This window comes from Veillonella sp. CHU732 (assembly GCF_003992085.1).
In the GTDB taxonomy this organism is placed as follows: domain Bacteria; phylum Bacillota; class Negativicutes; order Veillonellales; family Veillonellaceae; genus F0422.
In genome coordinates this window covers 1-41926 of the sequence record NZ_RQVC01000016.1, presented here as the reverse complement: position 1 = coordinate 41926, position 41926 = coordinate 1, and the positions used below count along the sequence as shown (strand labels likewise).

37 protein-coding genes and 1 pseudogene are annotated in these 41926 nt (G+C 39.8%); 2 read left to right on the top strand and 36 right to left on the bottom strand.

What is annotated here, in order from left to right:
* The 13 genes and pseudogenes from EO121_RS07445 to EO121_RS07380 all read right to left on the bottom strand — a co-directional run.
* Positions 1-713: pseudogene (locus tag EO121_RS07445) on the bottom strand (hypothetical protein); the annotation flags it as partial.
* Positions 714-1003: 290 nt separating this feature from the next.
* Positions 1004-2395 carry a 23S rRNA (uracil(1939)-C(5))-methyltransferase RlmD gene (rlmD, locus tag EO121_RS07435; RefSeq protein ID WP_127167149.1) on the bottom strand — a complete coding sequence of 464 codons (1392 nt, stop codon included), beginning with the start codon at positions 2393-2395 and terminating at the stop codon, positions 1004-1006.
* Between the two features lie 378 nt (positions 2396-2773).
* Entirely contained in the window at positions 2774-3433 is a 660-nt protein-coding gene (locus EO121_RS07430; protein ID WP_127167147.1) for a TerC family protein, read from the bottom strand.
* A gap of 203 nt (positions 3434-3636) precedes the next feature.
* On the bottom strand, positions 3637-4461 hold the full coding sequence (locus EO121_RS07425) for a peptidoglycan-binding protein (RefSeq protein ID WP_240629409.1): 825 nt from the start codon (positions 4459-4461) through the stop codon (positions 3637-3639).
* A 324-nt stretch (positions 4462-4785) separates the two neighbouring features.
* Positions 4786-5841, bottom strand: coding sequence for an ABC transporter substrate-binding protein (locus EO121_RS07420; RefSeq protein WP_127167145.1), 1056 nt, complete (start codon positions 5839-5841; stop codon positions 4786-4788).
* A 61-nt stretch (positions 5842-5902) separates the two neighbouring features.
* Positions 5903-6958 (bottom strand): ABC transporter substrate-binding protein, encoded by a 1056-nt coding sequence (locus tag EO121_RS07415; RefSeq protein WP_127167143.1) that lies wholly within the window; start codon positions 6956-6958, stop codon positions 5903-5905.
* On the bottom strand, positions 6955-7761 hold the full coding sequence (locus EO121_RS07410) for an ABC transporter ATP-binding protein (RefSeq protein WP_127167141.1): 807 nt from the start codon (positions 7759-7761) through the stop codon (positions 6955-6957). Before EO121_RS07410 ends, EO121_RS07415 begins: the two co-directional genes overlap by 4 nt.
* The gene (locus tag EO121_RS07405; protein ID WP_127167139.1) at positions 7761-8765 is read right to left on the bottom strand and encodes an iron ABC transporter permease; all 1005 of its coding nucleotides are present in this window, start codon (positions 8763-8765) and stop codon (positions 7761-7763) included. The genes EO121_RS07410 and EO121_RS07405 overlap by 1 nt, the downstream gene beginning before the upstream one ends.
* Before the next feature lie 170 nt (positions 8766-8935).
* Entirely contained in the window at positions 8936-10120 is a 1185-nt protein-coding gene (gene nhaA, locus EO121_RS07400; protein ID WP_127167137.1) for a Na+/H+ antiporter NhaA, read from the bottom strand.
* Positions 10121-10204: 84 nt separating this feature from the next.
* Entirely contained in the window at positions 10205-11488 is a 1284-nt protein-coding gene (gene purD / locus EO121_RS07395; protein ID WP_127167135.1) for a phosphoribosylamine--glycine ligase, read from the bottom strand.
* Between the two features lie 19 nt (positions 11489-11507).
* Entirely contained in the window at positions 11508-12131 is a 624-nt protein-coding gene (gene purN, locus EO121_RS07390; RefSeq protein WP_127167134.1) for a phosphoribosylglycinamide formyltransferase, read from the bottom strand.
* A complete protein-coding gene (purM, locus tag EO121_RS07385) occupies positions 12124-13185 on the bottom strand; it encodes a phosphoribosylformylglycinamidine cyclo-ligase (protein ID WP_127167132.1) in 1062 nt (353 codons plus the stop codon). The genes purN and purM overlap by 8 nt, the downstream gene beginning before the upstream one ends.
* On the bottom strand, positions 13175-14731 hold the full coding sequence (locus EO121_RS07380; RefSeq protein WP_127167130.1) for an amidophosphoribosyltransferase: 1557 nt from the start codon (positions 14729-14731) through the stop codon (positions 13175-13177). The genes purM and EO121_RS07380 overlap by 11 nt, the downstream gene beginning before the upstream one ends.
* Positions 14732-14963: 232 nt before the next feature.
* Between EO121_RS07380 and EO121_RS07375 the strand changes: the two genes are divergently transcribed.
* On the top strand, positions 14964-18944 hold the full coding sequence (locus tag EO121_RS07375) for a phosphoribosylformylglycinamidine synthase (protein ID WP_127167128.1): 3981 nt from the start codon (positions 14964-14966) through the stop codon (positions 18942-18944).
* Between the two features lie 254 nt (positions 18945-19198).
* Here EO121_RS07375 and hpf read toward each other — a convergent pair whose 3' ends face one another.
* From hpf to EO121_RS07350, 5 genes are all read right to left on the bottom strand, one after another.
* Positions 19199-19732 carry a ribosome hibernation-promoting factor, HPF/YfiA family gene (hpf, locus tag EO121_RS07370; RefSeq protein ID WP_127167126.1) on the bottom strand — a complete coding sequence of 178 codons (534 nt, stop codon included), beginning with the start codon at positions 19730-19732 and terminating at the stop codon, positions 19199-19201.
* A 228-nt stretch (positions 19733-19960) separates the two neighbouring features.
* Positions 19961-20158 carry a cold shock domain-containing protein gene (locus EO121_RS07365; protein ID WP_009354004.1) on the bottom strand — a complete coding sequence of 66 codons (198 nt, stop codon included), beginning with the start codon at positions 20156-20158 and terminating at the stop codon, positions 19961-19963.
* A gap of 726 nt (positions 20159-20884) precedes the next feature.
* Positions 20885-21607, bottom strand: a complete 723-nt coding sequence (locus EO121_RS07360; protein ID WP_127167124.1) for an amino acid ABC transporter ATP-binding protein — start codon at positions 21605-21607, stop codon at positions 20885-20887.
* Positions 21604-22287 carry an amino acid ABC transporter permease gene (locus tag EO121_RS07355; RefSeq protein WP_009372151.1) on the bottom strand — a complete coding sequence of 228 codons (684 nt, stop codon included), beginning with the start codon at positions 22285-22287 and terminating at the stop codon, positions 21604-21606. Before EO121_RS07355 ends, EO121_RS07360 begins: the two co-directional genes overlap by 4 nt.
* Positions 22288-22351: 64 nt before the next feature.
* On the bottom strand, positions 22352-23167 hold the full coding sequence (locus EO121_RS07350; RefSeq protein ID WP_370447223.1) for a basic amino acid ABC transporter substrate-binding protein: 816 nt from the start codon (positions 23165-23167) through the stop codon (positions 22352-22354).
* A 739-nt stretch (positions 23168-23906) separates the two neighbouring features.
* On the opposite strand from EO121_RS07350, the gene EO121_RS07345 reads away from it, so the two are divergent.
* Positions 23907-24509, top strand: a complete 603-nt coding sequence (locus EO121_RS07345; protein WP_127167120.1) for an HD-GYP domain-containing protein — start codon at positions 23907-23909, stop codon at positions 24507-24509.
* A gap of 3 nt (positions 24510-24512) precedes the next feature.
* On the opposite strand, the gene EO121_RS07340 is transcribed toward EO121_RS07345, so the two are convergent.
* The 18 genes from EO121_RS07340 to waaF form a co-directional block, all read right to left on the bottom strand.
* Complete coding sequence (locus EO121_RS07340; RefSeq protein WP_127167118.1) at positions 24513-25166, bottom strand: ComF family protein; 654 nt, start codon at positions 25164-25166, stop codon at positions 24513-24515.
* Entirely contained in the window at positions 25166-27313 is a 2148-nt protein-coding gene (locus EO121_RS07335; RefSeq protein ID WP_127167116.1) for an ATP-dependent RecD-like DNA helicase, read from the bottom strand. The genes EO121_RS07340 and EO121_RS07335 overlap by 1 nt, the downstream gene beginning before the upstream one ends.
* Positions 27310-28077 carry a shikimate kinase gene (locus EO121_RS07330; RefSeq protein WP_127167114.1) on the bottom strand — a complete coding sequence of 256 codons (768 nt, stop codon included), beginning with the start codon at positions 28075-28077 and terminating at the stop codon, positions 27310-27312. The genes EO121_RS07335 and EO121_RS07330 overlap by 4 nt, the downstream gene beginning before the upstream one ends.
* 11 nt (positions 28078-28088) lie before the next feature.
* On the bottom strand, positions 28089-29030 hold the full coding sequence (locus EO121_RS07325) for a bifunctional riboflavin kinase/FAD synthetase (RefSeq protein WP_127167112.1): 942 nt from the start codon (positions 29028-29030) through the stop codon (positions 28089-28091).
* A 252-nt stretch (positions 29031-29282) separates the two neighbouring features.
* A complete protein-coding gene (gene truB, locus EO121_RS07320; protein WP_127167110.1) occupies positions 29283-30182 on the bottom strand; it encodes a tRNA pseudouridine(55) synthase TruB in 900 nt (299 codons plus the stop codon).
* The gene (locus EO121_RS07315; protein WP_127167108.1) at positions 30182-31123 is read right to left on the bottom strand and encodes a bifunctional oligoribonuclease/PAP phosphatase NrnA; all 942 of its coding nucleotides are present in this window, start codon (positions 31121-31123) and stop codon (positions 30182-30184) included. The genes truB and EO121_RS07315 overlap by 1 nt, the downstream gene beginning before the upstream one ends.
* The gene (rbfA, locus tag EO121_RS07310) at positions 31110-31472 is read right to left on the bottom strand and encodes a 30S ribosome-binding factor RbfA (RefSeq protein WP_127160807.1); all 363 of its coding nucleotides are present in this window, start codon (positions 31470-31472) and stop codon (positions 31110-31112) included. Before rbfA ends, EO121_RS07315 begins: the two co-directional genes overlap by 14 nt.
* Positions 31473-31481: 9 nt before the next feature.
* Positions 31482-34112, bottom strand: coding sequence for a translation initiation factor IF-2 (gene infB, locus EO121_RS07305; protein ID WP_127167106.1), 2631 nt, complete (start codon positions 34110-34112; stop codon positions 31482-31484).
* A gap of 13 nt (positions 34113-34125) precedes the next feature.
* Positions 34126-34437 (bottom strand): ribosomal L7Ae/L30e/S12e/Gadd45 family protein, encoded by a 312-nt coding sequence (locus tag EO121_RS07300; protein WP_009372159.1) that lies wholly within the window; start codon positions 34435-34437, stop codon positions 34126-34128.
* The gene (gene rnpM, locus EO121_RS07295; RefSeq protein WP_127167104.1) at positions 34430-34696 is read right to left on the bottom strand and encodes an RNase P modulator RnpM; all 267 of its coding nucleotides are present in this window, start codon (positions 34694-34696) and stop codon (positions 34430-34432) included. The genes EO121_RS07300 and rnpM overlap by 8 nt, the downstream gene beginning before the upstream one ends.
* A 1-nt stretch (position 34697) precedes the next feature.
* Positions 34698-35795: a transcription termination factor NusA gene (nusA, locus tag EO121_RS07290; protein ID WP_127167102.1), complete on the bottom strand. Its 1098-nt coding sequence runs from the start codon at positions 35793-35795 to the stop codon at positions 34698-34700.
* 12 nt (positions 35796-35807) lie between these two features.
* Positions 35808-36266, bottom strand: a complete 459-nt coding sequence (gene rimP, locus EO121_RS07285) for a ribosome maturation factor RimP (protein WP_009372209.1) — start codon at positions 36264-36266, stop codon at positions 35808-35810.
* Between the two features lie 107 nt (positions 36267-36373).
* Positions 36374-36742, bottom strand: a complete 369-nt coding sequence (locus EO121_RS07280) for an arsenate reductase family protein (RefSeq protein ID WP_126938202.1) — start codon at positions 36740-36742, stop codon at positions 36374-36376.
* A 12-nt stretch (positions 36743-36754) separates the two neighbouring features.
* Entirely contained in the window at positions 36755-37135 is a 381-nt protein-coding gene (locus tag EO121_RS07275; RefSeq protein ID WP_127167100.1) for a hypothetical protein, read from the bottom strand.
* A gap of 4 nt (positions 37136-37139) precedes the next feature.
* Positions 37140-38525 (bottom strand): aminopeptidase, encoded by a 1386-nt coding sequence (locus EO121_RS07270; protein WP_127167098.1) that lies wholly within the window; start codon positions 38523-38525, stop codon positions 37140-37142.
* 31 nt (positions 38526-38556) lie between these two features.
* Positions 38557-39468 carry a 3'-5' exonuclease gene (locus tag EO121_RS07265; RefSeq protein ID WP_127011124.1) on the bottom strand — a complete coding sequence of 304 codons (912 nt, stop codon included), beginning with the start codon at positions 39466-39468 and terminating at the stop codon, positions 38557-38559.
* A 2-nt stretch (positions 39469-39470) separates the two neighbouring features.
* Entirely contained in the window at positions 39471-40514 is a 1044-nt protein-coding gene (locus EO121_RS07260) for a glycosyltransferase family 9 protein (RefSeq protein WP_127167151.1), read from the bottom strand.
* Positions 40514-41533, bottom strand: a complete 1020-nt coding sequence (gene waaF, locus EO121_RS07255) for a lipopolysaccharide heptosyltransferase II (RefSeq protein WP_127167096.1) — start codon at positions 41531-41533, stop codon at positions 40514-40516. Before waaF ends, EO121_RS07260 begins: the two co-directional genes overlap by 1 nt.
* Positions 41534-41926 lie beyond the last annotated feature (393 nt).

Here is a 41926-nt window from a genome sequence, read left to right as displayed (position 1 = left end):
ATACAGTAAGTCTTTTTATTCTTATCATCTACATAATTTTTTACATAATGCAAAGCTAAACGTGTTTTTCCCGTACCTGAGGAACCACTAAGTATAACAACATCAACTTTAAGATAAGCATTGATGATATCTTTAATTTCTTTTTTTCTGAAGAGAAATTCAGTGTCAACTGGCGCAGCCATTCTATTTGCATTGTAACGATTTATAAATTCATCATATGATTGAATTTGATCTGTACTTATTGATATCCCCAAATAATCACGTGAAAGATTATGATGGAAAAGATATATATCTTCTGCAAGCTTATCAATTCCAATAATTACAAGCTTTACTCCAACATCTTCACACAATTTTTTTACTTCACTATCTTGAAATGGTGTAAGATTTGATGAAGTATGACAATAGATAATTTCAGAGATTTTGTCATGCGGAATACGCGTCTTTTCTATATCAAGACATTTTTCAAGGTCATCACGAATTTTTGCAAATAAGTTCGCTCTTTGAGTTGTGTATTCAACAAAAATATACTTTCCATTTGATGCAATAAAATAAGTATCAGGTGTACCTAAAGTAGTCTTTCGTGTACCTGCTTCCCCACCAAGAGATACTATACTCATATAGCCTGTTTTATATAAATAAGAATCACAAAGATTTTGAAATGAACCTGCATCCAGTTGTAGTATTTTTTGTTTAATACTTTCAATATTAGCCACCGTCTATGTCCCCTATCATTTTAATAATACACCTTCTAAAAATGCTTCAATGTCTCTAAAATAGCTTCTTACTTTTCAATTGAGCACTGTAAAACTTCCTAGTTCTCATTCTTTGAATTATTATATTGTTTCTTAACTTCTAAACCATTCTTTTTCTTAACTTGTGCAATGTATATTGTAGATACTTTAAGTCCAACTTATTCCAAAATATAGTTTTGAATTTATTTATAGGTTGCTTTACACTCAGTGCTTGTTAAGTCCATATTATCCATCCGAAGTTCTATACTAATCTATTCCTTTGAATCTAGTTTTGCAAGCAAAGATACAGCCTCAACATGATACGTCTGCGGGAACATATCCACTGGTTGAACTTTCACCAATTGGTAGCCCTGTTTTGTCAGTATTTCTATATCTCGTGCCATGGATGATGGGTTGCACGACACGTACACTATCCGTTCTGGCGCCATCCCAACTGCCGCGTGTAGAACATCTTCTTTACAGCCTGCACGGATAGGGTCAAATACGATGACGTCTGGCTCGATGCCTTGTTTATACAAGCGTGGCATCTCCACTGCTGCATCACCTACGATAAACTCTGTATTTTCGTATCCATTGTGAAGTGCATTTTTCTTCGCATCTTCGATGGCAGGTGCCACGATTTCAATGCCGATGACATGCTTTGCTTTGTGCGCCAAGAATAAGGAAATAGTCCCTGTTCCACAATAGGCATCAATCACCGTTTCATGACCTTTCAATTCTGCAAATTCCAAGGCTGTGTCGTACAACACGGTGGTTTGTTCCGGATTCACTTGAAAGAAAGAATGGGGTGACAATTGAAAGGATAAATCTTTAATATAATCTGTAATTTGGTCTTTTCCATAGATCGTACGATTCGTAGGTCCTAAAATCACATTCGTTTGTTTTGGATTGTGATTCACTACGATAGATGTCACCTGTGGCAACTCTGCTACGATACGGTCTACCAATTCCGATTCACGAGGAATATTCACTGTGCAACTTACGAGTATAACCATCCATTCCTCTTTGCCAATGCGACCAATAACATGACGAAGAACACCTCTTTCCGTATGCTCATCATAGGGTTCGATACCTAGGTCTTTCATAGCCTCATAGCAAACTTTACGAATCTCATCATTGCCCACATCTTGAATCGGGCAATGTTCATGGTTAATGATGCTATGGGATCCCTTTTGGTAAAATCCCATGCGGATGTTGCCGATGGTTCCACCTACAGGCATTTGCATCTTATTCCGATATCTCCATGGTTCTTCTGGACCTATGCAAGGTAATACTAACTCTGGGTCACATTTAGCAATTCGTTCTATGACAGCTTTTACAGATTCTGTTTTTAGTCGCAATTGTTCTGCATAGGATGCATGTTGCAATTGGCAGCCCCCACAATTGCCATATACTTCGCATTCTGGTTCCACTCGCTCTGCAGAGGGTGTGAGCACCTCTACAATATCCCCTACGGCATAATTCTTTTTGACTACGATAATCTTCACTTGCACCGTTTCATTCGGTAAAGCATAGGGCACAAATACTGTAAACCCTTCGTATCTGCCTACCCCTTCGCCACTACTGCCAGTGCCGTGAATCTCTATCGTATATGTATGTCCAACGCACACCGATGCTTTCTGTTGTTTCTTCTTCTCGCTCATCTATATATCCTTTAATCCAAGTAATTTGTTTCTATCATTATGTTATTATATCATTTTTTATCTGTTCCTAACACGTCTATATATCTCATACTACCTAGTATAATTCCCACATATGCACACCGTTTATATCATTAATCTAAGTACCTTAGTAAATGTCTATTTAGCATTTGCTGAAAATATTACTACGAAGCAAACAAAAAGCATATAGCCTTCATTGATGTACCACATCATGAAAACTATATGCCTATGTTATACATAACAGCTATTTGTTGAGGTTTGCCTATTGCCACCCTCTCAAAATATAGTATAGAACTTTATTTATTGACTAGTGTCTCATATATAATAAGACATATAGAGAATACTTTTACAATCTCTAATTTATTTCATCAACCGATTACGAATGATCGCTGCACCTAGCACCAATACGACACAACCGATGTGGAATGGCAAGCTATATGGTTCAATATATGGCGTTGCCATTGGATCATGTTGAATCATGCTAGCAGAGACCCATCCTAAGATACCACCACCGACGTATAAGATGATTGGGAATTTATCAATTAATTTTACAAAAATGGTGCTGCCCCAAACAATGATTGGCACTGTTACTAACATACCAGCTACTACTAGTCCAAAATGACCTTCTGCTGCTGCCACAACGCCCAGTACATTATCGATGCCCATCACACCATCGGCAATAATGATGGTAGCAATAGCGCCCCAAATATTATCTTTTGCTTCGACATTATGCTCGTTATCTCCATCTTTCAATAAGGAGTAACCAATCCAAAGCAACATAATACCACCAACAATGCGTAATGCTGGAATATTATCTAAGGCTTCAATAAACAAAATCGCCATAACAAGACGTAAAACAATCGCACCTGCTGTTCCCCAGAAAATAGCACGCTTGCGCAACGTTTCTGGCAAGTTTTTAGCTGCCATGCCTATAACAATGGCATTGTCACCTGCCAGCAATATATCAATAATAATAATTTGTAGAATTGCTAATAACCCTTGTGTTGATGTAATATCCACCATTTCCTCCTATATATACTACTTAGAATACATTTTATTATATCATAGAGAACCTGTAAAACAAAGGATAGCCGATTCAAATGAACCGACTATCCTTCTAGTATGTTAGAATCTACACAACAGTAGTTTCCTATCTTTTATTTTGTGTATCTACACTTTGCAATTAGATGTTCTTTCTGTTTTACAACAAATCAATACTTCCTCTAATTTAAAACATATACTTTCACTGTACGACGACCAAATTGAATCGCCTCATCATAACTATCCATAGCCACATCGATGCGGTGACCTACAATATCGCCACCAGTATCATCTGCCACAGCATAGCCATACCCTTCTACATACACCTCTGTGCCCAATGGAATCACATTCGGATCTACCGATACATATCCTCGGCGCAATGCATGTCCTCGTGCCGTATAAGAACCTGATTCTTGACTAGTATAAGCAGTAGCCTCCATCTCTATGGTTTTTTTATAGGATGATGGCTTGCGATTTTTTTTGAAAGTACTATGTTTTGCGTTCGATAACTTAGACCATGTAGTAGCATCTAAGATACCAGTTTCACTTAATCCATGATACCGTTGAAAGCGAAGTAAGGCTTCTTTTGTGCCACTACCAAATACGCCATCAATGGAACCAGGAGAAAATCCACTATCTTCTAATTTACTTTGTAATTCTTCTATTTGTCGACCGCGATCACCAAACCGTGATACCTCGACAGTACGGGTATTTCGAGATGCTTGCTGCCCCTCGAATTGTTTTTGATTCTCTAGTAAAGCACGCATTGTTTCTTTGCCTACTCTACCATCTGGAGTTAACCCGTGTTCTTTCTGAAAGACGAGTACTGCGTATTCTGTATTATTCCCAAACACTCCATCTGCTGTATCAAGCAAATAGCCTTGGGCTACTAACAACGCTTGTAACTCTTCTACCTCTTTACCGCGATCACCACGTCCAGATGTTGCCAAGGCTGTCACCATGGTACATACCATCAGGAGAATCGCTAGGAGAGTTATTTTTTTCACGATGTTCACCTCATATCTAAATGCTTATACATTTTACCATTTTTTGGGAGATACGTCAAAAAAACAGGGCTTTTTTAACACTTTAACACCACTTAGCACCCATTTTTACCGTATTTTCCCCACATATAGTATAAATCACTTCCCATGGGAAATACCACCTACTACATATATACACTAAAAATGTTAGTTTTCTTCAATTTCTATAGTAATTATGCATAAAAATAGGGTTGCTATACTAAATTGGTATAATAAAACCGCAGTAAAAGTGTCCTCTTACTACGGTTTTACTATAAAGACAATCGAATCCATTTCCTACTAGCAAAACTATTGTGGACCTTCTCCAGCAATAATCCGTTCTGCCTCTGTAGTAGACAACTCATAATGCATGAAGTGTTTATAGAAATCTTGTGTTTCTTTCACTAAATTAATATCTCCAAATAATTGTGGTTGGATGATTTGACCAGCCCACAAGATTTGCAATGCTGATTCAGCACTGTATCGATCCCACTTGAATGTTCCTACAGGGTTACTATATACACGACCCATTTGAACTGCTTTAATACTACTCCATTGTGGGTCGTTCATAATTTTTTCAATGGCTGCTTTAGAGTTCATATCACCTATAATGATAATATCTGGGTTCGCTTTGATGATTTCTTCCATGGTCAATGTAAGCCCTCGACCTTTTTGTTCAATCGCATTAATCCCCCCGGCATGGTGAATCCATTCATCAATAATTGTTTTAGTACCATCTACTTTTAGTAAATTTTCACCTGTCGCAATATGCATCACTCTTGGACGTTCTGCATCAGTTAAACCTTTCGTTTTTTCTTCTGCTAAAGCAATATTTTTATCTAAATACGCATTGTAACTCTTAGCAATCTCTACCGCATTGCCACCAAGAATATCGGCAGTCATAGATACTACATTGCGAAGTCCTTTATAGTCCGTAAACTCCATGTGCACTGCTGTAAAGCCACCTTGACGGACTTGTTCTGCTTGTTTTTTACTATTTACAATAATCACTTGTGGTGATACTTTTTGTAATTCTTCTAATTGTAAATCAAAGCCAAAACGATCTGGTGCAGCAATATTTTTAATATTTGGATAAATATGTGAAAACCAAGGTAATGTTTGTACATATTGTGTGGTGGCAACTAATTTATCTGCCCCACCTAGCATCAACATAACTTGATTATTCGCTGGCCATAAGTCAGCAATCCGTTCCACATGTGTTGGCAATTGAACTTGGGTACCACCAATATCGGTGATAGTATGTACTTCTTGCGTTGCTCCTTTTGATGCATTTTCTGTACCACAACCAGCTAACAAGCCGATGGAAATCAACAATGCAAAGAGCATAGTAATAATTCGTTTCATAACGTCTCCTAACTAGCTTCCATACACAAACTAACTACTTCAAAATCATGTGTCTATACATTTAATTTGCAGGACTTTCACCATGGATAATACGTTCTGCATCATCACCAGATAAATCAAAATGTAAGAAATCTTTATAAAACTTTTGTGTTTCTTTCACTAGGTTAATATCCGCAAATAATTGTGGTTGAATGATTTGGCCTGCCCATAAGATTTGTAATGCCGCTTCAGCACTATACCGATCCCAGTTGAAAGTTCCTACAGGATTGCGGTATACACGATGATTTCTAACAGCTTTTAAGCTTGCCCATTGTGGATCATTCATCATTTGGTCAATACCTTTTTGCGCTTGTGTACCACCGATGATGATAATATCTGGATCTGCTTTGATGATTTCTTCTATGGTCACTACGATTTGTGGACCTGCTGCTGTAATGGCATTCTTGCCACCTGCATAACGAATCCATTCATTGATAATCGTTTTGTCTCCATCTACTTTTAATAAATTATCTCCACCTACGATATGCAACACGGTTGGACGTTCCGCATCGCTAAGATGTTTCGTTTTTTCTTCCGCTAATTTCACATTACCATCTAAATAGGCTAGATACTGTTTGCTAATGTCGATGGCTTTACCACCTAATACCTCGGCTGTAATAGCCACTGTTTTGCGCAATCCTTCATAGTCTGTAAAATTCACACGTACTGCTGGAAGACCTGCTTTGCGAGCCATTTCAATTTGGTTCTTATTGCTAGCCAATACCACCTGTGGATTTAATTTTTGAATTTCCTCCATTTGCACGTCTGTACCTTTTACCGGCGCTGGAATCTCTTTAATTCTAGGATATACTTTTACAAACCACGGCAATCCTTGTACATTTTTTGTAGTAGATACTAATGTATCTGCGCCCCCTAACATCAATACTACTTGGTTATTAGCATGCCATAAATCTGCTACTTGTTTGATATCTTTTGGAATCGTCACTTCCATTCCATCAATATCTGTGACAACCCTCGTAGAAGATGTATTCCCTTGGGATGCATTTTCTGTGCCACAACCAGCCAACATACAAATGGCGGTAAATAAGGCTAATAACAATACTACAATACGCTTCATAAAATCTCCCCTTTCTGACCTAACTGTGGGATTACGCAAACTGTGCGCTGTACCGTTTCGCTATAAAACAAACTAAGCTTCGTCCGGTAAATTCTCTCCAATACTTCCACAGTTACATCACTGACAGAATCGTAAAAATCTATTGTTCCACCACGACATAAACCGACACGGCTATTCAATAATAAAGCCTGTTCCGGTACATGCGTAGTAAAAATAATAGCGTACCCTTGTGTTCGCAATTGCTCTATCGTTTCTAGAACAATCACTTGATTGCGTATATCTAATGCAGATGTTGGTTCATCCATCAATAATAATCTCGTATCTTGCAATAAGGCACGTCCAATGGCTACTAATTGTCGCTGCCCGCCACTTAAATCGCGACACGGTTTATCTCGTAATTCTGTAATTCCCAGCATCTCTAGTATGTTATCCGTTTTTTGGAATTCTTCTTTTCCTGGCGAAGAAAACATCCCCGTTCGTAATGCCGCTCCAAAGGATATATAATCTCGTACCGTATAGGCTATATCTGCCCCTATAATCTGTGGTACAAAAGCAATTAACTGCGCTCGTTCTTGAATAGACACACTCCCTAAATCTACACCATTGCAATATATATGTCCTGATTGCACCTGCTGAAAGCACATCAAGCAACTAAGCAACGTAGATTTACCTACGCCATTACGCCCTAATAAAGCTAAGGTATCTCCAGCTTTCACAGAGAATGATAAGTCCGTAAAAATATTAGGCTCACCCTTGCCATAGGAAAAAGAGATAGAATCTACTGAAAGTTCAAAGGAATCCATTAGAAATACCTCCGTTGTTTATACAACACCCACGCAAAGAATGGCGTTCCAATGAACCCACAGAGTATTCCTAGTGGAATCTCTGCTGTTGTTAACGCCCTAGCAAATAAATCTGCTACCATCAAAAAGGAAGCACTAACTACAATCGTAGCGGGAATCAATTTTTTATGGTCATGTCCCACTAACATACGTGATAAATGTGGTATCACAAGACCTACCCAACCAATGGTACCGCTCAAACATACAGCTGCTGAAGTTAGCAACGTGGAGATTCCTATGATAACTATACGTTCTCTCTGTACATTGACACCTAAACTTTGTGCTTCTTGATCGGACAAGGATAAAATATTTAAGCGCCACCGCAAGGCTATTATTGCTATTGTTCCTATAACAATAATCGGTAATACATACAACAAATTATCCCATGTGACTTTTGCTAAGCTACCTAATTGCCAATACACAATATCTTGAAGTTCTGTATCTGGATCTGCAATGTATTTCAGCAGTCCAATAATAGCTGCCATAAATCCAGACACAATGATGCCACATAAAACAAGAACAATCCTAGATTGGTTTTGAATCAATCTAGGTAATAATAATGTGAGGCATACCGCTACAATCCCACCAATAAAAGCACACAGGGCTACCCCATATAATGACAAATGTAATAAGATACCTAAACAGGCTCCTACACTAGCACCGTGTGAAACACCTAATAAATCTGGTGACACTAAATCATTGCGAAAAACTCCTTGATAGGCTGTTCCCGATACAGCTAACGCAACGCCTACCAAAATAGCACCAAGTACACGAGGCAATCGAATCTCCATAACTACATTGTACATCGACGCATCCCAGGTGATGGGTAGTACTAAAAATTTAGACAGTAATATGTTCCACACTTCATGAACAGGAATAAAAAAGCGTCCCATCACTAAGGACAGCAAAAAAATTCCGGCACATACAAGGACGGATATCATCATAGCCCGTTTATAATGATACATAATAATCCTCCCATTCTCAGTTACACTTATACACTTACTATAGATAGTTATTTCAAAATTTGCAAGAAGTTTTTTTACAGATTGAAAACTTTCATAATAAAAAAAGCTGTAATGAAAGTTTCCTTTCACTACAGCTTATATAGAGCCTCTACTCTCTATGAAGTATGCAATTAAATATGTTGTCCTTTGATCATATCGTATTCAGACACGCTCACTTGTTGTTTACGTCCAGCAATTTTTAATACTGTATATCCCAAGATACCAGATACGATAGAACCAACGAAGATACCAACTTTTGCCATTTCTTGTGCTTCTCCTGGAGGGAATGCCAACAAGGATACAAACAAGCTCATGGTAAATCCAATACCACAACATAGAGCAATACCATACACATGAACCCAATTGGTTTGTGCTGGCATTTCCACGAGTTTAGATTTCACTAGCAAGAACAAAGTACCAAATACACCTACTTGTTTACCAAGTACTAAGCCTACTGCGACCCCCAATACAACTGGATGCGCAAAGCTTTCTAAGGTAAACCCATGGAAAGATACCCCTGCGTTGGCAAAACCAAAGATTGGAATAATTAAGTAGGTAACCCAGTTACTCAAAGTATGCTCCCATTCTGATAAAGGAGATACATGACGTCCATCACGTATACCATGGTATGGAATGAACGCCGCTAGAATAACGCCCGCTAAGGTAGCATGTAATCCAGACTTAAACACACAGAACCAAAGGCCAAAGCCTAAGGCTAAATACGGAATTGGTCGCGTATAGTTCATACGGTTTACGTATTGTAACATGAAGACGATGATTGCGGCTACGAATAAGTAAAAGAAATTTAACTCTGCTGTATAGAAAAAAGCAATAATGACGATAGCCATCAAGTCATCCATAACAGCCAAGGTAGTTAAAAATACTTTCATTGCAATGGGTACTCGATCACCTAAGAGTGAAACGATACCGATGGCAAAGGCAATGTCTGTAGCTGTTGGAATCCCCCAACCATGAATAAAGTCTGGATGATAACCGACAATGAAATAATAAATTAAAGCCGGCATTAAAAGACCAAAGAATGCAGCAATACCTGGCAAAAATCGTTTTGCATTGGTATTCAATTCCCCTGCAATCATTTCCCGTTTTACTTCAAGGCCTACAAATAAAAAGAAGACCGCCATGGCCACATCATTAATCCATAATTCAATGGATAATGGTCCCAATTTAGCATGAAGTAAAGAGTGATACAAACTTTCTACTGGAGAGTTTGCCAATAGCACCCCTACCACAGCAGCTACGAAGAGTAGTACACCCCCTGCTGATGGTGATGTAAAAAAAGATACAATTCGATTCATATAATTACCCCTCTACTATGTAATATATATCATTGAATAAGTAAACTATGTCTTTTGTATTATATCACTTATTATATTCTTTATCTATCGAGTTTTTTCTATATTGCACATGTATACAAAATCCAAACTAGATTTACCAATGTCCTTACGGTGTTGTTGTCCCTCAAAATCAATCATACCCACACGTTCATACGCATGTGCTAAGGATTGTTCTAACGTATCTCCCAATCCTACCACACCTAACACTCGACCGCCTTGTGTTACATAGTGATCCGTTTCATATGCTATACCAGAGTGAAATACCATCGATCTAGTATCCATAGTGTGTATATCACCAGTGATGCTTCGACCTGTCAAGGGCTGATTCGGATATCCTTCGGATGCTAAGATAACACATGAAGCATATTGTTTGGACCACTCCAAGGACATCCCCTCTAATTGTCCCGTAGCTGTGGCATACATGATGACTCCTAGATCACTCTGTAATAATGGCAGTATCACTTGTGTTTCTGGATCACCGAAGCGCGCATTGAACTCTACTACTTTCGGACCTTCCTCGGTAAGCATAAGACCTGTATACAAGCAACCCACATAAGGATGACCTTCTTCTACCATGGCTTTCACGATGGGCTTTACTATGGTGTCTACTATGACTTGCTCCAACGTATCATCCAGTTCTGGCACCGGTGCATAGGCTCCCATCCCCCCTGTATTAGGACCTGCATCATGGTCTAACAATCGTTTATGGTCTCTTGCCCCTATCATAGGCAAAACATGGGTACCGTCCACAAAGGACAACAAGGATACCTCCTGTCCTCGCATATATTCCTCAATCACAACGCTTTCTTCCGAACTACTCAGCATCTCTTGTAACACTTGTTCTGCATCTGTGAAAGTCTCACAAATAGTGACACCTTTACCACCGCATAGTCCATCCCGCTTTAATACAATCGGTACACCCCATTGATGAATGATGCGCTTTCCTGTTTCTATATCTTGGCAGACCTCATACTTTGCTGTAGGAATCTCATATCGACGCATTACATCTTTTGCAAACGACTTAGACCCTTCTAATCGAGACGCCTGCTGGGATGGTCCAAATACAGGAATCTCCACGGCTCGAATTGCATCACTAAGTCCCTCCACAAGAGGCAATTCAGGCCCTATCACAACCAGATCAATCTTATATTCTAATAACCAAGCTAGTAAGGTGTCTCGGTTCTTCCAATCTAGGTTGACTACAGTGGCTATCGAAGTCATTCCTGCATTGCCTGGCACTACATAGACATCTGTTACAGATGGGCTATGATGTAATTTCCAAGCTAATGCGTGTTCACGACCACCATTGCCAATAATACATACTTTCATAGATACCTCTCAATATAAACTATTTTATAATAGCTTGTTTCTTAATGACAACACGAGATCCCACTATATTCAAGGCATCCTCGCAAAATAATCGCACCGCCTCTGGGTAGATGCGATGCTCTTCATGCAAGATTCGTGTTGATAAAGTATCCACCGTGTCATCTTCATAGACAGGTACCACCGCCTGTGCAATGATAGGACCCGTATCCATGCCTTCATCCACAAAATGAACGGTACATCCTGTGTATGTTACGCCTTTTAGTAAGGCTTGCTTCTGTGCCTGTAAGCCTGTAAAGGCTGGCAATAAGGAGGGATGTATGTTCAAGATGTTTCCTCTGTACGCTTGCACAAATGTAGGTGGTAATATACGCATATACCCAGCTAACAAGATGCCCTCCACCTCATATTCTTGTAACAGATCTAGCATAGCTTGTATCCAGGCTGCTTCAGTACCATATTTGGCAGGATCTACTATGTGTACAGGAATGTGCCAAGCACATCCCTTCTCCACAATGCCCACATGAGGTCTATCACTAATGATAAGAACGATTTCACCCTCTATATGCCCCGCTTCTATGGCCTTATAGATGGCTTCTCCATTAGATCCTCTGCCACTGCCAAATAGAGCCAATCGTTTACGCATGGAAGGCCTCACCAAGAATCGTCACATCTCCCTGCCCTTCTGTAACAAGTCCAATGGAGTACACCACTTCTCCTTGCTCTTGCAACACTTCTACGACTCGTTCTACTAACTCTGGCTTCACTACTAGCACCATACCTATGCCCATATTGAAAGTATGATACATTTCTCTCGTTTCCACATGTCCCCATTCTTGTATTAGCTTAAAAATAGGTGGTACTGTCCACGCATCACTATGAATCGTGACAGATAACCCTTTTGGTAATATACGAGGAATGTTGTCGTAAAAAGATCCTCCGGTTATATGAGCCATCCCTTTTACTAACTGTTCTTTCAGTAGTGGTAGAATAGGTTTTACATACAGTTTCGTTGGTGTTAATACTTCTTCTCCAATGGTGCGACCCAACTCATTTACATAGGTGTCCAATGGCATTTGTTGTTTATCTAAGATGATATGGCGCACTAAGGAAAATCCATTGGAGTGTAAACCTGAGGAAGGTAAACCTAGTACCATATCTCCTGCCTCGATAGAGGCTCCCGTAATGCATCGGTCCTTATCTACAATCCCCACTGCAAAGCCAGCTAAATCATAATTGCCATCGCCGTAGAAACTAGACATTTCCGATGTTTCTCCACCGATTAAAGCACACCCACATGTTTCACAAGCCTCACCAATACCATCAATGATACTTTCAATATGATTATGTTCCAATTTACCGACTGCAATGTAGTCTAGGAAAAATAAAGGAGTCGCCCCCTGTGCTATCACATCGTTCACACTCATAGCCACACAATCTTGGCCAATCTGGCGATGCTCATTCATGAGGACCGCAAAACGAATTTTAGTACCTACTCCATCTGTGCTTGATACTAGCACGGGTTCTTTCATGCTATGGCCTGCTAAAGAATAGAGCCCACTAAAACCACCTAGAGATCCTAGTACACCCGGTGTATAGGTGCGTTCCACACGGTGTTTAATCTTTTGAATGAGCTGGTTCCCCGCTTCTACATCCACGCCAGCATCTAAATAGGCAACAGGTGTATTATCAACAGACATAAGTACCTCCCTTGGTATACTCATCCCCTACAGGACTTGGATACTCTCCAGTAAAACAAGCCACACACAAATGCGGTACTTCTAATTGTTTCATAGACTGCATCAATCCTTCATGAGACAAATAATATAAACGATCAACGCCAATATATTGACTGATTTCTTCTATGGAATATCGATGAGCTAACAACTCTTCTGCATCAGATGTATCGATACCAAAATAGCAAGGATACCGAATAGGTTCAGAAGTTAAACACAAATAGATTTCTTTCGCTCCCGCTTGTCGTAACATGGAAACGATATATCGACTTGTGGTGCCTCGTACAATGGAATCATCAATAAGAACAATACGCTTTCCTTGTACCACATCAGGAACAATACTAAACTTGTTACGCACCGCTTCCTCTCGACTAATTTGGTTGGGTTCTATGAAAGTCCGCAATACCTTCGGATTCCTCACTAACCCTTCCCTATAGGGTATACCAGATTCCTCTGCATATCCCTGCGCAGACAAAGTCCCTGAACTAGGTATGGGCATAACAATATCCGCTTCATACTGTGTTTCTTTTGCCAATTGACGCCCCATAGCTACCCTTGCCTCTGATACACTTTGTCCATCGATAACACTGGTAGGATCTGCAAAATAGATATATTCAAACACGCAAGTATGTTGTTCCACTACCGTCTGTTGTTCTACGCCTGCACTTCCTACATGTACTTGTTTTGTTTTTTCTTTATTTTCTAATCCCTCAGCCCCATCTCGAGAAATAGTTCTACTCTGTATACCACCCTCAGTATTTCGGTAGTCCGAGACTTCATATCTTATACTGGAGTGATACGGTACACTGCGGAAATCTGTTCCATCAATAAGAATTATTTCACCAGGCCTTACATCACGAATGAAAGTCCCCTCTATAGCGCCTATAGCGCAACTTTCAGAGGCAAGTACATACCCTTGGCCCGTACGTCCTACACAAAGAGGACGATACCCATGAGGATCTCTCACACCTATCAGCATCTCATTAGCAACAATCGTCAACGAAAAGGCACCTTCTAATCGCGCACAAGCTTGCTGAATAGCACCTAGGATGGTCGATGCATTGGAGCAGTTGATTAAATGGACGATGACTTCTGAATCCATTGTGGTCGTAAACACACAGCCTTGGGTTTCCAACTCACGACGTAACACTCGGGCATTCGTCAAATTCCCATTATGGGCCACTGCAAATGCACCCCACTGCGACTCCCCTACAATGGGTTGTACATCACAAGGATTCTCTATACCTGTCGTAGAATACCGTACATGTCCAATTCCTATATGACCTTTTAAGAAAGAAACATCCTGTAAGGCCTCTTTCACGAGCCCTGGTCCTTTCACCACATCTATCTGTGATTCATGAACAACAGCGATACCCGCTCCCTCTTGCCCTCGGTGCTGTAACGCCATAAGACCTTCATATATAGTTGTCCCGATGGTAGAGGACTTGTCATAGATTCCAAAGACTCCACATTCCTCATGCCATGTATCTAACACACCATCATATTTCATTATGCCCCCTAGAGTCATACTCTACTCATATCGTGCACACGGACAGATTATCAAATGTCAAACTATCTCTATTATAACTTGCTACACAGCTATCTTCAATACAAACTCAGGGAATCAACAAAAAACGTGGTATACTTAAGATACAAAAAGTCATGTATGGAACACTAACAAACATACTATAGGATATAGCGAGAATCCCACTACTGTCCTATTAACCTAAAGGAGGCTATGTATGCACATATTCCGTCTATTTGTCACTCCTCGCACAACTACTTCACAGGAATCCGAACAATTACGTATGACCTTTGAACAAGATTTACAGATTCCTCTCACCGACCTCACAATCTATGAACGATACGATATCTCTGGAATTACAGAATCAGAGTTTAATCTTGCCAAAACTCTTATTTTTTCTGAACCTCCCATAGAAACTACCTCTACTACATTAAACCTGTCCGCCCTAGACCATCCCATTGCGATTGCACCTATGCTAGGCCAATATGACCAGCGTGCTGATGCTGCAGCGCAATGCCTCTCCATCCTCACTGGTCATGATCATAGTACTGTACGTACTGCACGAGTCTATGTATTAACTGGTCCACTCTCCAAAGTGCATCTAGATACAGCTCGGCAATACCTTTTACGATCTATCGATACTTGTGAAAGTTCCATGGAATTACCTACAACGCTGGACTTAGAAACACCTGTTATTCCAAAAACTTCATACATAGAGGAGTTTATCACTCTATCGAAAACGAAATTAGAAGAGCTCCTTCAATCCATGCAATTAGCCATGACCATAGAAGACTTATTTTGTATCCAAACATATTTCCAACAGGAATATCGAAATCCAACCATCACTGAAATTCGTGTATTGGATACCTATTGGTCAGACCATTGTCGTCACACTACGTTCAACACTGAACTAACAGAGATTACCTTTGATGAGTCTGCACTTACCGAGCCGGTTCAAAAAACGTATCAAACCTATCTTGAAACAAAACAACAACTGAATCCATCGAGCAATCTAGCACCCACATTAATGGACATGGCCACAATGGCTATGCAAGAACTTCGTCATCAAGGCAAACTAAATCAATTAGATGTGTCAGACGAAATCAATGCTTGCACCGTCATTGTTCCGGTGCAGGTGGATGGTAAAAAAGAAGAATGGCTGTTATTGTTCAAAAACGAAACCCATAATCATCCTACTGAAATAGAACCTTTCGGTGGTGCTGCCACTTGTTTAGGTGGCTGTATTCGAGATCCGCTCAGTGGTCGTGCCTATGTATACCAAGCCATGCGTATCACTGGTTCTGGTAACCCTTTAGTCTCAAAAGAGCATACTTTGCCCGGTAAATTACCACAATCCTACATCACAACCACAGCCGCCAAAGGTTTTTCTTCCTACGGCAACCAAATCGGAATTCCTACAGGTGAAGTACGAGAATATTACCATGATTCCTATGGAGCTAAACGTTTAGAAGTAGGTGCTGTCATCGGTGCTGTGCCGCGATCTTATGTACATCGTGAAAACCCTGTCCAAGGTGATCTCATTATATTGCTAGGTGGTAAAACTGGCCGTGATGGCTGTGGCGGTGCTACGGGATCTTCTAAAACACATACAAAATCCTCCCTCTCTACCTGTGGTGCAGAAGTGCAAAAAGGAAATCCTGTCACAGAACGAAAGTTACAACGCCTATTCCGCATCCTAGAGGTGACACGATGCATCAAACGATGCAACGACTTTGGAGCAGGTGGTGTAGCCGTTGCTATTGGAGAAATTGCTGATAGTGTTCACATATATCTAGATGCTGTTCCTACAAAATATTCTGGGCTCACTGGTACGGAACTCGCTATCTCAGAATCCCAAGAGAGAATGGCTTGCATTATTGATCCTAGGCAATGGAAACGAATCCAATCCTATTGTGCAAAGGAAAATCTGGAGGTTACCATCGTAGGAGAAGTGACAAATACTGGACGCCTAGTGATGGACTTTCGAGGAGAAACTATCGTCAACCTACATCGTCAGTTCTTAGCTACAAATGGAGCTACACAATGTGCTACTGCTCATATCGTATCTCCCAAAGCAAACCACTCCCCTTCGTTTGCTACGAATCTATCTTCCAACTCTACAGCAACCAAAGCTTCCATAGAAACACGCTTTCATCAAGCCTTGCAAGATTTGAACAGTACCTCGCAAGAAGGATTACGAGCTATGTTTGACTCTACCGTAGGTGGAAACACAGTACTTTTTCCTTTCAGTGGAACCTATTTGAAAACTCCCGTCCAAGGGATGGTAGCAAAACTTCCTGTGTTACAGGGAACTACTACGACTACAAGCATCATGACCCATGGTTTTGATCCCTATCTATCGGAATGGAGTCCCTACCATGGCGCTCAGTATGCGGTACTCCTTAGCTTAGCAAAGTTAGCCGCTATAGGAGGGGATATTTCTAAAGCCTATCTAAGTTTGCAAGAATATTTTGAAAAGCTCAACAGCCCTGCCTCCTGGGGCAAAGTCGTTTCTGCCCTATTGGGGACCTACGAGGCGCAACGCCAATTAGGTGTGGCTGCCATTGGTGGCAAAGATTCTATGAGCGGTACATTCCAAGATCTCCATGTGCCCCCTACTCTTATTTCTTTTGCTGTCACCACCGAGGATATCCATCGCATACTCGCTCCTCACTTTCATGAGGCACACCATCATATCCTTTTTTTACATGTACCGGAGCACAGTGATGGAACACCTGATTGGGCAACCTTTAAAGCACACTGTAAAACCTTGCGTTCCTACAATATCACGCAACAAGTGTATAGTGCGTATGTCGTAGAACAGGATGGCATCGGACCCGCTACGGTGAAAGCTTGTCTAGGCAATGCCATTGGCTGTGTCTACCATAAAGACGAACTGCAAAGACTAGTTATGTCTGTATCTTCTACGCATAAAAAACGAGATCTAGACCAAACAAGCATAACTCAATCCTGTGCCAATACATCAGAGAATCATAGCACTAATACATCCGAGAATCATAATTCCAATACATCAGAGAATCATAATTCCAATACATCAGAGAATGATAGTCCCCATGCTGCTCTAACTCCTGAAGATATGTTGTTCTATCCCTTCCGTGGTTCCTTCCTCATAGAGGTGGATACTGTGACATCGCAAGTATTACAGGCCATGCCACATATCTACCATATTGGTACTACACAAGAAGATCCTTCTATTGTGATGGGGGATACCACTATCTCATTAGATGACTTAACCAATTCCTATGAAAGCACCTTAGCCTCTATCTTTCCTATCTACGCAAAAGAAAAAAACTTCGGCGATACCAACACCTCTGCTGACAGCAAACTACTACACACTACACAAAGCAAACCATGTAGTAAGTATACCTCTCTATCTCATCCTAAAGTGCTGATTCCTGTATTCCCTGGCACCAATTGTGAATATGAATCTGCACGGGCTTTCACAGAGCATGGTGCCAAGGTAGACACTCTTGTCATTCGTAATCAAAGCAGTCAAGAATTACAAGAATCTATTCAAGCCTTACAACGCAGTATAGACAGTGCTCAAATTGTATGTTTCCCTGGTGGTTTTAGTAGCGGTGATGAACCTGCAGGATCTGGCAAATTTATAGCTACCCTGTTTCACAATCCCTACTTACAAGAGTCCCTTGAAAATTTGTTGTACCGTCGAGACGGACTAGTCCTTGGTATATGTAATGGGTTTCAAGCGCTCATTAAATTAGGCCTTTTACCCACCGGACATATACACAGATTGACTGAAAGTAGTCCCACCTTGACGTACAACTCCATTAGTCGCCATATATCTAGCATGGTTCATACTAAAGTTGTATCCACCGCTTCACCATGGCTAAGTGCCTGTGATACAAACAGTATCTATACCGTGCCTATTTCTCACGGAGAAGGCCGTTTCCTTGCATCCCCAGAGCAACTACACGAACTACATGTAAATGGTCAAATAGCTACGCAATACGTAGACTCTTTGGGCAATAATAGCACTAGTCCTCGGTGGAATCCAAATCAATCCATGGGCGCTGTAGAAGGCTTACTCAGCCCTGATGGTCGTGTGTTCGGAAAAATGGCACACATAGAACGTATCGGATATGGCGTTCATAAAAACATAGAAGGTCAACTTGTAATGCCCATCTTTGCATCAGGCGTGCACTACTTTACAGACTAGTACACCCATAGAGCTCTTTCACTCAATAAGCTAAACCCCAAACTATAAAAAGAACTGGCTATTTAAATAGCTAGTGCTAAGATCTTTTTATATGCCCCCCTCATTTGATAAAGAGGCTGAAAAACACAAATAGAGGAAGATGGAGTAAAGGCATCCATCTTCCTCTATTGTTATATTACTTACCGAAAAAAAGAAGCTATGACAACATGTATCACACGTATCATAGCCCTTTCTATATAATGTATGAATTATGATTAACCTACTTCTGGTTCTAACAAACCATATTTACCATCATGTCGACGATATACAACGTTCATGATTTCAGTATCTTCATTGAAGAACATAAAGAAGTCATGTTCCAATAGATTCATTTGTAAAGTCGCTTCTTCCACGCTCATAGGACGTACAGTAAAGTTTTTGCGACGTACTACTTCCAATTCCTTTTCTTCTGGAATCGCTTCCACAGGTGTCACATCTACATGGAATCCAGTTTCTTTACGGAATCGTTTCGCTAACCGTGTTTTATGTTTATGGATTTGACGAACAATTTTATCCACTACTAAATCAATAGCGGCATACATATCTAAATGGTTTTCTACACCACGCAATACTACACTTTCTACAAAGCATGTCACTTCTACTTTACGTTCTTCTTTTTCCACGGATAATACAACTTGCACTGTCACTGGAGTTTCAAAATAACGAGATAACTTTTCTACCCGTTTTTCAATATATTCACGTAACGCTGCTGTCACTTCAAGATTTTTGCCTCGTACTGTTAATTTCATAGTGCTCATCCTTTCTGCATTACCTATAAATAAGTACCATATTTATATAGTTCTACAGAAATTCTTAAAACCCTTTTTAATTTTTCAAAAATTTTTCCTACTCTAATCTCCCTTTGTTGTTCTACAGTCCCTTTGTCAATACCCTTAGTACTGCTTTTGCCTTTACAAATACAAATTAAAAAGCTTAGGATCTCCTACTAGGAATATCCTAAGCCTTTTTGTTATGAACTAAGCTTTATATACGTTAGCCGCTTGAAGACCGCGGTTGCCATCTACGATTTCAAATTCTACTTGTTGTCCTTCGGATAAAGACTTAAAGCCATCTTCTTGGATTGCAGAAAAATGAACGAATACATCGCTGCCATCTTCTCTTTCAATAAATCCATAACCTTTTTCTGCGCTGAACCATTTTACTTTCCCAAGCATGATAATTCCTCCTACCTTTAATACTGCAAGTGATTTAGAGTATCTAAATCTTGCTTTCATGTTATCACTATATATGTATGGTGTCAATCAAAATATTATTTTATTTTCAAGATTATACTAGATTGATATAATTCAACGAAATTATTAATCAATTATTTCATTTTATCCTTATAATATAAACATTTAGGATATATATCATACTTTATATATTTACTACATAAATCAATTTATATTCACACTATGTTTTATTTTTATGAATTTATAAAATCTATCAGTTATCAAGATTACATTAAATAACTTTATTCAAATCGTGTTGTTTTTCCTTTGTGTATATCATTTTAATAATTATTTTTACTTACTATCAACTATAAAAAATCACAATATTTATTCTTTTTGCATAGTTTATTCAACACACATTATACAAATGCACATAAAATAGCACTCAAAAGCTTTTAATCCTTATGCCACTATTATTATCTAAGATGATAGGGCTATATATCATGTTAGAGCATATAAACACATACATATATAGACATATATGCCAATCTATTGAAATACATCAGAATGCATTGGAAATCATTTAGAAATATAAACAACAGCAAATAAAAACTACCCTACACAGGAAACTCCATAGATAGGGTAGTTGTTTTTGCATATTTGAAATAACATTTCTTATAAGAGACAAACTAAATTTGTTGCCTAGAATAACTGACAACAAACTTATACTTATCGAATTACTTTTGACAAGAATGATTTTGTTCGTTCATGTTTTGGTATATCAAACACTTCAGCTGGTGTGCCTTCTTCTAAAATCTCGCCACCATCTACAAATAATACACGAGTAGCTACTTCTTTGGCAAAGCTCATTTCATGAGTAACGATGACCATAGTCATCCCCTCTTTAGCTAAGTCTTTCATAACATCTAATACTTCGCTAACCATTTCTGGATCTAACGCTGATGTAGGTTCATCAAAAAGCATCACTTTTGGTTTCATCGCTAATGCACGAGCAATGGCCACACGTTGTTGTTGCCCACCAGATAATTGTTCTGGGTACGCCTCTGCTTTATCGGATAAACCTACTTTTCCCAATAAATCATGAGCAATACTTTCCGCTTCAGATTTTGAAAGTCCTCTAATTTTTTGTGGTGCTAAGGTAATATTATCTAGCACGGTCATATGAGGGAATAGATTAAATCGTTGGAATACCATGCCCACTTCAGCACGTACATTGTTGATATTTTCTTTCACATTTAAGTTCTTACCATCTACAATCACGTCACCTTGTGTTGGTTCTTCTAAATAGTTCATGCAGCGCAATACCGTACTTTTACCAGAACCAGATGGTCCAATAATGACCACTACTTCACCAGCATCGATTTCTGTTGAAACGCCTTTTAAGACATGTAATTGTCCAAAGTATTTATGTACATTCTGTAATTGAATCATTTGATATTATATTTCCTTTCTAAGTACGCTACGAGTCGGGAAATGGTTAATGTCATAATCAAGTAAATCACCGCTACGGCTGTCCAGATTTCAAAGGAACCATAGGTACGAGCGATAATTAATTGTCCACGACGTGTCAATTCTTCAAAACCGATTACCGCCACTAAGGAAGTATCTTTCAACATGGCTATAAATTCATTGCCCAATGGTGGAATGATGGCTTTGAAAGCTTGTGGCATAATAACATAGCGCATCGTTTGGAACCAAGTTAAACCTAAAGAGCGACCTGCTTCCATTTGACCTTTATTAATAGATTGGATACCGGCACGGAAAATTTCAGAAACATAAGCACCAGAGTTTATAGAACAAGCCAAGACGGCGGCTAAATAGGGCCCAATTGGTTCTGGCGCACCATTGGCATTGACAATAGCGCCCAACAATTTAGGGCCACCGAAATAAATCATGAAGATTTGTACTAATAGTGGTGTACCACGGAATAATTCTACATAACATTTTGCGATGAGACGAATCACTTTAAATCGTGATAAGTTCATCAACGCCACTACCAGTCCAATAAAGAAACCAAAGCCCACACTCATGAGGGTAATTTGAATCGTAATTCCAGCCCCTCCAATTAACAGGGGTAAAGAGTCGACAATTAACTGCCAATTAAAATCCATCGTTACCTATCCATCCTTTCATTCAACACAGATAAGGAGGCACAAAGCCTCCTTATATAGTACATTATTTTCCTTCATATGTCACGGGAATATCCTTAGGCATGTCAGTTTTAAACCATGTTTGGTAAATCTTATTTAAAGTACCATCTTGTTTCATCTCTGTCAATGCTTTATTTACACTATCTACTAGGTCTTTATTTTTTTTATTCATAGCTAAACCAAAGTATTCTTTCGTATTTGGATAAGCGATGACTGTTAAGTGTTGATCACTATGTTTAGCTACGTAATACTGTGCCACTGGCAAATCAATTAATGCCCCTTCTACACCACCATTTTGTAGTTCTAGCAAAGCATCGCTGGTATGGTCAAAGTTTTTTACCATAGCCCCATTGATTTTGCTTGCTAAGTCTGCCCCTGTAGTGCCCATTTGTACAGCAATTGTTTTACCTGCCAAATCATCTAAGCCTTTAATAGCACTAGTTTCTTTGACAACCACAGCCATACCAGATTCATAATAAGGCATACTGAAACCAACTTTTTCCATCCGTGCTTTTGTGATAGTCATCCCCGATGCTGCTAAATCGATCTCACCATTATCTAAAGCTGGTACTAGAGCATCAAAAGGAACATTTTTAAATTCAATAGTCTTACCCGTCCGTTTTGCAATTTCTTTGGCCACATCGATATCAAAGCCTTGTAATTCTTCGGAACCTTCTTGCTTAAACTCGAATGGCACAAACGTTGCATTAGTGCCTATCTTTAAGACACTTTCTTTTTGTGCTTGATTCCCCCCTTGAGAACCACATCCTCCTAGTAGTGCTACTACACCTAAGGCTAATAATCCAGTACATATTAGCTTTTTTACATTTGTTTTCATGATGTTTCTCCTTTACTAAATCACTCATGTTGTATCTTATGCACTAATTATACATCTGCTTGAATATTTAGTCAACATATTTTTGCAAAATTTATGTATTTTTATTAATTATCGTTATATGCACTAAATTGCATAGACTAGTTCCAAAGACTATCATGCAAAAAAAGCATAAAAAAATACACAGCAGAACAATTTCTGCTGTGTTTCATACGGCTGACCTGGTCTTTGCCCCCACACTCGCCTGCTGGAAGGTTCGCTCTTAAGCTGTGCTCCCCACTACTACTCCTCTCGACATCTTCTGTCGGCAGGTCTTACATCTAAGCCGCACCATGCTCACAATTTCTCATTGCTTATGTGGATCGTTTCGCCTGCGACTGGCCTCGACTTTCAACCACAGACCCGTTATGTACTCTTATTATATCTATATTTCTTACTTTTGTCACTGAGGAACCATCATGATTTTTTTCATTCTACTTATATCATTTTTATATAGTACATTCGGAAAAAAGACTTGCTTTTTTTCATCAAATATACATCAACTTTGCTACATCCCATGCTTATCACATTCTCACTTTTACACCAATGATGAGAACTTTTCAGTACATTTTTGTCCACTCTGTAGGGTATATTCAAGGATAAAATTTTATTGTATAATGTGTGTACTTAAGTAAATGAAGAATATAAAAACGGTGGTTTTCCAAAAGAGAGTACACCGTTTCTATTAGTTAGGAAGGGTTTGCACATGTTTATGTTATCATTAATTCAAGAATCAGGAGCTTACGAACAAGATAAAAGCACCTTAGAGTTAGTTACCTTACAACTCTTACAGATGATTCAAATGAAAAGCCAAACTTTATATGTGCATTCAGTGCAAGTCGCCAATTACGCTGTGGCCATTGCTGCTAAAATGGGATTGCCAAAAGGTGAAATCGAATTGATTCGCCACGCAGCATGTTTACACGATTTAGGCTTAATTTGCTTACCTACCACAACCTTGATGAAGTTTCCCTACTTCAACCGTCAGGAATTGTCCAAATACAAGCAACATCCTGTATTTGGGGCTAGCATGATTGAAAACTATCCATGTTGCCAACCTATCATTCCTTACATTAAATACCATCATGAGCGTTGGGATGGCGCAGGATTTCCGAAACATTTACGAGGTGCCAATATTCCATTAGGAGCTCGCATCATTGGTATTGCTGATTACTACGTAACGGCCATCGACCCATCTTCAGATACAACGCTACAACCTCGTAGCGAGATTAAACAAGAACTATTTAGACACTCTGGCACGCAATTTGATCCAGATGTGGTAAAAGCATTCATAGAAATATTAGGATAATCATTAGGCTCCACTTGCTAAAGTGAGAGCCTTTATGTTTGCCCTAGGTAAGATAGCGTGGATTGTCTCTGCCGCTTCTAATAAGGTGGCCCCTGTTGTATAGATGTCATCCACTAGTAATATACTGATTTCTTTATCTACATAGGCACCCAGCATAGTAGGACGAACTAGGAAATGACCTTTCATATTTTTTCGTCGCTCTTCCTTTGTCAATGTCCACATGGGTTTGGAACCATCTAGTTTCACTAACAGGTCTACCCAATGCCACCCCTGTTCCATTACCCAATCTTTAAATATCGTATCTACTTGATTATACCCCCGTTGCTTCCGTTTGCTTTCGCTAATGGGAATAGGCACAACAATGGTTGGTACATATTTCATATTCAAACAAGTAACTGTAAAACGTTGTAAAAAAGGAGCGGCTCCTAGAGCTCGCTCCTTTTTTCCGTTAAATTTTATATCGTGTAGCATGGTTTTAATACCACCTGTGTAATCTGCAAGAATATATATACATTCTAGAGCTGAGTATTTTGGACCCATTATACAACGTTCATGCATAACTGCTTGCAAACATGTATCACACCACTCACCTTGAGTATATACATCTTTACCACAATGGATACAAGTAGGTGGACACAATAAATCCCAAAATCTCATTAGATCGCCCCCTCTAAGCGTTCTTTAAATAATGTATATCTATAATTTGTATCTACTCGATTCACCGCTGTATCTACAGCTGTTTCGCTACCGATGAGTAACACCTTATCCTTAGCGCGTGTAATCGCTGTATAGAGTAAATTTCGCTGTAACATCACATTATAAGCAGAAATAAATGGTAGAATAATGCGTTCGTATTCACTGCCCTGTGCTTTATGAACCGTAATGGCATAGGCGAGCGCCATTGTCATCATATCTTCTTCGTCAAGAGTCATCGATTTATCTGGAAACTTCACATGCACTTGTTTCCCCAGAATATCCGTAATAACGCCAATTTCTCCATTATATACATCTTGGTCGTAGTTATTCTCCATTTGAATCACTTTATCACCGACGCGATACACCCTTCCATCTACTTTCAGCTCTTCTTGACCACTTCGTTTTGGATTCAACTCCTCTTGCAAATAGTTAGAAATCGCTGCACTCCCTATAGGACCTTTACGCATAGGACAAACAATTTGAATATCCAGATCAGAATCTACACGCTGTAACTCCTCTCGATAATGCTTAGTAACTGCTAATAAGACACTTTCCACATCATGAGCACTTTCAAATTGAAATTCATCACAACTAGACAAATCAGGCATCTCACCATGATTGATGGCGTACGCATTATCGATGATTCGATTCCCCTCTTGCTGACGATAAATTTGCGTTAACCCTTGATAAGGTATTACAGAACTACTCAACATATCTCGTAGAATAAAACCTGCACCAATAGGCGGCAATTGGTCCACATCCCCTACAAGCACTACATAGGCGCTAGGTGGAATCGCCTGTATCAGAGCATAGTAAAGCTCCAAATTAAGCATAGATGATTCATCTACGATAACTACATCTACTTCTAATGGTTCATCCTGGTTACGAGCAAAGATATACGCATTATTTTCTAACTCTGGTTCTAACAAACGATGAATAGTGAAAGCCTCCATGCCCGTCGCTTCCGACAATCGTTTTGTGGCACGTCCTGTTGGTGCACAGAGAACGATACGTTTTAAATTTCCTTGCTGGAACCCTTCTACTAAGGCTTTGATAATAGTGGTCTTTCCTGTACCTGGACCTCCAGTGATAATAGAGAATCGATGACTGAGCGCCATATGGATAGCTTTCTTTTGCTCTTCACCTAGTTCCATGGAGTGTTTGATTTCATAACTGTTACAGAAATCGTCACCGTCCAATAAAGGTAGTACATCATTATCTAGGAAAGCTTCTGTGAAATCTACACTGTCTACTTCTGCTCGATAGACCGTAGGGTGGTAAATATACAGTACATCATCGTGATCTACTTGTACATATCGTTTTGTTTCAATTAAAGTTTCTAATCTGTCTACGGTCACATCGATATAGTCATCACCTAATAGATTCGATAACTGCACCATCAATTCCTCTATAGGCATACAAGAATGTCCAGAAGATCCAATCTGTTCCATAGTAAAGCGGATACCTGCATCAATGCGCTTTGGATTATCAAAGGGAAATCCTAGCTCCTCTGCAAAATGGTCCACTACATGAAATGGTAAGTTTGTATCTACCGTCAACAAATAGTACGGATTATCTTGCAACATTTCAATCGCTTTTGCACCGTATATTTCATAGAGTTGGCGGCTCCAACGATTACTCATATTGTACTTAGCAAAAAAGTCATTAATTTCCTGGAGAACCCCTTCCCCAAGCAACACTTTGTACAGTTCTTGCTTTGTTTTAATCGCTACATTAGGAACTTCTAATAGCTCCATAGGATTTTCTTTTTTTAGAATCTCTAGAATCGAAATTCCAAAATAATCCAACAGTTTTTCTAATGATTTAGGCCCTAAGCCTTTCACTCCAAGGCTTTCTAAATATCGTCTGGCTCCCGCTAAGGTATCTGGCATCACACGTTGTATGCTTTGAACGGAAATCTGCTTGCCATATTTTTTATGGATAATATGGGTACCTTTTATTTCAACTTCTTCCCCCACCTTTGGAGGAGTAATATTACCGGTACAAGTATGGGTATCTTCTTGATAGTCTCGTAATACAAATACGCAATAATCCTCTTGAGGAGACTTATAGATTATACGGTAAACCGTTCCTAATAGTGTGATCATAGGGATGCATTAGGTAAAGCAGAAATGACAGCTTGCACCACATCTGCTACATTGCTAATATTTTCAATTTTGATGTGACTCACACGTTCATAAATCGGTTGACGTTCCTCGTACAAGCGGAAAATATATTCAATACTTTCTTTCAATAATGGACGAATTTCCATATCTAAATCATCAAGAATTTGTTTTACATCACGTTGAATCAATACCACATAGCCAGATTCACGCATCAGTTCAGCTGAGGCATCACACAATACCGTACCACCGCCTGTAGCAATGACACTGGCATTTTTTTTACTCACCAAATCTTGAATGACATTAAGTTCTAATTGATGGAATTCATCTTCTCCATCATGAATAATAATATTTTGGATAGATTTTCCAGTACGCTCTTGAATTTCTGTATCCACATCAAAAAACTCTAATCCCAATGCTTGCGCTAAGGCCTTGCCTATGGTTGTTTTACCCGCTCCAGGCATACCAATTAAGAAAATATGTTGATGAATGTGATTCTTTTCATAATCTTTAGAAATACGAATTACCTCATTCATAAATTCTTTTGCATAATCTGCTAACTCAGGATTTTCCAATGCTTGTACAGCGGATTCAAGAATTTCCTGTTCTCTCTGTACATCATAAATTTTCATCTGATGCTCTTCTTTATACTTAGCAATATCTACCACGATACGTAAACGCTCTTCAAACAAGTGAATTAACTCTTTATTAATAGCATCAATTTTTTGGCGACTTTCTTGTAATTTCATGAACATACTCCTTAGAATTTTTTATAGATGGTACTATGTAAATGCTCTAATGCAAAGGTCTTATCATCTTCCATTTGATCAATAAGGGCTTGTAGGGAATCAAATTTAACTTCTCCACGGATAAAAGCAAGAAATTCTACCGTAGCCACTTCTCCATACACATCATCGGAAAAATCAAATAAATGAGTTTCAAAACGATGGTATTGATTGGTAAAGGTTGGATTATCTCCCATATTCCCCACTGCTCCGTACCATTTGCCTCCGATGTATACTTGGTTTACATACACACCATCAGCAGGCGCTGCCATAGTATCTGGAAAATGAAAGTTTAGCGTAGGGAATCCCAAAGTACGACCTCGTTGATCTCCTTTTACTACAGTACCTGTAAAACGATACGGGCGACCTAGCATTTGATTTGCCAATTCAATATCACCACGTAAAATGCTACTGCGTATAGCAGTGCTAGATATAGGCGCATCAATCCAATCATAGCGTACCAATTCTTGATCATGGACTTCAATAGACGGATATAATTCTCGAATCATCTTTGAATTTCCCAAGCCCTTATATCCAAAATTAAAATTTGCACCTACTACTATTTTCTGTACATCACGATGAGCACATAAACCATGAATAAAATCTTCCCCTGACTGAGCAACTAATTCTTGAGTCATGGGAAGTTCCAGCACATAATCAACACCCATAGTCTTTAACATATCATACCGTTCTTCTCGTTGTAACAAACGAGGTGGAATTTGTTTCGGCTGTAATATAGTAAATGGATGCGCATCGAAGGTAACAATCACAGAAACTCCATGACAAGATTTTGCGCTATCACAGACCTCCTTAATAATCGATTGATGACCTAAGTGCAGTCCATCAAAGGTTCCCATGCCATATACTATGGGTTCCTGTATCGTATCTAACTCTGATATCGTATATAAAATATTCATACTAATCCTTATCTTTTGAAATATGAAATAGAACTTTTATTTCAGTGTACTCTTTATTATAACACAACCGTAGACTATAGAAAGTGTATACATGTATTTCTCTGAAAGAAATACAATATCACCATATACTGTCTTATTGGTAATATCCCTTTCAACATGATTCATACTCTTTAAGACATCAACCTATCCGAGTGTATACATAAGAAAATGGTCAGGCTCCCCTAAGGTTCCTGACCATTTCTTATACCTATGTTATATGTATATATTTTTTTCTACCTTCAAAGTATCATCCAGTCGTCGCAAGATACTCATAAACCCATTTGCATTATAAGCTCTCACCAATGTGTCTACTGGGATTTCATCTGGGGACACACAGAAAGCTCCATTCGGTTTCACTGTATGAATCGGAACTTGTTTCCCTTGCACCAAGCGTATTCGATTCATATCGTTGATATACACCGCTGGCAAGTGCGTTAGCAAAGTATCTACTGGCTGTACAACTTGTTCCACCAGCATTTCTAGTTCTTCGATGGTTACAGACTGTTCAATGTTGCATTGTCCTACTGCGGTACGGCATAGTTGTGTCATCATACCACATAAATTCAATTGATGACATATATCCCGTAACAAAGCACGCACATAGGTACCCGCAGAACACCGTACACGAATGGTAAAGAATGGAAATGCATAGGCGAGTAACTCAATGTCATGTATATGAATCAAACGAGATGGCAGTTCAAATTCTACTCCTGCACGGGCTAAATCATAAGCACGTTGCCCATTGATTTTGATAGCAGAATACTTTGATGGTCGTTGTTCAATCGAACCTTGGAAGGACTGCACTGCTTGTTCTAGTTCGTCCCAACTAGGAGGCTCAGAAATATCCATAGTCCGCAGCATATTCCCTGTGCTATCTTCTGTATCAGTTTCAATACCAAATTTGCATTCTGCCACATAAGTTTTACCAATGGATTCCGTATACTCAATGGCTCTCGTCGCTTTTCCGACAAAGATAGGTAGCACTCCATACGCCAATGGATCTAAGGTCCCACTGTGACCGATACGGCGTTCTTTCAAAATGCGTCGACAAATACCGATGGCGTCATGGCTCGTAATACCTGGTGGCTTAATTAAAGAAATAACTCCATCCATTAGTCAATCACCGCTAAGATTTGTTCCAATGCTTCGTGGATAGGACTTTCGATGGAGCAACCGGCTGCTCGAATATGACCACCGCCGCCAAAGTGACTAGCAATTTGATTTGCATCACGCACTTTGGATCGAATGCTGGCACGAGTCAAGGTTTCCGTTTTAGATTTCAACACGATGGCCACATCCACACCCTTGATATTTCGAATCATATCCACAAATCCATCGGTATCATCCCCAATGTGTTCCATCAAAGGCAATGTTAACGACATAGATACCACTTGCCCATCATGATGAAAAGCTACATTGTCTAACACTTCTTTCATCACCTCGATGCGACCTGGTTCCACCATTTCTATGGCTTCAGAAATCGCATGTGGCTCTGCTCCAGCTTGTAAACATAGCCCTGCCATCGCCATAGTATGTGCTGTTGTATTAGAGAATTTAAAGAACCCTGTATCTGTAGCCATCGACATGTACAAAGCTTGTCCCATCGATTGGGTAATCTCCCAATTCCACATCTTACATAGGTATGCCACTATTTCCCCAGTAGAGGAGAAGTCGGAGCGCAAATATAAGCCATCCGCAAATTCTGTATTAGAAATATGATGGTCTATATTAAAAGTAGGTGCACTCATTCGTACACCTACTTCTCCAATTCGTTCAAATGTGCTAGCGTCTAAAATGAGTAGCATATCGGATGTATAACCGTTTTCTAAACTTTCAATAGGCTCAATCTTAGAGCATAGAGAAAGAAAAGAAAACTTTTCAGGAATTACATCATCAACTACCATACGAACTGCTTTCCCTTGAGCTACCAAGGCTTCATACATAGCAAGCATAGAGCCTATAGCATCTCCGTCGGGACTAACATGAACAGTAAGAAGAATGGAATGGGCTGTATCAATCGATGCTTTTAGTTGATCAATACTAATTTTCGCCATTATTTTCCTCTTGTTTAATAGAATTTAATAAGCCTTCAATGTGCATGCTGTAATCTAAGGATGTATCTGCATCAAAGGCAATGCTAGGAATGTGGCGCAATTGGAGCACCTTTCCTAATTCAGAGCGGAAATAACCAGCGCTTCTGCGCAAAGTCTCTAAGGACTGTTGTTTCTCCGCCTCACTGCCGAACAAGCTCACATAGATTGTAGCTTCTCGCAAATCACCAGTGACACGCACATCGGTTACAGTGACAAATCCGATGCGAGGGTCTTTCAACCCACGCAATAAGATTTGACTTGCTTCTTGTTTAATAAACTCTTGTAATTTTCGTACACGAACTTCGCTCATGGATACCTCCTATAATTCTGGGGCAATTTCTTCCATTTTGTACGCTTCGATCACGTCGCCTTCTTTCACATCACGGTAACGTTCCAAAGAAATACCACATTCAAAGCTTGTCGCTACTTCTTTCACTTCATCTTTGAAACGGCGCAAGGAATCAATATGACCTTCATGGATAACAATACCATCACGGATTAAGCGAATTTCAGAGTTATTTGTGATTTTACCTTCCGTTACATAGGAACCTGCTACGATAGCTTTCGGCGTAGAAATGACTTGGCGAACTTCTGCACGGCCTAGGATAACTTCTTTAAATTCAGGAGTTAACATACCACGCATAGCGGCTTCGATTTCATTGATTGCATCGTAAATAACACGGTATGTACGAAGGTCAACACTTTCTTTTTCGGCTTCTTTACGTACATTCGCATCTGGACGCACGTTAAAGCCGATAATAATCGCACCCGATGCAGAGGCTAACATAACGTCAGATTCGTTGATAGCACCTACTGCACTGTGGATAATATTGATGCGTACTTCTGGGTTTTTAATGCCCTCTAAGGATTGACGTAATGCTTCTACAGAGCCTTGTACGTCACCTTTGATAATAATATTTAAGTCTTTTAATTCCCCTTGTTGCATTTGGTTGAACAAATCATCAAGAGTGACTTTTGTTTTCGCATTCATTTCAGTAATGCGTTGTTTTTCAATACGTTTTTCTGCAATGGAACGAGCTTCGTTGTCATCTACAGCGAACATCACTTCACCAGCTTGTGGCACATCGGATAAACCTAAGATTTCCACAGGCATAGATGGGCGAGCTACTTTCACTTTTTCTCCGCGTTCATTCGTCATAGCACGTACTTTACCGTAGGCTACACCAGCAAGGATTGTTTCCCCGACACGTAAGGAACCTTTTTGTACCAATACTGTACATACTGGACCACGGCCTTTATCTAATTGAGCTTCGATAACGATACCTTGAGCCTTACGATTAGGGTTCGCTTTCAATTCTTGCACTTCTGCTACCAATAAGATCGTTTCCAATAAGTCTTCAATACCTTGACGTTGTTTCGCAGATACAGGAACCATGATAGTATCGCCGCCCCACTCTTCTGGTAACAAACCATGTTCGGACAATTGTTGTTTTACATGGTCAGGGTTAGCACCTGGTTTATCCATTTTGTTGATAGCAACGATAATTGGCACTTCTGCAGATTTTGCATGGTTGATAGCTTCGATAGTTTGTGGCATTACACCGTCATCGGCAGCTACGACAAGGACAGCAATATCTGTAGATTGCGCACCACGTAAACGCATGGCTGTGAAAGCTTCATGGCCTGGTGTATCAAGGAATGTAATTTTATTACCTTCATAGCGAACTTGGTAGGCACCGATATGCTGCGTAATACCACCTGCTTCAGAAGCCGTTACATTGGTAGAACGAATCACGTCCAACAAAGATGTTTTACCATGGTCAACGTGACCCATGATCGTAACAACTGGTGGACGAGCTTGTAAGCTTTCTGGGCTATCTTCGATTTCGATGATTTCTGTAGGATCTTGTTCAGGCTCTACTTCTACCACTTCTACGCCGAAGTCTTCTGCCAATACCATAGCCGTTTCCACATCAATTTCTTGGTTGATAGTAGCCATAACACCTAACATCATCAATTTTTTGATGATTTCAGATACTTCGCGACCCATTTTTTCAGCCAACTCTTTAACCGTCAACGGACCAGATAGTTCGATAGACGTAGCAATCGCTGCTTCAGCCTTACGGCGTTCTTCTTCTTTTTGTTTGATGTGTTGCTCATTACGTTGCTTAACCTTATTTTTATTTTTTTGCAACGCAGAAGATACTAAAGATTGAGTACGTTCGCCTTTTTTACCTTTTTTATCTTTTTTATTGCGACGCTCGCTACGATTTTCATTGCGATGTTCAGATTCAAAACGACGATTTTCTTTTTGACGATCCACTTCACGGCTTGCTTGACGATCACGACCTTCTGGTTTCACAGTAAGAGCTGGATCCACTTGTGGAATCTCTAAGCGACGTTCACGACGTTGTCCATCATTGCGACGCTCATTATTACGATCGTTACTACGATTGTTATTGCGGTCGAATCTGCCACCATTGTTAGGACGATTACCACCATTGCGATTGTCTTGACGTTGATCATTGCGACCTTCTGGACGACGACCATCACGGTTTTGACCATTTCGTTGGTTAGAACGATTGTCTCCACGGTCATTTCTGTCATTGCGATGATCTCGTTGACCATTATTTTTACCATCACGATTGAATGGGCGGTCACGCTTTTCACCACGGTCATTACGGTCTCCACGATCGTTACGATCATTGCGATGATTTCTATCTTGTTTAGGTCCACGTCTTTCGCCATCTTCATTGCGACGGTATTCGTGTACTTTCTTTTGCGGTGCTTGTTGAGTTGCTTTTGGTGCTTCACTTTGTGCTTGTTTAGCGCCACCTGCTAACGATTGTTTAATCATAGATACTTGTGAATCCTCCACTGTACTCATATGGCTTTTCACTTCTACATTGTGCTTTTTTAAAGCATCAATCACTACTTTATTTTCTACACCTAGGTCTTTTGCTACTTCATATACTCTTTTTTTGGACATCTACATTCCCCCTCTACTGATTCTTATCTATTTCAGCTAGCAAGGATTTAGCAAATCCAGCATCATTTACTAATATAACTGCTCGCATTTCTTTTCCCAATGCTCTTCCTAATTCCTCTTTGGTTCCTACTAAACGAAGGGGAACCTGATGAGACTCGGCTAAGTGCATATATTTTTTAGCATTATTCTGCGCACAATCTTCCGCCATAATCAACAGAGGATAGGCTTGCCGCTTCATGGACCGTTCCACTACAAAATCGCCGGATAATAAGCGACCTGCTCGCTGTGCTAATCCTAATATATTCAACACTTTTTCTTTATTCATGGGATATTTGTTCCTTTAAAGATTCATAAATTTCTTGTGAAACTTTATGTTTTAACGAACGCTCTAATCGTTTGGCTTTATACGCCATGTCTAGGCATTCTACTTTCATTTCCATATAGGCTCCCCGTCCAGGGGCTTTACCTGTGGGGTCAACAGAAATCTCTCCCGTTGGACTCAACACAACACGTGTTAACTCTTTCTTGGGAAGAAGTTCTCCACATCCCACACATACTCGCATAGGCTGAGACTTCTGTTTCATATTAGTCTTCATCTCCAAAAGCATCCAAGGAAATCATATCATCAGATTCCACATATTCACCGGCTTCAGCGGCTTGTGTTTCACTTTTAATATCGATTTTCCAATTTGTTAATTTCGCTGCTAAACGAGCATTTTGACCTGCTTTACCAATAGCTAATGAAAGTTGGTAATCTGGCACCACAACAGAAGATGTTTTTTCTTCATCACGAGCTACTACGCTTACTACTTTCGCTGGGCTTAAGGCATTGGCAATGTATACCGCTGGATCTTCATCCCATTTCACAATATCGATTTTTTCGCCATTTAGCTCATCCACGATATTTTGTACACGTTGTCCTTTAGGACCTACACAAGCGCCTACTGCATCTACTTCTTCCTCGCGAGATACAACAGCGATTTTAGAACGCATACCTGGTTCACGAGCTACCGATTTCAATTCCACTGTACCTTCTGCAATTTCTGGCACTTCTAATTCAAACAAGCGCTTTAATAGACCTGGATGTGTACGGGAAATCATGATTTGAGGCCCTTTTGTAGTCTTTTTCACTTCCACAATGTAGCATTTAATGCGGTCTCCCACAGCATAGCTTTCACTAGGAATTTGCTCAGATACAGGTAAAATCGCCTCAGTTTTTCCTAGATTAATGAATACATTTCGACCCTCAATACGTTCTACCAAACCAGTCAAAATATCGCCTTCACGGTTGGAATATTCATCATAGACAATGTTGCGTTCTGCTTCTTTCAAGCGTTGAATCAACAATTGTTTTGCCGTATGGGCTGCACTACGACCGAAGTTTTTTGGCGTTACATCCACTTCGATAATATCGCCGATTTCCATACGTTTGTCTAATTGACGAGCATCTGCTAAGGCAATTTCTACTTCCTCGTTTTCAGGCGTGTCCACTACTGCTTTCTTAGCCAACACTTTATAATCGCCTGTTTCACGATTGAAATAAATGTAGGCCTCTTGATTTGCTCCCACCTCTTTACGATAGGCTTGTAATAATGCCACTTCAAGAGAATCAAAAATAATCTCTGGTGCCACACCTTTTTGTTTAGTAACTGCTAATACCGCTTGTACTAATTCTTGACTCACTGGTTTCCTCCCCTAAAAATCTAAATGTAAACGAATTTGTGCAATTGCTGCACGTTCTAGGTCAATACGTTCTTCTTGCACCTGAATGGTGATGACTTCATCAGAATAGCCTTGCAAAGATCCTGTGTATTGCTTTTTACCATCTATGGGTTTAAACAATTGAATATCCACATCACGTCCATGGTATCGAATGAAATCTTTTTCTTTTTTTAACACTCGATCCAATCCTGGTGAAGATACTTCTAACAAGTAATTCTCTTTGATTGGGTCTTTTGCATCCAATACTTCGCTTAATTTTTCACTGACCATTTGGCAGTCATCTAAATCGATGCCTCCCTCTTTGTCTAAAAATACGCGCAAGTACCATTCCCGCTCATGCACGTATTCCACATCCACAAGCTCTAACTCCGTAGACTCTATAATCGTTTCTACTACTTCGGACACAAATTCCTCTACGGCGTCACGTTTCATCTTATCCCCTCCTTGCCACAGTATAAGAGAAAGAGTGAGCCGCAGCTCACTCTTTTAATAGATTCTATAAAAGTTACCTCTAGTATACCACAACTAACTAAAAATAGCTACAGTAAACCGTTGCGTTTTAACGCTTCTTCCCACTCTGCTTCTTTAAATCCAACAAGCACTGTATCTTCTAAGACCAAAATAGGACGTTTCACCAACATACCATTGGTTGCCAATAAAGCTAATTTTTCATCCTCTGTCATAGTTGGCAATTTATCTTTGATTCCTTCTCCACGATAAATTTGACCGGATGTATTAAAGAAAGCTTTAATGTCTGCTTTTTTACTCTTCGGATACCATACACCTAATTCTTCTGCGGTTGGGTTTTCTTCTTTAATATCACGATGGGTATAGCTAATACCATGATCATCTAAATATTTTTTTGCTCGTTTGCAAGTCGTACATTTTGGATATTCAATATATAACATAATCTGTCCTTTCTATTGTTCTGTGTTACCATTACAAAACTTTTCTTTTAATACTTTCAATAAAACTTCTGTCATTTCACTAGCCGCAAAGACATACTCTTTTAATTTACCTCGTTCCTCTGCCACTTTCATAGCCGACACTTCAAAAGGGTCTAACACCACCGATAATACCGGTGTTTGATCTTGTTCCATTTCCTTCGTTAAGTATCCCGAGATACTTTCACCTTCCGTAGGCTCAAATCGTTCAACTTTTACGATGGGGCAATATTCATACATCAATTTGCGAAGGACCATCATAAAGTAGGCTTTATCTTTCACAAATTGTGTTGCTTCCTCTTTAGTCATACTAAAAATATCTACTTTCACGCGTTCCGTTTCACCCTGTGTTGACATAGGATTATTCCCCTTTCGCCGCTAAGAAGGCTAAATAACAACGTTTTGCTTCGTAAATATCGGCCTTGCTCGTCACCTCCCAAGGAGAATGCATACTAAGCACAGCTACGCCACAGTCGATTACATTCATACCATAGAGAGCCATGATATACGCAATGGTACCGCCTCCACCAAGATCTACTCGGCCTAATTCAGCCGTTTGGTAAGAAATATTATCTTGATCCATCAAATAACGAATACGAGCCATGTATTCAGCGTTAGCATCATTGGAGCCACTTTTACCACGAGAACCAGTAAATTTGTTAAATACTACGCCACGTCCCAAGAAAGCGGCGTTTTTCTTCTCAAAAGCACTTGCATAAAGTGGATCAAAGCCGGCACTTACATCGGAAGACAACATATGACTATTGGATAAAGTACGTCGTACTGCTAATGGAGAAGTATGACCCATAGCTTCTAACAATTCTGCCATGAAGTTCTCAAAGAAACGAGATTGCATACCTGTAGCACCAACGGAACCGATTTCTTCCTTGTCTACCAATAAAGTACAGGTAGTACGGCTTACGTTCTCAGTTTCTAACATCGCTACTAAGGATGTATACGCACATACACGGTCATCTTGTCCATAGCCTATGATCATAGAACGGTCAAAACCTAATTCTCTCGCTGCACCAGCTGGTACAATTTCAAGCTCTGCGGATAAGAAATCTTCTTCTTCAAAACCATATTGCTCTTGTAGTACTTGCAACACATAGGCTTTCACGCCATCTTTTAATTCCCCTTTCACAGGACGGCTACCAATAAGAAGATCCAATTGTTCTCCTTCTACCACTTTGGCAGCCTTTTTCTCCATTTGTTCCTGTCCCAAATGTGGCAATAAGTCAGTTACACAGAACACTGGGTCTGTTGGGCTCTCACCAATGGCAAGATTGATGACAGTGCCATCACGCTTTACCACTACCCCATGGATCGCTAGTGGCATGGTCACCCATTGGTATTTTTTGATGCCCCCATAATAATGTGTATCTAATAGTGCTAAATCGCTATCCACATAGAATGGATTTTGTTTCACGTCTAATCGTGGAGAATCAATATGAGCCCCTAAGATATTCATCCCCTGTTCAATCGGTTCTGTGCCGATGTTCACCATAGCTACCGCTTTTTTCATGTGCACATAATAGACCTTATCTCCTGCTTTCAGCGTAGTACCTTCTTTGATAACACTGTCCATATTGCGATATCCAGCTGCTTCTGCAGCCTCCACAATTTGATCCACACATTCGCGCTCTGTTTTACCATGATCTAGAAAATGGCGATACTTCGTTGCTAAAGTATCAATCTCTTGTAATTGTTCTTCTGTATATTCATGCCAAGCATTTCTACGTTCCATACTTAGCTCCTTTCTTTTCAAATTTTACTATTTATTTTTTACGTGCATATAATTCACGCAATCCTTTAGGTGCATTGGTGACCATTTTGGAAACATAATAGCGTTTTCCTAAATGCTTGCTAATAGATTTTCCTACATACCAGTGGACCCCAAAGGTGCCATGTTCCTTGCAAGATCCCATCGATAAAAAGCGATGTTTTACCACTCCCACGATAGGGTCTAAATGCAAAGGCTCCTTACAAACAGGGCATGCAGTTTTCGCCCGATTGCTTTGCCGGAATATACGTGGCATGGTCACAATGGACTCAAATATTTTATGTTCATGCCGTGAAAGCCCATAAAAACACCGTTGTTTTCCTTGTTTATCTCGCTTCTTTTGTAAGGCTTCTAAAAATGGAAATCGTTGGCATACCATGGCAGTACAAATGGCATCATGTAGTCCATTATGGGCTTGTAAATTCGGCGCTTGCACTTGCATCTCATCCATCGCTTTTTGCAATGCATATTGTTGACTACAATCGTGCATCGTTTTTGCATATAAAGATTGCGCATCAAACCAAGGTACTTCTTGATGTACATGAACCTTATGGCAAAATGCATTGTCCATCAGCATATTGATATCATCAGGCCCCCAAGACACTAATATACCATCGGGGCCAACAAAACGTAAAAACTTTTCGCACCCACGTCGGAAAGATACTCCTTCTTTACGCAATTTATCCATCGTAATATGGGTTAACTTCTCCACCGAATGATGCATAATAGGTAGAAATTTAGGAGTAATAAATACTTCAAATTGGTCTACAATTTGTAGACTTTCATCTAGTTTTACGGCACCTATTTGTATAATTTCACCAATGAATGGAAATCCTGAGCGCCGTATCATATTCGGTTCTAATGTATAGGGCTGGTTCCATTCCAAGTCAAATACAATATAGTGCATCCTTACTTCATACCCTTTCTCTCTAACATCGCCCGTATGCCTGCTAATACAGATTCCTCAGAAATGACAGACAACCCTTTGTAGTTGCCCTCTTTTAAAACCTGTTTCATATTTTTATTTACATCATAATGATCCATAGACTCTAAGACTACAGCTTTCTTTGTGAAAGGCCCATACAAGGCTGGATTCGATGGACCGTACAGCGCCACAATCGGTACCCCTTGGCTCACTCCTACATGCATAGGACCTGAGTCATTTGTGACCAAACAATCACATCGTTTCATGGCTGCTGCCAATTCTCCAATGCTAAATTGTCCCGTTCCCTTAATGGCAGGTTCTATCATTGTATCTAGCACGTCCTGTACCATCTCTTCATCCATGGGTCCACCAAAGAATACTATTTTATATCCTTCTTTTGCTAAGGTGTCTGCAATATGAGCAAATCGTTCCTTAGGCCAACGTTTTTCTGGCACAGCACTACCAATATTGAACCCAATAAGGCAATCCGTTTCTGTCACTCCATGAGAGGCATAAAATTCTTGCACCTTTTCATCCCACTCCGGACTAGTAAAGATTTCTAACCCTTCATGTTCCACCATATATCCTAACTGTTCTAGCACATTCATATACATCTGGGCAGCATGCACCGTTTTGCGGTTCAACCGGGTTACCTTCGTCATAAACGGACGGAACAGAAAATGACTCATCCCCGTAGTTACCTTTGCTTTCAATTTCCAAGCTAAGTAGGACGTCCGTTCATTAGGATGCAAGTTGATCACAACATCCACAGGCCCTTGTTGGCGAATCTCTTTAGCAATTTGATTCAACCCACCAATACTATTATGGATCCCCTTTTTATCTACTTCTACTAGAACATCAATATAAGGATTATGACGATATACATCTGCCAACTTTTTATCAATCACATAGGTAATATGGCTGTGAGGCGCCAACTTTCTAAGAGCATGGATAAACGGTGTGGTCAGCACCACATCGCCTAAATGCATCAAGAAGGTTACCACAATCCGCTTTCCATCTAACTCTATCATAAATTCCTCATTTCTTTCACTGTATCAAATACAGTGTCCACCGTAATCTGTGCCATACATTCTGAATCTTCCACTAACGGCTGTTCTAGCGTCGCTCGTGATGTAGGTGACACAATACTATGAATATGATCGCCCCCATAAGGACCTGTCCGTTCTGGGCAAGTAGTCCCAAACAGAGCAATCAATGGTACTTTTAAAGCATTAGCAATATGCAAAGGTCCCGTATCGGCACTGATGTACAAAGCACTGTGACGAATGACCTCAATGAGCTCTTTCAAATTCGTGTCACCAATGAGATTTACCACATTGTTACTGCCGACGCCATCTACAACGGCACGGCCTTTATCCGCATCCTCTTGGGCACCAATGAGCACCACCGTCTCACCAGCTGCCACCAATCGCTTGCCAAGATCCACAAAATGAGAAATAGGCCATTCCTTCACTGCCCAACGTGCCCCTGGAGCGATAACAATATAAGGATTTTCGATGAAAGCTCCTCTAGTATTTAACTTCTGTGTCACCGTAGTCTTCGCCCCTGTAAAAGTCGGCAAAGGGAACACGATGTCATCTACATCACAGCCCAAAGCCCGCGCCGTATCTAAATAGCGCTCGATGACATGATCCATTTTATGGTCACCTACAAGCGCAGTATTCACCAGCCAACTGCCCTCACGAAGTTCCCAGTACGCATACCGTTTCTTCGCACCACTAAGACCCGCCACAATGGCACTTTTCGCTATGGATTGTAAATCTAAGGAAATATCAAAGTTTTTTTCATGTAGTAACTTCCATAATTGTTTCCAATAGGAAAGCCGTTTTAATTGTTTCTTATCTATGATGATGATTTCATCCACCCAAGGTTTGGGAGGGATAATATCCTTAAACTGTTCATGAACGGCCCATGCAATATGCGCCTTCGGATATTGTTGACGCAACGCATACAGCGTTGGTAAGGCATGAATAATATCGCCTAGAGAACTCATTTTAATGATTAAAATTCGTACATCTTCTTTCATATTCCATCCCTTTCATTTACCTATAACTATACTCTCTTAGTATACCATAAGATAGAAACAAAGATGATACACTATTTTCTATTTTTCTTTAGATCCTTTCATTATCTATTTCAATACTTCAAGGATGTGCACCTCATATATTAAGCTTAAAGCATCTACCTATAACAACTGCCATTCCACAGATATCTTTTTTGCAAACAGGATTTAATAAAGTTTTAGCAAAATATTATTAAAAATTTAGTAATTTATTATTATATCACATGTGACGCAAACTTTATAATACAATACACACATATATTAGCCAAATTGATTTATTTCTGTATATAATGTATTTTCTGTATAAAAGGTATATAATGTTTTCATTAGGTTTATGTATTCATATCAAATATATAT

Bases quoted from the DNA above. Each gene is read 5' to 3' on its own strand.
- rlmD (WP_127167149.1), bottom strand. From the start codon at position 2,395: ATGAGCGAGAAGAAGAAACAACAGAAAGCATCGGTGTGCGTTGGACAT.
- EO121_RS07420 (WP_127167145.1), bottom strand. From the start codon at position 5,841: ATGAAACGAATTATTACTATGCTCTTTGCATTGTTGATTTCCATCGGC.
- EO121_RS07415 (WP_127167143.1), bottom strand. From the start codon at position 6,958: ATGAAGCGTATTGTAGTATTGTTATTAGCCTTATTTACCGCCATTTGT.
- EO121_RS07410 (WP_127167141.1), bottom strand. From the start codon at position 7,761: ATGGATTCCTTTGAACTTTCAGTAGATTCTATCTCTTTTTCCTATGGC.
- EO121_RS07405 (WP_127167139.1), bottom strand. From the start codon at position 8,765: ATGTATCATTATAAACGGGCTATGATGATATCCGTCCTTGTATGTGCC.
- nhaA (WP_127167137.1), bottom strand. From the start codon at position 10,120: ATGAATCGAATTGTATCTTTTTTTACATCACCATCAGCAGGGGGTGTA.
- purD (WP_127167135.1), bottom strand. From the start codon at position 11,488: ATGAAAGTATGTATTATTGGCAATGGTGGTCGTGAACACGCATTAGCT.
- purN (WP_127167134.1), bottom strand. From the start codon at position 12,131: ATGCGTAAACGATTGGCTCTATTTGGCAGTGGCAGAGGATCTAATGGA.
- purM (WP_127167132.1), bottom strand. From the start codon at position 13,185: ATGTCTGTTGATAATACACCTGTTGCCTATTTAGATGCTGGCGTGGAT.
- EO121_RS07380 (WP_127167130.1), bottom strand. From the start codon at position 14,731: ATGAAATATGATGGTGTGTTAGATACATGGCATGAGGAATGTGGAGTC.
- EO121_RS07375 (WP_127167128.1), top strand. From the start codon at position 14,964: ATGCACATATTCCGTCTATTTGTCACTCCTCGCACAACTACTTCACAG.
- hpf (WP_127167126.1), bottom strand. From the start codon at position 19,732: ATGAAATTAACAGTACGAGGCAAAAATCTTGAAGTGACAGCAGCGTTA.
- EO121_RS07365 (WP_009354004.1), bottom strand. From the start codon at position 20,158: ATGCTTGGGAAAGTAAAATGGTTCAGCGCAGAAAAAGGTTATGGATTT.
- EO121_RS07360 (WP_127167124.1), bottom strand. From the start codon at position 21,607: ATGATTCAATTACAGAATGTACATAAATACTTTGGACAATTACATGTC.
- EO121_RS07355 (WP_009372151.1), bottom strand. From the start codon at position 22,287: ATGGATTTTAATTGGCAGTTAATTGTCGACTCTTTACCCCTGTTAATT.
- EO121_RS07345 (WP_127167120.1), top strand. From the start codon at position 23,907: ATGTTTATGTTATCATTAATTCAAGAATCAGGAGCTTACGAACAAGAT.
- EO121_RS07340 (WP_127167118.1), bottom strand. From the start codon at position 25,166: ATGAGATTTTGGGATTTATTGTGTCCACCTACTTGTATCCATTGTGGT.
- EO121_RS07335 (WP_127167116.1), bottom strand. From the start codon at position 27,313: ATGATCACACTATTAGGAACGGTTTACCGTATAATCTATAAGTCTCCT.
- EO121_RS07330 (WP_127167114.1), bottom strand. From the start codon at position 28,077: ATGAAATTACAAGAAAGTCGCCAAAAAATTGATGCTATTAATAAAGAG.
- EO121_RS07325 (WP_127167112.1), bottom strand. From the start codon at position 29,030: ATGAATATTTTATATACGATATCAGAGTTAGATACGATACAGGAACCC.
- truB (WP_127167110.1), bottom strand. From the start codon at position 30,182: ATGGATGGAGTTATTTCTTTAATTAAGCCACCAGGTATTACGAGCCAT.
- EO121_RS07315 (WP_127167108.1), bottom strand. From the start codon at position 31,123: ATGGCGAAAATTAGTATTGATCAACTAAAAGCATCGATTGATACAGCC.
- rbfA (WP_127160807.1), bottom strand. From the start codon at position 31,472: ATGAGCGAAGTTCGTGTACGAAAATTACAAGAGTTTATTAAACAAGAA.
- infB (WP_127167106.1), bottom strand. From the start codon at position 34,112: ATGTCCAAAAAAAGAGTATATGAAGTAGCAAAAGACCTAGGTGTAGAA.
- EO121_RS07300 (WP_009372159.1), bottom strand. From the start codon at position 34,437: ATGAATAAAGAAAAAGTGTTGAATATATTAGGATTAGCACAGCGAGCA.
- rnpM (WP_127167104.1), bottom strand. From the start codon at position 34,696: ATGAAACAGAAGTCTCAGCCTATGCGAGTATGTGTGGGATGTGGAGAA.
- rimP (WP_009372209.1), bottom strand. From the start codon at position 36,266: ATGAAACGTGACGCCGTAGAGGAATTTGTGTCCGAAGTAGTAGAAACG.
- EO121_RS07280 (WP_126938202.1), bottom strand. From the start codon at position 36,742: ATGTTATATATTGAATATCCAAAATGTACGACTTGCAAACGAGCAAAA.
- EO121_RS07275 (WP_127167100.1), bottom strand. From the start codon at position 37,135: ATGTCAACACAGGGTGAAACGGAACGCGTGAAAGTAGATATTTTTAGT.
- EO121_RS07270 (WP_127167098.1), bottom strand. From the start codon at position 38,525: ATGGAACGTAGAAATGCTTGGCATGAATATACAGAAGAACAATTACAA.
- EO121_RS07265 (WP_127011124.1), bottom strand. From the start codon at position 39,468: ATGCACTATATTGTATTTGACTTGGAATGGAACCAGCCCTATACATTA.
- waaF (WP_127167096.1), bottom strand. From the start codon at position 41,533: ATGAAAGAAGATGTACGAATTTTAATCATTAAAATGAGTTCTCTAGGC.